This is a genomic window from uncultured Cohaesibacter sp., assembly GCF_963556055.3.
Classification (GTDB): Bacteria; Pseudomonadota; Alphaproteobacteria; order Rhizobiales; family Cohaesibacteraceae; genus Cohaesibacter.
In genome coordinates, this window is the sequence record NZ_CAUVYE020000030.1 from 288,358 (window position 1) to 346,028 (window position 57,671).

Below are 57,671 nucleotides of genomic sequence, written 5' to 3' on the forward strand. Positions count from 1 at the left end.
ATCTTGAAGACGAGACCGGCAAGCACGAAGACCAGACCGAAGATGAGCCCCAGTCCGACAGGCTCCAGATGAATCGTTTCCGCAATACCGGCAAAAGTCGTCTGGCCGGTGAAGCCATAGACAAGGCTCATGCCATAGAGGAGCATGCCGGAAGACAACGCACCCAGCACGAAATATTTAAGGCCCGCTTCGGTTGCCTTGGAACTGTCCCGTTTGATCGAGGACAGCACATAAAGCGTCAGAGACTGCAATTCGAGTCCGAGATAAACCGCAATCAGATCATTGGCGGACAGCATGAGCATCATGCCAATCGTCGCAAGCAGCACCAGCACTGGATATTCGAACCTGTCAAATTTCTCCGCCCGTGCAAAGCCAACAGACATCGCAAGGCTGAGCCCCGACCCCACCAAAACGATCAGTTTCATCATGCGCGCAAAGGAATCCTGAATGAATGCGTCATTGAACGTCAGGATCACTTCATTCCCGCTCAAGAGAATAATCGCGCCGGAAATGATGATCAGCGCGACGGCGAGGCCGTTGACAGCCTGCGTGATCTTTTCACCGCCGAATGCACCGAGCATCAACAAGCCCATGGCCCCGATTGCCAGGAGGATTTCAGGCAGAACCGGCATCAGATTTGGAAGCGTAGCCAACTCAGTGGTCATATCATTCTCACTTCTTTCAAGGATCGAGTGACACTCTAGTGCGCCAACAAGGCAACCTTGTCCGCAGCCTCAAGTGCTGCCTGATAATTGTTAATCAACGCCGAAACGCTCGCCGCGGTGACATTCTGAATGGGAGCGGGAACAAATCCGAAGAAAATGACCAGCACCGCCATTGGTATCAGAATGCTCTTCTCTCGCCTGCTCAAATCAAGAATGCCCTTAAGGCTCTCTTTCTCCAGCTTGCCCAGAACCACGCGGCGATAGAGCCACAACGCATAGGACGCAGACAGGATGACACCAATCGCGGCAAAGAAGGCAACCCAGCTATTGACCTGGAACACCCCGATGATGGTCAGGAACTCTCCGATAAAGCCCGACGTTCCCGGCAGACCGACATTGGCCATGGTGAAGATCATGAACAGCGTGGCGAAATAAGGCATGCGATTCACAAGACCACCATAAGCAGAGATTTCGCGGGTATGCATCCGGTCGTAAATGACGCCGACGCAAAGGAACAGCGCACCGGAAACGATCCCGTGCGAGATCATCTGGAACAGCCCGCCCTGAAGCCCCTGCATGGTCACGGAGAAAATTCCCATCGTCACATATCCCATATGCGCGACAGAGGAATAGGCAATCAGCTTTTTGATGTCCTGCTGCGCCAGCGCCACAAGCGAGGCATAGATGATAGCGACGACCGATAGCGTAAATACAAAGGGAGCAAACATCTCCGAGGCCAGCGGGAACATGGGCAGCGAAAAGCGCAGGAAACCATATCCGCCCATTTTCAGCAGGATACCTGCCAGAATGACGGACCCGGCGGTTGGTGCCTGCACATGGGCGTCAGGCAACCAGGTATGCACCGGCCACATCGGCATCTTCACGGCAAAAGAAGCGAAAAACGCAAGCCAGAGCCAGATCTGCATCTGTTTCGAGAATGGATGCCCCAACAAGACTGCAATGTCCGTCGTGCCAGCTTCCCAATAGATCGCCATGATGGCAAGCAGCATCAACACCGAACCGAGCAAAGTGTAAAGGAAGAACTTGAAGCTCGCATAAACCCTGTCCTTGCCGCCCCAGACCCCGATGATGAGGAACATCGGCATCAGGCCAGCCTCGAAAAACAGGTAGAACAGCACCAGATCGAGCGAGCAGAAAACACCGATCATCATCGTTTCAAGAACGAGAAAAGCGATCATATATTCCTTCACGCGGGTCGTAATCGAAATGCGGCTCGCATAAATGGCAGCAGGCATCAGAGCCGTTGTCAGAATGACGAACAGGATGGAGATGCCGTCCACACCCATGCGATAGGAAATCGCAGCCCCGAGCCATTCCGCCTGTTCCTGCATCTGGAAACCGGGGTTGGAGGCGTCGAACTGGCTGAGAACAAGCAGCGAGATGAGAAAGGTAACAACCGTCGTCCAGAGCGCCACATTGTTGATATTGCGGCGGGCGATCTCGCCGTCCCCCCTGACCAGAAGGATCATCAGCACGCCGACCAGTGGCAGGAATACGACGGTCGAAAGCAAAGGCCAATCGCTCATTATTTCACTCCCCCACCCAGCATGAAGTAGGTAATCAAAAGGGCAAGACCGATCATCATGGCAAAGGCATAATGATAGACATAGCCCGTTTGCAGTTGCATAAACCGGTTGGTTATCGAAACGACGCGAGCAGCAACCCCGTTCGGGCCATATCCGTCGATCACGCGTTCATCGCCTCCCTTCCACAGAAGTCTGCCAAGCGCCTTTGCGCCTCGCACGAACAGGAAGGAATAAAGCTCGTCGAAATACCATTTATTGAGCAGGAAACGATGCAGCCAGAAATTCTGCTCCGCAAGCCGCCGCGTTGCCGATGGGAAAAGGATGTAGGCAATGAATGCGATGAAAAGCCCCGAAAGCATCATCACAAACGGTGCCAGCTTCACCCAGTCCGGAACATGGTGATAGTCGTGCAGAATATGATTTTCATGGCCGGTAAACAAAGCGCCCTTCCAGAAAGCGTCATACCCTTCACCGAAGAAGGAACCGGCAAACATCATGCCCGCGAAAGTCGCGCCTACCGCCAGCACCATGATTGGCAACAGCATGCTTGCCGGACTCTCGTGAATATGCGTTTTGACATCTGCGCTCATTCTTTCCCGACCGTGGAATGTCAGGAAGATGAGCCGCCAGCTGTAGAAGCTGGTGAACAGAGCCGCGACAATGACCATCAAGAAGGCGTAATGTGCGAAGCTGTTATGCGCCACATAACTCGCCTCGATGATTGCATCCTTGGAATTGAACCCGGCGAACCCGAAGATTGTCCCCGGAATTCCGACCCCTGTGAGAGCAAAGGTTCCGATCAGCATCATCAGATAAGTCAGCTTGATATGCTTGCGCAAACCGCCCATCCGGCGCATGTCCTGCTCGTCGGAAACCGCGTGAATGACGGACCCTGCCCCAAGGAACAACAGAGCCTTGAAAAAGGCATGGGTGAAGAGATGGAACACAGCAGCGCCATGAGCACCGATTCCGAGTGCTACAAACATGTATCCGAGCTGGGAACAGGTTGAATAGGCAATCACCCGCTTGATGTCGTTCTGAACAAGCCCGACGCTTGCAGCAAAGAAGGCCGTCGTTGCACCAATGAAGGTGACCACGTCCAAGCCAGTCGGGGAAAGCTCGAACAAAGGCGACAACCGCGCCACCATGAAGACACCGGCGGTCACCATGGTCGCAGCGTGAATAAGCGCGGAAACCGGCGTTGGACCTTCCATCGCATCAGGTAGCCATGTGTGCAGCAGGAACTGCGCCGACTTGCCCATTGCCCCCATGAACAGCAGAATACAGACCGTGGTCAGGGCGTCCACATCGCTCCCAAGGAAATGAATGCTCTGCCCCTGAATGGACGAGGCTGACGCGAAAATCACGTCAAAGCTGGTCGTCCCGAACAGCACATAGATGCCACATAGCCCGAGCAGAAACCCGAAGTCGCCGACTCGGTTGACGATAAAGGCCTTCATCGCGGCGGCATTGGCAGACGGTTTCTGATACCAAAAGCCAATGAGGAGATAGGACGCAAGACCAACGCCTTCCCAACCAAAGAACATCTGCACGAGGTTATCCGCGGTGACGAGGCTGAGCATGGCGAAGGTAAAAAGCGAGAGAAACGCGAAAAAACGCGACCTCTGCGGATCATTGTGCATGTATCCGATCGAATAGATATGCACCAAAGCCGAGATCGAATTGACCACAACAAGCATGACCACCGTCAGTGTGTCGATCCTGAGGGCCCAGTCAACAACCAGATCACCGGACGAAATCCAGTTCAGAATCTGCACCTTGTGCGCAGGCTGATCGCCAAAGCCGACAGCAACAAAGGCCAGCCACGAGAAAACCGCAGCAATTGAAACCAGACAGCTGGTAATGAGCTCGGACAGCCTGTGCCCGATCATTCGGCCAAACAGGCCCGCAATCAGAAAACCGATCAGAGGCAGAAAGAGGATCGCTGAATACATGCGCTTCTCAGCCTTTCATCATATTGATTGTTTCAACCGCAATCGAGCCGCGATTGCGATAGAAGGCCACAAGAATGGCAAGCCCGATGGCCGCCTCGGCTGCTGCCACGGTCAGGATCAGAAGCCCGAAAATCTGCCCGGCCAAATCACCCAGATGGGAAGAAAAGGCAATGAAATTGATATTGACTGCCAGCAGGATCAACTCGACGGACATCAGAATGACGATGACATTTTTCCGATTGAGGAAAATGCCGAACATTCCAATGACGAAAAGGATCGCCGCAACGGTCAGATAATGGCCCAGTCCGATCTCCATCTGCCCAATGTCCCTTCTTTCCATGCCGCAACCCATGCGGCCCCTGCCCCTTGCTCGGGGTACCTGAATTAAATGCCCTTGCCGGACTCCACATCGACAATTTCGATGGAATTCTCAACGGTACGAGCGACCTGCCGATTGACATTCTGCCTTTTGATATCCGTGCGGTGATGCAGCGTCAGAATAATGGCACCAATCATCGCAACAAACAGAATGAGCGCTGCGGTCAGGAAGTAGAAAACATATTTCGTGTAAAGCAACGCCCCGATAGCCTCGATATTGGAGAGCTGCGCAAGGTCCGGTATCGGCTCGCCAACATGAGCCACGATATCAGGGTTCAGCATCCACCCGCCAAGCGCGACCAGCAGCTCCACAAGCAGCACCACCCCAATCACCAGCCCGATCGGCATATATTGCAAGAAGCCCGACCGCAGCTCGACGAAATTGACATCGAGCATCATCACGATGAACAAAAACAGGACAGCAACCGCGCCGACATAAACCACGATGAGCAACATCGCCAGAAATTCGGCGCCGAGCAGCACAAACAATCCCGCAGCGTTAAAAAACGCCAGGATCAGAAACAGCACCGAATGAACGGGGTTCCGCGAGCCGATGACCATAAGGGCCGACCCCAGCATGATTGCCGCGAAAAGATAGAAGAAAAAGCTCTCAAGAATCATGTCTTTTGCTTTCCTGTCTCATTCGGTACATTCGTTCCTGCTCCATTGCGTCCCCACCACTTATCGGTAAGGCGCATCCAATTCGATATTCCGCGCCAGCTCCGCTTCCCAACGCTCGCCATTTTCCAGAAGTCTTTCCTTGGTGTAGAAAAGCTCCTCGCGGGTCTCGACGGCAAATTCGAAATTCGGTCCCTCGACAATCGCTTCCACCGGACATGCCTCCTGGCAATAGCCGCAATAGATGCATTTGGTCATGTCGATATCATAGCGCGTTGTCCGGCGTGTGCCGTCACTGTCTCTGGGTCCCGCTTCAATCGTGATAGCCTGAGCCGGGCAGATCGCTTCGCAAAGCTTGCAGGCAATGCAGCGCTCTTCCCCGTTGGGATAGCGGCGAAGCGCATGTTCCCCCCGGAAGCGATGAGAAACCGGGCCCTTTTCAAAGGGATAGTTCACCGTCGCCTTGGGCGCGAAAAAATAGCGCATCGACAAGAAGAAGGCCGAAACAAACTCCTTCAGCAGCAGCGATTTTGCAGCCTGTGCAAGTGCCATCTATAAACCTCCAAACGCCCGAAGACCGGCAAAATAGCCAACAAACGCGAACAGAACCGGCATCGGAACGCGATACATGAACCGCGTCAGACGTGCCAAACTCTCTTTACTCATCTTGCTGGGTGTCCATTGTCTGCCCAGTACAAATCCATCATCTTGTGCCTTGAGCACAGCTGGCAGCACCACAAGATTTGCCACCAGAGCAATGATCAGACCGATGAGAGCGCCAAGGCTCCCGGCCATCACAGGTGTTTCGATCATTGCCCACTCCATATTTGTTATCCAGCCAGTGACTGACCTGCAAAATATCCGATCACCGGGAACAGAAGTTGGGTTCCACACCAGATTCCGAACTGTATCCAATCACCGTATTTCTTGGTGTCCGGATGATTGGCCAAGCCCTTTTCCGAACGCATTTTCATCCATTTGGCCCCGACAAGGCCTCCGACCATCTTGAAATCGGCCCAGCCGATGATACCGCCAATCAGAACGCCGATCATTCCCGGCAAGGACAAGTCGAACATCGCAGTCTTCCTTGATTACGGCCCGAGATCGGTGAATTGCAAAACACTGGCCACCAGCACGACATAGAAGAGCGACAGCGGCAGAAAGACTTTCCACCCCAGTCGCATCAACTGGTCATAGCGGTAGCGCGGAACAAAGGCCTTGACCATTGCGAACATGAAAAAGACAGCCCCGGATTTCAGCACGAACCAGACGACACCGGGCACCCAGGTAAAGGGAGCCACATCAATAGGCGCCAGCCAGCCCCCCATGAACAGAATGGTCGTCATTCCGCACATCAGCGCAATCGAAACATATTCACCCAACATATACATCATGTAAGGGGTAGAGCCATATTCCACCATGAAGCCGGCCACCAGCTCCGATTCCGCCTCGACCAGATCGAACGGAGGCCGGTTGGTCTCTGCCAATGCGGATATGAAGAAGACCACAAACATCGGGAAAAGCGGCAACCAATACCAGTTCAAAAAGCTGATTTCCGGCATGCCAAGCCGTGTCGCCAGACCCGTTTCCTGCGACAATACGATCTCGGTGAGGTTGAGCGACCCGACGCACAAAAGCACGGTGATGATCACCAGACCGATGGAAACCTCGTAGGACACCATTTGTGCCGCAGACCGCAAGGCCGACAAAAACGGATATTTCGAGTTTGACGCCCATCCCCCCATGATGATGCCGTATACACCAAGGGAAGATATGGCCAGAAGATAGAGGATACCGACATTGATGTCGGCAATCGCCCACCCTTCAGAAACGGGCACGACAGCCCAGGCAGCCAGCGCAACGGTCACGGTCACCAAAGGTCCCAAAAGGAAAATCACCTTGTTGGAACCTGATGGGATGACCGGTTCCTTGAGCATGAATTTCAAGAGATCGGCAAAGGACTGGAACAGCCCCCACGGACCAACCACATTGGGCCCGCGCCGCATCTGCACCGCTGCCCAGATCTTGCGGTCGGCAAGCAGGATATAGGCAATCACAATCAGAAGCACGACAATCAGCAACAAGGACTGTCCCACGATGAGGGCGCCCGGGATCAGCCAATTTGCGACAAAGTCATCCATTGCTCAGTCCCTTCATTCTGCCGCTTCCGCAAGGCGAGCCTTTGCCAGGGCGCTGCATTCAGCCATCACCTTGGAAGCGCGTGCGATCGGGTTGGTCAAATAATAGTCGGTCACCGGAGAGACAAAGGCATGGTCCTTGAAGGCCTTCCGTCTCGGGGCCTTGGCGTTGGCGGCAAGCGTCTTGATGGCTTCAATATCGGATTCAAGACACACGTCCAGAGCTTCCAGGTCCGGATATTCCTCAATCAGTCTGGCTCTGAGTTCATCCATATTGTTGAACGGCAACCTCTTGCCAAGCTTGTCGGAAAGGGCACGCAGGATCGCCCAGTCTTCCTTGGCATCCCCCGGCGGGAAAGCAGCCCGTATCCCTCTCTGAACACGCCCTTCGGTATTGATGTAAAGACCGGCCTTCTCGGTGTAGCAGGCACCGGGAAGAATGACATCTGCGTGATGCGCACCAACATCGCCATGGCTGCCGATATAGATCTTGAAGGTATCGCCGAAAGCGGTTGGGTCAAGCTCGTCCGCTCCGAGAAGGAACAGGGCATCCACCCCGCCCCCTTGCATCTGGGCAATCGACTTGCCTTTGTCCCGCGGCTCGAAACGCATCTCAAGGGCACCGACAGCGCTCGCCTCTGTGTGAAGCACACAGAAGCCGTTCCAGTCCTCACAGACAGCTCCACACGCCACAGCAAGTTTGGCAGCAAGCCCGAGAACAGCTTCACCCTCTTCGTGACTGATAGCCCCCTGCCCGATCAGAATCAGCGGACGCTCGGCAGACTTCAAAATATCGAAGAAATCGCCGTTGCCGGCGGCCAGTTGCGCCAGACAGTCTGCTTCTGCACCGAGATAGTCATAATCGTAAGTGAGATCGGCATTCTCGCCAATAAGACCGATCTTGCAATGGCCCGTCAGCCAGGTTTTCCGCATACGAGCATTGAGCACGGCCGCTTCCATGCGCGGGTTCGACCCAACGATGAGAATGGCGTCAGCCTGTTCGATCCCTTCGATACGAGCGTTGAACAGATAGGATGCACGCCCCATGGACGAGGTCAGAACCGAACCACCCTGCCGGGCATCAAGATTGTCAGAGCCAAGCGATGTCACCAGTGTTTTCAGCGCATAAAGCTCCTCGAGCGTTGCCATGGAACCGGCAATGGCACCGATGCGGTCCCCTTGCATGCCCGAAAGCTTGCCAGCAATGGCCTCGAACGCATCTCCCCAATCAGCCGGGATCAGTTTGCCATCCTTGCGGACATATGGCCGATCGAGCCGTTGCGAGCGAATACCATCCCAGACAAATCGGGTCTTGTCAGAAATCCATTCTTCATTCACCGCGTCATTGACAACAGGTTGGATGCGCAACACTTCGCGCCCACGCACATCGACACGAATGTTGCTGCCAACAGCGTCCATCACATCAACGCTCTCGGTCTTGGTCAGCTCCCAAGGTCGAGCCGTGAAGGCATAGGGCCGCGATGTCAGGGCACCAACCGGACAAAGATCGATCACATTGCCTTGCAACTCTGACGAAAGGGCCGATTCAAGATAGGTGGTGATCTCTGCGTCTTCTCCACGCCCGGTCAAACCCAGCTCCTGAATGCCGCACACCTCGGTGGTGAAGCGAACACACCGGGTGCAATGAATGCAACGGGTCATGACAGTGCTGATCAGCGGGCCGATATATTTGTTTTTAACAGCCCGTTTGTTTTCACCAAAGCGCGAGGAGCCCTTGCCATAGGCCATGGCCTGGTCCTGCAAATCGCACTCGCCACCCTGATCGCAAATCGGACAATCAAGCGGATGGTTGATGAGCAGAAACTCCATCACCCCCTCACGCGCCTTCTTGACCATCGGCGATTTCGTGAAGATCTCGGGTGGCTCGCCATCGCGACCGGGACGCAAATCGCCCACGCGCATGGCACAGGATGCCGTCGGCTTGGGCGGACCGCCCTTGACCTCGACAAGACACATCCGGCAGTTGCCCGCTATCGACAGACGCTCATGATAGCAGAAGCGCGGAATCTCTGCCCCAGCCTCCTCGGCAGCCTGCAAAAGGCTATAGTCGGCTGGCACGTCAACTTCTATTCCATCTACGACCAGTTTTGCCATGCTCAACTACCCTTGTGATCCCCATGCTGGGCCTTCCAGCTTTTCAAAAGTGCCGTCACTTCGATTCCGTCAATGGTCATACCCTCAAGACAGCAACTCCTGATGCTGGCACCAGACAAATTGACGTCATCCATTTGCAGTCCGGAGAGATTGGCCTTGGACATAGAGCAGCCAGACATGTTCAAATTCTCGAGCGAACAGCCGGAAAAATTGATATCCGAGTAACTGCTCCCCGACAAATTCACGTCATGGAATAAAACCCCGCTCAGGTTCACATCTTCAAAACTCGACCCGGACAAATCACAAGTCTCGACCTCGATCTGGTCTTTCAAGCCATTCAAGCGCATTGTCTCACTCCGCCGCTTCAAGCGGCACTTGCCCATCCTCTTTCGGATTGGCTGAATATTGGTCAATTCTCTCTTCAATCACAGGTCGGAAATGACGGATAAGCCCCTGGACGGGCCAAGCCGCAGCATCGCCAAGAGCACAGATTGTATGCCCTTCCACCTGCTTTGAAACTTCAAACAGCATGTCGATTTCTTTTTTCGAAGCTTCGCCTCGAACCATGCGTTCCATCACGCGCCACATCCAGCCGGTTCCCTCCCGACAAGGCGTGCACTGCCCGCAACTTTCATGCTTGTAGAAATAGGAAAGCCGCGCAATCGCCGCGATGATGTCAGTCGACTTGTCCATCACAATGACCGCCGCCGTCCCCAGTCCCGATCCCAGCTCCTTGAGACTGTCAAAATCCATCGGACAATCAAGGATCTGATCGGCTGGCACACAAGGCACCGAGGAGCCCCCCGGAATGACCGCCAGAAGATTGTCCCAACCGCCACGGATACCGCCGCAATGCTTATCGATCAGTTCTCTGAACGGGATCGACATTGCCTCTTCGAAGGTCGCCGGATTGTTGACATGTCCCGACACGCAGAAAAGCTTGGTGCCATGGTTGTTCTCGGCGCCGAAGCCCTTGAACCAGTTGGCCCCGCGACGCAAGATCGTCGGAGACACAGCAATGGATTCCACGTTGTTGACCGTCGTCGGGCAACCATATAGCCCACAGTTGGCTGGGAATGGCGGTTTCAGGCGCGGCTGGCCCTTTTTGCCTTCCAGAGATTCAAGCAGCGCGGTTTCCTCGCCACAAATATAGGCCCCGGCTCCATGATGCACGATGATATCGAAATCATAGCAATGGATGTTGTTCTTGCCGATCAGACGCTTTTCATAGGCCTGATCAACCGCAGCCTGCAAGCGCTCCCGCTCGCGGATGAACTCGCCGCGCACATAGATGAACGCCGCCTCGGCATTCATGGCAAATCCGGCGATGAGGCACCCTTCAACCAGATGATGGGGGTCATTGCGCAGAATCTCGCGATCCTTGCAGGTGCCCGGCTCGGACTCATCGGCATTGACGACCAGATAGTGCGGACGCCCTTCCTGTTTGGGTGGCATGAAGGACCATTTGAGGCCCGTCGGGAACCCGGCCCCGCCACGACCACGCAGGCCGGACGCCTTCATCTCATTGATGATCCACTCGCGCCCCTTGTTCAGCAGACCCTTGGTGCCATCCCAGCATCCACGCTTCAAAGCACCCTCAAGGCCCCAGTCATGAACCCCGTATATGTTGGTAAAGATCCGGTCCTTGTCCTCGAGCATTACGGCCATTATGCATCACCTCCGCTCTTGCTGGACTCGACTTTTCCGGCCTGTACCCGTCTGGAAAAGTCCGTTTCGCCCCCTTCAGCCAGAAGCTTGGCCTGCCCGATCCAGTTTTCCCGCTCAATGCGCCCTCTGAAGGAGAGATGACTGTCGACAAAGGCAGAATTCTCATCCGTCCAGCTGGCAATCTGGGCGAAATGGAACACACCCAGCCCATTCAGTTTCTCTTCGATCTTGGGACCGATACCGCTGATTTCCTTCAGATTGTCTGCCTTGCCCTCAAGCGGCGCGGACAACAGCTCCGGTGCGATGCCCTCAGAGGCAGCATCAACCTGTTTGGAACCTTCTTTCACCTTGGCAGCAGCAGGCTCGACCTGCGCAGGCATTGCCTCAGGCTCATCCATACCGGCGCCAAGACCATATCTGACCTTCGAGCCGTCATAGAGCGATGGATCGGTAAGCGTCACGAGACCGCTTGCAGGTGCGGACCCCTGGCGTCCTTGCTGACTGCCTGGCGTAATGGCTTCCCCGGCCTTGATCTTGTCGATCAGTTCCTCAAGAATTTCCGGTGTCAGATCCTCATAATTATCCTTGAAAATCTGTACCATCGGCGCGTTGACGCAAGCCCCGGCACACTCGACCTCTTCCCAGGAAAAGTCACCATCTTCAGACAGGCGGAACTGCGCATCGGCAATCTTGCGTTTGCACACCGCGATCAGATCGCCCGCCCCGCGCAACCGGCATGGAGTTGTACCACAGACCTGAATATGAGCCTTCTTGCCCACCGGCTGAAGCTGGAACTGGGTGTAGAAGGTCGCAACCTCAAGTACGCGGATATAGGGCATGGACAGTATGTCTGCGACATATTCGATAGCCGGTTTGGTCAGCCAGCCTTCCTGTTCCTGAGCACGCATCAGGAGCGGGATAACAGCAGAGGCCTGCCGCCCTTCAGGGTAACGGTTGATTACCGTCTCTGCCCATTCCAGATTCTCGTCCGAGAATGAGAATGATGATGGTTGCTCACTATAGAGGCGACGGACACTCATGCCAGCCGTTCCTTGTTTGTCTGTCGATCCCGTCAGCTTTCGCTCACCGAATCTGTGTTTTCAATCTATCAGGCGACCATGTATCGGTCACCAAACTGCTTAACGATCCACTTCCCCGAACACCACGTCCAGCGACCCCAGAATGGCCGACACATCAGCCAGCTGATATCCACGCGAGAGGAAATCCATTGCTGACAAATGGGCAAAACTCGGTGCGCGAATCTTGCACTTGTAGGGTTTGTTCGAGCCATCAGAGACCAGATACACACCAAACTCGCCCTTGGGCGCTTCGACAGCGGCATAGACTTCTCCGGCAGGCACATGAAAGCCTTCGCTGTGAAGCTTGAAATGATTGATCAACGCTTCCATCGAACGCTTCATCTCGGCCCGTTTTGGTGGCACGACCTTGTTGTTGTCGGCATGAACAGGGCCTCGACCTTCCGGCTCGCGCAGCTTGTCAATGCACTGGCGCATGATGCGGACCGACTGGCGCATTTCTTCCATGCGCAGCAGATAACGGTCATAATTGTCCCCATGCTTGCCAACCGGAATGTCGAATTCCATTTCCTCATAGCATTCATAGGGCTGGCTTTTACGCAAATCCCAAGGCACACCGCAGGCGCGCACCATGCAGCCCGAAAAGCCCCACGCCCAGGCGTCATCCAACTCGACGATGCCAATCTCGGCATTGCGTTGCTTGAAAATCCGGTTGTCGGTCAAAAGCCGGTCGATATCGTCCACGACCTTCAGAAACGGATCGCACCAGGCTTCGATGTCATCGATCAGATCATCCGGGATATCCTGATGCACGCCCCCGACGCGGAAATAGTTGGCATGAAGCCGAGCCCCGCACGCCCGCTCATAAAAGATCATGAGCTTTTCACGCTCTTCAAAGCCCCAAAGCGGCGGCGTCAATGCGCCGATATCCATAGCCTGCGTCGTGATATTGAGCAAATGATTGAGAATGCGGCCAATTTCACTGTAAAGCACACGGATCAACTGCGCCCGGCGCGGCACCTCAAGCCCGAGCAGCCTTTCCACCGCCAGAACAAATGCATGCTCCTGATTCATCGGCGCGACATAGTCGAGACGGTCAAAATAGGGTGTCGCCTGCATATAGGTCTTGTGCTCGATGAGCTTTTCCGTGCCCCGATGCAGCAACCCGATATGGGGATCCGCACGCTCGACAATCTCCCCATCCAATTCCAGAACCATGCGCAAAACACCATGGGCGGCAGGATGCTGCGGTCCGAAATTGATATTGAACGTTCTAACCTGTGCTTCAGCCATTGTGAACCTGCCTCTCCTCAACCCTGCTTCTGGCCATTGGCCTTTTCATCACCGGGCAAGGCATAGTCGACGCCTTCCCACGGGCTGAGAAAATCAAAATCGCGAAACGCCTGAGACAGTTTTACCGGTTCACGGACAACCCGTTTCTTCTCGTCGTCATAGCGGACCTGATAATGCCCGCTCAAAGGGAAATCCTTGCGCAAGGGATGGCCATCGAACCCGTAATCGGTCAAGAGACGTCGCAAATCCGGATGACCGGAAAACAAGATTCCGTACATGTCATAGGTTTCGCGTTCGCACCAGTTTGCACCAGGAAAAAGACCGCATATGGACTTGATCTGCGTATTTGCACCAAGAGAAGTCTTGACCCGGACGCGGGCATTCTGTTTGGGGCTCAAAAGGTGATAAACGACCTCGAACCGCGCATCTCGCTCAGGATAGTCAACCGCGGTTACATCAATGAAGGACACAAACTTGAGTCGCTGGTCATCGCGCAAAAAGCGGAGCACTTCCAAATTGTCTGACGGTTTGGTCGAAATGCATAGCTCGCCCAAGGATATATGCCAGTCGACAATCTTGCCCTCAAGCTTGAGTGCAATATAGTCTGCGAGATCTCTCAGTGTCTCGTCCATATCCGATTTCCTGTTGTGCGCCCTGCGGCACCCGGTTCAAAAGTCAACAACAGCCTGTGGCAGGCACATGTCCCTCCCGGGGACAATCCATGCCTCTTAACGTTCGATAGAGCCTGTTCGTCTGATTTTCTTTTGCAGTAGCAGCACCCCGTAGAGAAGCGCTTCTGCCGTTGGAGGACAGCCCGGCACATAGATGTCCACCGGAACAACCCGATCACATCCACGCACGACGCTGTAGGAATAATGATAATAGCCCCCGCCATTGGCACACGAGCCCATCGAAATGACATAGCGCGGCTCCGGCATCTGGTCATAAACCTTGCGCAGGGCCGGTGCCATCTTGTTGGTGAGCGTTCCCGCAACGATCATCACATCCGATTGCCGCGGCGAGCCACGTGGGGCAAAGCCGAACCGTTCACAGTCATATCGCGGCATGGACATCTGAATCATCTCGATGGCGCAACAGGCAAGCCCGAATGTCATCCACATCAAGGAGCCGGTACGCGCCCAGGTGATCAGATCATCGGTCGCGGTGACAAGAAATCCCTTATCCGCAAGGTCGGCCTGCATTTTTTGCACAAACGGATCATCATGACCGATCGGCTTGCCTGTCCTCGGATCAAGAATATTCTTGGGCTGCTGCGCGACAAGGGTATCATTCGAACCGGTCAATCCCATTCCAGCGCTCCCTTTTTCCATTCATAGACGAAACCGACGGTTAAGATGGCCAGAAACAGCATCATCGAAATATACCCGAACAACCCCACATCTCCAAAAGACACAGCCCACGGAAACAGGAATGCAACCTCAAGATCAAAAATGATGAACAGGATTGCGACGAGATAGAAGCGGACATCAAACGGCATGCGGGCATCGTCGAATGCATTGAAGCCGCATTCGTAAGCCGAAAGCTTTTCCGGATCCGGATTCTTGAAAGCCAGAATGAAGGGAGAAATGAGCAAGGCAAGACCGATGAATAAAGCAATGCCGATAAAGATGACCAATGGCAGATAGTCTCTGAGCAGCTCGTCCATAGTGATGGTCCTTTAGACATGTTCCCGCAGACGGATAATCCTTTGATCTCTGCTTTCAGGGGTCAATCTGTCAAGAAGAATTTGGTATGAACAGATATGTTCCGGTCCTTGGGTCTAAACGTGCGATTGGATTACATGAGCAAAAACACTTAATCAAGTGATATTGAGTATATTTGTATCAAAGTAGACCCTGTGCGTGATACAGGGGAAAACGCGTAAGCATGTTTCTGTGAACACAGGACCTGACATTCGCAATTTGGAAAGTGAAGTCGTCTAGCATGTCGACGGATTTGATTCATAAATCGGGCATGGCTGTCCGTAGCATCTGATAGGCACTGGAGTAAAAACAGGTTAAGAGCAATCTGTCACAAGAGCGAGAGAATTTAGACTATAGTATAAGTTTCAACAAAAAAGCTCTGAAAAATTCCGGGTTTTTTTCATATGTTGACGGTCTGGTTTGAATTTTTTTCGCGGTTCAAACAAAAAGCAATTATACAGTTAGGCACTAAAAACGTAACCTGGGCGTCAAAACGCTCACTCGCAATTTTTTAGGCGAAACAACCAAAAATGAGGCAAGCGTGATGAAAACAGCAACAATCGGCTCCGCAATGATCGACATCATTACCATTGTTGCCGACAATGATATTGAGCGCATTTCAATGACCAACGCGCACAATTCATTTTTGATGCTCGAACAGGGCCGCAAGATCGATGCTCTGAATATTTCGACCCATGTTGGTGGTGGCGCAATCAACGCCGCAGTCTCTTTGGCTCGACTTGGCCACGAAGTGGTACCGAATGTCAAAATCGGTGAAGATATCGAGTCTGAAATGGTCCGCCAGCTTCTTCGGCATGAAAAACTGTCAGAGACTGGCCTGATGACCACGGACAAGGCCATTACCGGCTGCTCCGTCATCATCGCTTCCCATGACCGCAACGCTTCGATCTTCACTGCACGCGGCGCAAACTGCCGCGTGACCGACGAAGACATCCGCGAAGGCATCTTCAATGGAGCCGAACTCCTTCACATCGCCCCGATGTCCAATGAATCAGCGGAAGCCTTCCCGATGATCTGCCAGCGAGGCAAGGAAGCTGGAGCCTTTGTCGTTGCCAATCCGGGCGAACGACAGATCACGCGTCGTGGCAAGGAATTCCTCGATACAGCAAGAAATATCGACCTCATCAACATCAACCGCGCTGAAGCTGAAATCATGATGCCAGCGCTGCTCGACTATGCCAAACCGTCCAACATGCGTGCAATCAAGATGGACCAGGCAACATCGAAGGGCCTGATGACCCGTGGTCTGATCATGGAACACTTCCACTGCTCACTGTCGGGCTTCATGTCGCTTCTGATGTCAATCGGCCCGAAATTCGTGCTGGTGACCGATGGCACCGGTGGGGCCTATCTCGGTTGCGAAGAAGGGATCTATCATTGCCCGATCAAAAAGACCAACGTCAGGGGCACAGCGGGTGCTGGTGATGGTTTCACATCCACCTTCGGAGCGATGCTCGGAGACGGCAAGGGACCGGAAAAGGCCTTGCAGATGGCAACGATCAACTCTTCCTCCGTCTGTGAGTATGTCGACACACAAAGCGGCTTGCTGACCAAGGAAGAAATCGAGCGACGCTATGAAGTCGACGCACCGAACCTTCCGGTTTCCTTCTGGGCATGGCAGGACTGATTTTCAGGAACAATCAAGATCAACAGAACCGCCGGATCTCCCGGCGGTTTTTTTATGCCGGTCGCAACCATATATTCCCTGCCTGTTCAGGATGATCAGGCAGGACTTGGCCCATGTGCAGCGATCTGTAACAACGATCCGCAAGAACGCTCTGTGAAAGCGATCAGAGAGCAGAAATGACCTGAGCCCAAACGCATCCGCGAAAAAGCCTCAAGCGAGCCGCTGTCACAACAATGTCAAATGAAAATGCAAGGAGAGAATGGCGAGAATGACGGGACTCGAACCCGCGACCTCCGGCGTGACAGGCCGGCGCTCTAACCAACTGAGCTACATCCCCGCATTCTATACCGGAGTTGATCCGGTGCGGTTTTCGGGATGGCGAGAATGACGGGACTCGAACCCGCGACCTCCGGCGTGACAGGCCGGCGCTCTAACCAACTGAGCTACATCCCCATTACCCGAACCACAAGGCACCCCGCCGAAGCGGCATGTTTCATGTGGAGTGGCGCTGAAATACGACGCGGGCGAAATTAAGTCAAGCTCAGAGCAAATTCTTTTTGTGTAAACTTCACAGCCCTTTCCAAGAAGGGCCGCTTTGCCCCAATTTGGCTGTGAAGAAACAAGCGTCATCGATCATGCAGCGCGTCCTGCCAAAATCGCAAGACAGGACCATCCGCAAAAAAATCATGGGCGACCAGGACATTTTGCGAGATCCCCTCAACGCCCATTCCTTCATCAGGTGAAAGTCTCATCAAATTTCCCCAGAGAATGATTCTTGCTGTCATTTTTTTGTTGCATGACAGACACTCAGCCTCTACAAGCAGCACACGCATTGGCGGTCGGGTGATTAGCTCAGCTGGTTAGAGCATCTCGTTTACACCGAGAGGGTCGGGAGTTCGAATCTCTCATCACCCACCATTCCCCAGGCTTTCGTCTGGCCAAGACATTCGAAATCATCATATAGGATTGAGTTCGAAGCAGCAGGACGGTTTTCGCAAGGAAATCATCCGGAGCGGACGGGATGGCGCCAATGGGGACAAGGAACGCATTTCGAACCGAAATGCTGAATGGGTGATTAGCTCAGCTGGTTAGAGCATCTCGTTTACACCGAGAGGGTCGGGAGTTCGAATCTCTCATCACCCACCATTCCCCGCTTTTCGGCACAGTCAACCGCCCCCTCCTCATTCGGACATTGGTGCGTCGAGTGTATTTTTCCAAGACAATCACCCCGCAGATTACTCACATCGAATCCTTCTCCGCATTAAAAAGCCCGAGCGGATAAGTCACGTGCAGCTTTTTAAAAGCTGAGCTGTACAAAACTGGCATGCAACTTGCGTTTCAAACGGAAGGAATAATGATCAATTTCCGGAAAGTGAGTAACAATCATGTCTATCTATGCGACAACAAATGATAGCACATCCAGTCTACTGGCTCTTCTGTCTTCCAATGCCAGCACGACAAGTAGCAGTTCCAGCAGCTCGATAGATTTTGGCAGCCTATTCAGCACGAGCAGTGAAAGCAGTGAAAGTTCAACGAGTTCCGAAAGCTCTTCTTCGGGCATGTCGTCACTTTTCTCATCTGCGACACTCAATGCAATGCTTGAAATTCAGGAAAACGCTTCCGATCAGACAATCGATGAAATGCAAATGTCCCCACCTCCACCACCAGAAGAAGCAATGAGCACTGACAATTCCACCGATGCTCTTTCTTCCTCCCTGTCTGGCTTTACCGGGCAAATATAGCCTAGCAGCCAGCCAAACGCGGCAATGCTTGCCCGCACGTGGCACAGCCATTTACGGGCAAGGCCAATTGCTTGAGCAGAGACTTCCTCGAGCCTTTTCGTGTATCTAGGCGATATGGTGCCGCAATGACATCAGAAACGCTCTCAGACGCCGCTCAAAGCCGCCCTGCTCGTAAGCCAGCAGCAGATCCATCGTCCACCCGCTCTCGGGTGTGACTTCTTCTCCAAATTCCTCAAAAGCCGACCGCTCCTCTGGCGTCAGGGGAAGTTTCTCCACCTCATTCAGCAAGACCAGTTGCTCATGAACCCGCCGCATCAGGACAAAGGCTTCGGTCATCTGGGGAAGAAGCGTGCGATCATCGCGCCAGTTTGCGCCCTTGAAGACCTCCTGAACGACACGCTGCCCTGCCCCGAGGCAATCAAAATGCATGCAGCCATGATAACCGTTCGCCTCGCGCTCATCATAAATCTTGCAAGTCTGGCTATCATTCAGTTGCGGGCAGACCTCTCCGTTCGGCTTGTCGATCGGAAACTGGTCCGATTTGTCAAATGCCAACGAAACGCAGCAAAGCGCAGCACATTTTTCGCAGTCTGGTATCAACACGGTTTCAAACATGGTCCATCCTTTTGTCAAAAAGCGCCCGGTCCGAAGGTCTTTGCCGGAAAACAAAAACCCCCGATTCTGCTGAATCGGGGGCCAAAAAAACATGCGATCAACAGTTGAGCAATTTATCAGCTATTGACTGCGTCTTTCAGACCTTTGCCTGCTTTGAATTTTGGTGTTTTGGAAGCAGGGATCTGAATGGTGTCACCGGTACGCGGGTTACGACCTTCGGTCGCAGCGCGTTCGGTAACAGAGAAGTTACCAAAGCCAATGATACGGACTTCATCGCCGCCTTTCAAAGTATCGGAAATGATGTCAAACATTGCGTCAACAGCTTCACCGGCCTGTGCTTTGGTTAGTTCCGCTTTTTCCGCTACAGCAGAGATCAGTTCGTTCTTGTTCATATTATCTTCCCTTTCGGTTCAATCGCAAAAGCGTCCCTTCGCAATGCTTCACCACTAAGAATCAACACCCCGGAAATTTCCAGACGCGGAATGCGACAATCTGGCGAAAGCATTCAGAAATCAAGAGGTAAATTCGCAGAAATCAGCCATTTCTGATGCTTTAAACAGGAATTCACAGTTGCTTTCTGAAAAAAGGCCCTCCCATTCAAGGGAAGGCCCATATTTCTTGAGGAATCAGACCCGAAATAACAGCCGTTTTCCTGTCATTTCTGCCACGATTCTCTGGTTATCAATGCGCAATAGTAGCGGCATCCTCTCCATCATTGGTATCAGCCTGCAAGCCAGCTTCGAGCATCTGGTTTTCATCCCATTCGATCGGCTCGGGACGTTCCACAAGAGCATGCTCGAGCACCTGCCCGACATTGTTGACGGGGATGATATCCAGCCCGTTTTTCACATTGTCCGGAATATCGACCAGATCCTTGGCATTTTCTTCCGGAATGAGCACGGTCTTGATGCCACCGCGCAATGCGGCAAGCAGTTTCTCCTTGAGGCCACCAATTGGCAGGACGCGACCGCGCAGCGTGATCTCACCCGTCATTGCAATGTCCTTGCGAACAGCAATCCCGGTCATGATCGACACGATCGCCGTTGCCATGGCGATACCGGCTGACGGACCATCCTTTGGTGTTGCCCCTTCAGGCACATGAACGTGGATGTCCTTTTTGTCAAATACCGGAGGTTCGACACCGAAATCCACCGCACGAGAGCGAACATAGCTCGCAGCCGCCTGAATGGATTCCTTCATCACATCGCGCAGGTTGCCCGTAACGGTCATCTTGCCCTTGCCAGGCATCATGACACCCTCGATGGTCAGCAATTCACCACCGACTTCGGTCCAGGCAAGCCCGGTGACCACACCGACCTGATCCTCGGAGTCGATCTCGCCAAAGCGGAAGCGAGGCACACCAAGATAGTCCTCGATATTGTCCACCGTCACGGCAACGCTATCGAGCTTCTTCATGATCAGATCCTTGGTGACCTTACGCGCCAGCTTCATCAGCTCGCGTTCAAGGTTACGCACACCGGCCTCACGCGTGTAGCGCTGAACGATCATCCGCAGGGCTTCATCATCGAGACTGAATTCCTCATCATTCAGACCGTGGTCCGTCATGGCTTTTGGCATCAGATGGCGATGGGCAATCTCGATCTTCTCATCCTCGGTGTAACCCGCGATGCGAATGACTTCCATACGGTCCATCAGAGGCGCCGGAATATTGAGCGTATTCGCCGTGGTGATGAACATCACGTTCGAGAGATCATATTCCACTTCCAGATAGTGATCGGTGAAAGCGTGGTTCTGTTCTGGGTCAAGGACCTCAAGCAATGCGGAAGACGGATCGCCACGGAAGTCCATCCCCATCTTGTCGATTTCATCGAGCAAGAACAGAGGGTTGGCTTTCTTGGCCTTTTTCATCGACTGGATGACCTTGCCCGGCATGGACCCAATATAGGTTCTGCGATGGCCACGAATTTCCGCTTCGTCGCGCACACCACCAAGCGCCATGCGCACAAACTCGCGCCCGGTCGCCTTGGCAATGCTCTTGCCAAGCGAGGTCTTGCCGACGCCCGGAGGGCCAACCAGACACAGAATAGGGCCTTTGAGCTTGTTAGTGCGTTTCTGAACGGCCAGATACTCGACAATCCGCTCCTTGACCTTGTCAAGACCATAGTGATCGGTATCGAGAACCTGTTCAGCCTTTTCAAGGTCAACCGAGACGCGCGATTTCTTGCCCCACGGAATACCGAGCAGCCAGTCGAGATAGTTACGAACGACCGTCGCTTCGGCGGACATCGGGCTCATCTGCTTGAGCTTTTTCAGCTCGGCTTCTGCCTTTTCCTTGGCTTCCTTGGAAAGCTTGGTCTTTTCGATAGCCTGTTCAAGCTCGCGAATTTCGTCCGCCCCTTCCTCGGAATCACCCAGTTCTTTCTGAATGGCTTTCATCTGCTCATTCAAATAATACTCGCGCTGGGTTTTCTCCATCTGCCGTTTGACGCGGCTGCGGATGCGTTTTTCGACCTGAAGAACAGAAATTTCGCTCTCCATCAGGCCGAGCACCTGTTCCAGACGCTCGATGACACTGACGATGCCGAGAATTTCCTGCTTCTCCTGAATCTTGATGGCAAGATGGGAGGCAACGGTATCGGCCAGTTTTGAATAGTCATCGATCTGCGAAACCGCTCCGATGACTTCCGGCGATACTTTCTTGTTCAGCTTGACATAATTTTCAAATTCCGTCGCAACAGATCGCGCGAGGGCTTCGACTTCAACCTTTTCCCCGTCTTCATCGGGCAAGGTTTCGGCTGTTGCCTCATACAGATCGTCACGCTTGGAGAAATCCCCCAAACGGGCACGGCTCACACCTTCGACAAGGACCTTGACCGTGCCATCCGGCAGCTTGAGCAACTGCAAGACGCTTGCGAGCGTACCAATCTTGTAGATTTCATCCGGGTTCGGATCGTCATCGCCGGCATTTTTCTGAGTTGCCAGCAGAATCATTTTATCAGACTGCATCACCTCTTCGAGTGCGCGGATCGATTTCTCGCGCCCCACAAAGAGTGGCACAATCATATGCGGAAAGACAACAATGTCTCTCAATGGCAAGACCGGATAAGTCTCCGAAGCCATAGGGTTGGCAACGCCAATCACTGGTCCTTCGGTCATGCTTTCCTACCTTTCTTGATTTATTGACCCTTCCCGACAAAGACAGGGTACAACTGCGGCCTTAGGGCCCGCAACAAACCGGTACATATTTCTTCGCTTTCAAGAGGCCAAAGAAAACATCTTGTCACCGGCTAACGAACAGGGTGAGACTCAACACACACAATTTGCCCCACGGTATCATTTAGTTGGGGCTTGGCGACACGCTTTTCAAGCCACTCCACAATCCAGTCGCGACATTGTGAACAACCAATGACCCGGACAGGGACAGCAGCCTCGGGCCCGAACTTGATTTCTCGAAATCGACAAATCGTCAGCAGGCCCGGGATAAAAAGGGCGACCCGAGGCCGCCCCTTCAATCATGGATATTTTTGAACACGTCCTCAAGCAGAGGTTGGCTCTGCTTCGCTCTTCATGTCGCCATATATGTAGAGCGGGCGGGCTTCACCCTTGACAACATCGCCTGAAATGACAACTTCCTCGACCCCTTCAAGGCCTGGAAGTTCATACATGGTATCAAGCAGAATGCCTTCAAGAATGGAGCGAAGACCACGGGCACCGGTTTTGCGTTCGATTGCCTTGCGGGCAACACCACGCAGCGCATCATCGTGGAATGTCAGGCGCACGCCTTCCATTTCGAACAGAGCCTGATACTGCTTGACGATCGCATTTTTCGGCTGCGTCAGAATGGAAACAAGCGCATCCTCATCCAGATCTTCCAAAGTGGCCAGAACCGGCAGACGACCGACAAATTCCGGAATAAGACCGAATTTCAGAAGATCCTCAGGTTCCAGTTCCTTGAACAACTCGCCAGTGCCGCGCTCGTCCGGATCCTCAACCTTGGCAGAGAAACCGATAGAGGTGTCATTACCACGAGCAGAAATGATCTTGTCCAGCCCCGCAAAGGCGCCACCACAGATGAACAGGATGTTGGAGGTATCAACCTGCAAGAATTCCTGCTGCGGATGCTTGCGACCACCCTGCGGCGGAACAGAAGCAACAGTCCCTTCCATGATTTTCAACAAGGCCTGCTGCACGCCCTCACCCGACACGTCACGCGTGATCGAGGGATTATCAGACTTGCGGGAAATCTTGTCGATCTCATCGATATAGACGATACCGCGCTGTGCTTGCTCGACATTATAATCGGCAGCCTGCAACAGCTTGAGAATGATATTCTCCACGTCCTCACCGACATAACCGGCTTCGGTAAGCGTTGTTGCATCCGCCATAGTGAACGGAACATCAAGGATTCGCGCCATGGTCTGGGCAAGAAAGGTCTTGCCGCAACCGGTCGGGCCGATCAGCATGATGTTGGACTTTGCCAGCTCGATCTCAGAACTTTTCTTGCCATGAGCCAGTCGTTTATAATGGTTGTGAACCGCTACAGAAAGAACACGCTTCGCTCTATCCTGACCAATCACATAGTCGTCCAGCACTTCGCAAATTTCGCGCGGAGTTGGAATGCCATCCTTGGATTTGACCAGCGAAGACTTGTTCTCTTCACGGATAATATCCATACATAATTCAACGCATTCATCGCAGATAAATACGGTTGGACCCGCGATCAGTTTGCGCACTTCATGCTGGCTTTTGCCACAGAAGGAGCAGTAGAGCGTATTTTTGCTGTCACCACCACTAGCCTTGCTCATGTATGTGCCTCATCTATTGTTGCAATTGGCGAAACAGTGACCCGTCCACCAATTCCCTAGTTTATGATGCCCGGCATTGTCTGCAAGCAAAATAAACCCAAACTGCCTGACATCTCTTGCATAAATTTCCCAAATTCAGCATTCAAACGCCAGATTTATGAAAGCATGTACCCCAAAAGATCAAAATAGATTTAACGATTCCATTTTAGGGCAGCATCTTCGTTAACGTCTCGTCTACGCCATCAAGACATAGGGAACGGTTTCCCGACTCCTATTCCTTGGAAGCAGCATCACCCTCGGTAGAGGCCAAAGACGCGCGATTTTCGACAACCTTATCGACCAGACCCCAGTCCTTGGCTTCGTCAGCAGTCATGAAATGATCCCTGTCGAGCGTTTTCTCGACCGTTTCATAGTCCTGTCCGCAATGCTTGACATAGACTTCGTTCAGACGGCGTTTCATTTTCAGAATGTCTTCTGCATGGCGCTGAATGTCCGATGCCTGTCCCTGGAACCCGCCCGAAGGCTGGTGCACCATGATGCGCGCATTGGGAAGCGCGAACCGCAGATCTTTCTGACCGGCGCAAAGCAGAAGAGAGCCCATGGAGGCCGCCTGCCCCAGACAAAGGGTCGCGACTGGAGGCTTGATAAACTGCATCGTGTCATAAATCGACATGCCAGCGGTCACCACACCACCGGGAGAATTGATATAGAGCGAAATCTCTTTCTTGGGATTGTCGGCTTCAAGAAACAGAAGCTGAGCGCAAACCAGCGCCGCCATGTGATCTTCAATCGGCCCGGTGATAAAGATGATCCGTTCCTTGAGCAGTCGTGAATAAATGTCATAGGCGCGTTCACCGCGGTTGGACTGTTCCACGACCATTGGAACCAGATTCATAGTAAGATCGAGAGGATCCTTCATTACTCTTTCCTTGTCATCATCATGCGGCCGCAGGCGTCAACGCCTTTCGCATCTTGTGCCATACCTTACTCACTAACGCAGAATAAGGCCATCTGGTGGCAGCAACGAGCCACCAACGAAACAGATTGGGGAGACATGTCTCCCAAGTGTCGATACCCAGATACAAAGCCCTCGACCGACCCCGATACAGCAAACACGCATTGCAAGAAGAATCGCGAGGCTGAACCATTCCTAACCGCATAACACTGCGACAATGAATATTTTACTGACAAATATTCACAAGCTGGACAGATCGGCAATCATTCCACCGCTGACAAATCCTATCCACAAACGGTGTGCAAACACCAGTTCAATCGAAAACTAGACTAAACAGATATGGTTAAGCGATCAGAATTCAAGCAAATTTCAAACAAAAACGCCTGCCGTTGACCGACAGGCGCTTTTCGGATCATTCAAGCTCGATTGCCAGAAGACTATTCTTCGTCTTCAGAAATCAGCTTTTCCAGCTCTTCCTTGGTGACCGTCTTGTCTTCGACTTTCACCAGCTCGAGCAGATAATCGACAACTTTCTCTTCGAAGATCGGCGCACGAATGGACGCCAGAGCTTCAGCATTCTGAGTGTAATATTCAAAAACCTGACGTTCCTGACCCGGGAACTGCTGAGCACGCTGCATGATGCCGCGCTGAACTTCCTCATCAGAAACCTGAATCTGGCTTTTCTCACCGATTTCGGAAAGAACAAGACCAAGGCGGACACGACGTTCGGCAATGGCTTTATATTCTTCCTGAGCCTTTTCCTCGGTGGTGTCTTCGTCTTCAAAGCTTTTGCCAGCTTCGTTCATTTCAGCGGTTACCTGACGCCAGATATTCTCGAACTCCTGTTCAAGCAGGGTTGGCGGCACGTCGAATTTATGCAGCTCATCCATCTTGTCCAGAAGCTGACGTTTGACACGCTGACGTGTCATCGCACCATACTGGGATTCAACCTGCTGCTTGATCACTTCCTTCAGTTTTTCAAGCGATTCAAGGCCCAGCTTGGTTGCGAATTCATCATCGAGTTCCAGCTCACCCGGAGCCTGCACTTCTTTGACAACAACGTCGAATTCAGCGTCTTTGCCAGCAAGATGGGCTGCGCCATATTCTTCGGGGAATGTAACCTTGACGACAGTTTCATCACCGGCAGACTTGCCGATCAACTGATCCTCAAAGCCCGGAATAAACTGACCGGAGCCCAGTACGAGCTGCGCATTTTCATCGGCACCGCCGTCGAATGGCTCACCGTCGACCTTGCCCAGATAGGACATCAGCACGCGGTCACCACTTTCGGACTTGCCTTCCTTGGTTTCAAACGGGCGAGAGCTGTCGGCAATCTGGGTCAGACGCTCTTCCACTTCGCTGTCTTCAACCTCGACAACCGGACGCTCGATTTCAACACCGGAAACATCGGCTACTTCGATGACCGGCAGCACTTCGTAGATGATGTCGAATTCAAGATCGGCTTTGCCATCCATGATCTTGTTGGCTTCTTCTTCATCCTCGGTCAGCTTGTATTGCGGCTGCATCGCAGATTTCTCGCTGCGCTCTTCCAGGGTTGAGCGGGTGGTTTCCCCGATCAGCTCCTGCACGATTTCGCCCATCAGCGCCTTGCCGTGCAATTTGCGAACATGAGATGCCGGCACCTTGCCTGGGCGGAAGCCGTTAATTCGGATCTGACCCTTGATTTCATCAATTTTGGCGACCAGCTTGGCTTCGAGATCAGCAGCAGGAACAACAACTTTAAGTTCGCGCTTGAGACCTTCGGACAGGGTTTCAGTTACCTGCATATCAATCAGCTTTCGTTCTTGTCTAATTCAAATCGGTTCGGGACGCCTGAGCCCTTCATCCTTCAAAAGGAAAAAAGCGCGTCCAATTTCCTTTCCATCTGCTGTCGCCACCAAGAGCATGGTTCCCGCGCCATCAGCACCAAGGGTGCAAGGACAACACAGACAGGCCGCACAAGAGGCAACAGCCTCCTTCAGCGACCTTGAAACCTGTCCGTCTTCTCTCTCAAAACGCTATTGAAAAAGAAGACCCTGGTACGGGTGGAGGGACTTGAACCCCCACGGCTCTCGCCACCAGAACCTAAATCTGGCGTGTCTACCAATTCCACCACACCCGCACAACGTGGCACCTGTTGCGCCAGCAAATCGAGCGGAGCCTCTATAACACCCGAATGAAAAAGCGCAAAGGAAAATTCACAAATGCATCGAAATTCCCCACTTCTCTGGGGGTATCAATATCAATTGACACAGAATCCGTTCAAAATCCCTCTTGAAAACGCCACCCGCCAAACTGTCACCACAGCCCGATATTATGGCCAGTTCGTGCCGCCAGAGGTCGCCGCAGGCCATTGCCAGAAGCAGGTTCAAGGGCCAGAGGGAAAGCTGACAGAAAGGATCAATCTTGACCAGACTCCTCGTCATCAACGGCCCTGCCGCAGTTGGAAAAACCACACTCTGCGCCACCCTCGCCAAGCATCAGCCCGGCTGCATAAACATCTCGGGAGATGCCTTGCGCTGGTTCGCTCCGCCAGACGTGAAGAACCACCTTGGGCCGGGCTCGACCTACAAGGCGTCAGCCGCCCTGATCAACGCATATACAGAGATGGGGGCGTCGCTCATCCTGTTTGACTACATCTTCCCGACGCCACAAAGCTTCACAGGCTTTGTCAACATGCTGTCGCCGGAAGTCACCTTCCATCTCTTCACACTCTGGGCTCCCTTGGAAACCGTGAGAGCCAGAGAAGCGGGACGCAAAGAGCGCGAAAGGCTTGGCGAACAAGTCATCCAAACCCATCAAACGCTGGAGAATAATCTCGATTTCTTCAGACAACACGGCCAGATTCTGGATAATGATGCAGCCAATCCCGACCATTGCATACGACTGATCACGCAATCACTATGAGCCCAGACGCCATGCAGCCCGAAGCGGCATGGCATCCAAAACATCCACAAGCAGCGCCAGACAAGACATTCTCAGTCTTCATCATCCTCGAACTCGTCGGAAACATCGTCATCATCATCGTCAAGATGGCGACCTTCGAACAGATCGGAATAAAGACCTGGCAGAGCCTCGACAAGATCCTCGGATATAAGACCCGGCCCCAACTCCTGCCCAGCCTTGCTATGCAGCCAAACCCCGGCGCATGCAGCATCAAGTGTTGGCACACCTTGCGCCATCAACCCGGCGACAATCCCCACAAGCACATCGCCACTGCCCGCAGTTGCCAGATAGGGAACGCCATGCGAATGAATGACCGCATAGCCATCCGGGCAGGCAATGACAGTATCGGCCCCCTTGAGAACCACAATGGCATGGGTCCGCTGCGCGGCAGCCAGCGCACAATCGAGCTTGGAAAGGCGTTTCTCTTCCCGCGTCCGGTAAGACAGATCCGGGAACAGACGAGCAAATTCACCCTCGTGCGGCGTCATCACCAGACGTCCGGATTGAGCCGCAGCACTGTTTTTCAAAAGATCAAAATCAATTTCTCCGGAAGAAACCCCTTCAGCAAGACAAGTCACCGCATCGGCATCGAAAACCAATCCCATATCCTGTTCGAACAGGCTGTAAATCAGCTTGCGTTGCTTCTCACCGGTACCAAGCGCAGGTCCCACCAAAAGGACATCACAATCTTTCTTGTTGAATATGTCACCCGCCGTTCCGTCCTCTGACAAGGGCTCGACCATGATGGAAGTGACATGCGAAGCAACATGCAGGGCATCCCTCGCAGGCGGCACAAGCGTGACCAACCCGGCTCCGGCTCTGAGCGCAGCACGGGCTGACAACCTCGCCGCTCCGCTATGCAATGCATCTCCGCAAAAGACGAGGCAATGTCCACGATGGAATTTGTGAACCGACAAGCCCTCACCATGTATGATGTGAAGAGGCTTGAGCGCATCAGGCCAGTTATTGAGCCAGAGACCGGGTGTATTTTCGAAAGCACAGCAGCCGGTTTCATCGAGCACATCGGCAGAAATTCCGATATCCTCAACGCTCAGCCGACCACAAAAGCTCTTTCCGGGATAAAGCAGATGTCCAGGCTTCTTGCGAAAGAATGTGACTGTGCGATCAGCGCGCACCGCAACACCGCTCACCTGACCACTCGCGCCTTGCACGCCGCTGGGCAAATCAACAGACACGACCGGCAGCCCCGAGGCGTTAAGATCATCAATCAGATCCGCAAGCTCTCCCTGAAGAGGGCGATCAAGCCCGGCCCCGAACATGGCATCGATGACCAGATCCGCATCTTCCCACAATTTTGCAGACAGGGAATAGACCTCGTCTCCCCATTCATCCGCAGCCCGCCGGGCATCGCCGGAAAGGTCATCGACATCGACAGAGCAGCCAATGATGACGCTCCATCCCTCTTCTTCCAACAATTGCGCCGCAACGAAACCATCGCCACCATTATTGCCGGGCCCACACAGAATGCAGACCATCCCCGAGGCGCTTGACCCTGTTTTCTGCTCAAGCAGATCCATGGCCTCACGCGCAACAGCGGCCCCAGCCGCCTCCATCAATTGATATCCGGGGATACCTCCCTCGATCGTCAGGCGATCCGCCTCCCCCATTTCAGCAGGTGTCAGGATCTCGACAGCAGTTTCGTTCAAATCAGACATCAACGATGCTTCCTTCATGCATTGCACTGGGCAACCCAAGTTCGGACTTACAAGACAGTCGTTCGGGAATCAGATCCGGACTTGAGACTCACTATGTGAGTATTCTTTAATATAGCCCAAAAATCTATCGTCACATTCATCGCCAGACAATCGGACAAGAGTACCTTGCCCTCTCAAACGCGAATACAGACGCCTTCTCAAGCCCGCGTATTTCACGCCTAGACAGGCTTCGTCGCAAGCATGCGACCAACCCCGCCAAGCCTCATTTCTTAACACTTCATCAATTTGGAAATATGTGCCTGCATATTATGCAAACCCAATTTGTTTTTTTGTAAGTGACCTAAAAGTGATCATTAAACTTAAGTCCCTCTCCGCGGCTTGAGCATATGATGTGCCTATAAAAAAGTCTTTTGCTTATTTTTGCATCACATCATATCCCCAAAATGCCGAAAAATTCCACCTTGAAACTATGGAGAAATGGGCCTTTCTCTGCTTTTATTTCAAGCAACAACTTTTGGCACGCAGAATGCATAAAATATTTACAAACTGGCGATGCAGCAGCTGGTCCTATATGGGTTAAGATGTGAACTCGCTGGCGCGGAGGACAGACCATTAACTAGTTCTGCGGCAGATTGGCTAGGCTTTGGTTCGAAAACCGAAATGACTCCAAAGCGAAAACAGATTTGGGAAAGCGTATCGTCATGAAAAAGATCGAGGCAATCATCAAACCTTTTAAACTTGATGAAGTCAAAGAGGCCCTTCAGGAAGTAGGCCTGCAAGGCATCACGGTAATCGAAGCAAAAGGCTTTGGTCGTCAGAAAGGCCACACCGAATTGTATCGCGGCGCAGAATATGTCGTTGACTTCCTGCCCAAGGTCAAGGTCGAAGTCATCCTGGCCGATGATCAGGTCGATGCAGCGGTTGAAGCAATCCAGAAAGCAGCACAGACCGGCCGCATTGGCGATGGCAAGATCTTCATTTCAACAATTGAGCAGGCAATCCGCATCAGAACCGGCGAGACCGGAAACGACGCAATCTGACCATTTGCCTGATTGATGAGATTTCTGGCGATCCCGGCCAGAAAACAAACAGCAAAAGCACCTTCTAAGGGAACAGTTTAGACGGAAGAAGGCCAAAAACGGCGTGCAAGACGTTCGACCTTCTCTAGATATACACAAAGTAAAGGATACTGGAATGAGCACACCAGCTGAAATCGTGAAGATGATCTCAGAACAGGATGTCAAATATGTAGACATTCGCTTCACCGACCCTCGCGGCAAACTACAGCACGTCACCGTGATGGAAGATCAGGTTGACGAAGATTTCCTCGAAGAAGGCTTCATGTTTGACGGCTCTTCTATCGCTGGCTGGAAATCCATCGAAGCATCTGACATGAAACTGATGCCAGACTGCGACAGCGCCTATATTGATCCTTTCTATGCAGAAAAAACCCTCTGCGTACATTGCTCCGTTGTCGAGCCGGACACCGGTGCTCCTTACGAACGTGACCCACGCGGTACCGCTGAAAAAGCCGAAGCTTACCTGAAAGCAACCGGCATCGGCGATGTTGCATATTTCGGTCCGGAAGCTGAATTCTTCATCTTCGACGACGTTCGCTATGCAAACACCATGAACAAGGTTTCTTACGAAGTGGACGCGCTGGACGCAGCATGGAACACCGATAGTGAGTATGAAACCGGCAACATGGGCCATCGCCCTGGTATCAAAGGCGGTTACTTCCCTGTAAACCCAACCGACCACGCTCAGGACATTCGCTCCGAAATGCTTTCCACCATGAAAGCGATCGGCATGAAAGTTGACAAGCACCACCACGAAGTGGCTTCCTGCCAGCACGAACTGGGCCTGATTTTCGGCAGCCTCACCAAACAGGCCGACGAACTTCAGAAATACAAATACGTCATTCACAACGTTGCTCAGGCTTATGGCAAAACCGCTACTTTCATGCCAAAACCGATCTATGGCGATAACGGTACCGGCATGCACTGCAACATGTCCATCTGGAAAGACGGCGCGCCTCTCTTTGCTGGCGACAAATATGCCGACCTCTCCGACGAAGCCCTGTATTTCATCGGCGGCATCCTGAAGCATGCAAAAACCCTGAATGCTTTCACCAACCCGTCCACCAACTCCTACAAACGCCTGATCCCAGGCTTTGAAGCTCCGGTTCTCCGCGCATATTCCGCACGTAACCGTTCTGGCTGCGTACGTATTCCTTGGACCGATTCTCCGAAGGCTAAACGCGTTGAAGCTCGCTTCCCGGATCCATCTGCAAACCCATATCTCTGCTTCTCGGCTCTGCTGATGGCTGGCCTTGATGGTATCAAGAACAAAATCCATCCTGGCGATGCAATGGACAAAAACCTGTATGATCTGCCACCAGAAGAACTGGAAGGCATCCCAACGGTTTGTGGTTCCCTGCGTGAAGCAATCGAATGCCTGAAAGCAGATCATGAATTCCTGCTGGCTGGCGACGTCTTCACCAAAAGCCAGATCGAGGGCTATATCGAACTCAAGGAAGAAGAAATCCAGCTGTTCGAACACACCCCGCATCCGGTTGAATTCCAGATGTACTACAGCTGCTAAGTCTCAGTGTCTGGCGTGCCAGGCACTCGGCATCTCACCCGCTGCGGTGAGCAGCTCCGAAAGCAAAATCGACAAAGGGCCGGCACTGACTGGCCCTTTTTCTTGTCTGGGTGTCAAAAAAGCCTGAGCATTATAGCGGACTATACAACCTGTTTTCCATGTGCGACCCTCCTCTCATCAAGCAAGAATGGGGGAGGAAATGATGCGCATTTTTTTGGTATTTCTGCTGTTCTGTCTGTCAGGCCCGGCCATGGCTGACAGTTTCACCTACAAGAATGATCGCTTCGGCACATCGGCCGAATTACCCTTGATCCTCAAGCCCACCACGGCCGCAGGCAACGGAGACGGATACCGTTTCAACTACCCCGGCTTGATTGGCACGGCATCGGTATGGGGTGGCTACAATACCGAGGAAGGCGGGCGCGAAGGATACAAGCACTATGTCAGCGGTTTCTACGATGAGATAACCTACTCAGCGAGCCGCAACGACTGGTTCGTACTCTCTGGCTGGGTCAAAGGGAAAATCTTCTATCTACGCGTTCAAGGATGCAACGCCGGGCCCTTCCACCACATCTATTTCGAATTCCCGGAAAACGAAAAACCGATGTGGCAGCCAATTATCGAACAATTTGCCAAAACCGTTCACGGCCCCTGCTCGAACTAGACGATCATCAGATGCAAATGCTGAAGCATTGATGTTGTGGGCCCGGTACACAGCCGGGCCTGGTCACACCTCTTCCATGGCCTTCCAGCCATGCAGCATCGCCTTTGCGCCCCAATCATAGCTGAAATAGTGCCCCGGCGATGGCTGAGTAAACTCAACCCCGATGGCCTGCCCCGTAAGATAGCAGTAGAGCAGCGTGCCAACCCGACCATGGCCAGCCATCAACACATCACCACGCATTCCGGTACCAACCACCCGCTCCATTGCCTCATTGTAGGCAATGGCAATGCGGTCCTGAGCATCCATCGCCGTTTCCCAGCCATCGACGACCGGTTCCTTCGGCTTTGAAAAGAAGCGCTTGAAATAGTCTTTGAAAGTCTCCTGCGCAACAAAGCCGGAGACCATATTATCGCTCTCATTCATGTCTTCTGAAGCCTGCGGCATGATGGAAAGCGCCTCACCGACAATCCCCGCAGTCTCCCGGGCCTTTTTCTCTGCACTGCAAAAAATATAGCTCGTGCCCGCGAGCAAACCTGACGTGGAGAACGCCTCGACCCTGGCACGACCGACATCACTCAATTGCCATTCGTGACGGTCCGTATCTGCATCTTGAAGGACTTCGGGATGGGTCAAATATCGAACAATCATAGAGGAAAACCAATTGCATACGGGCATGCAAATGACAATTTGCCACCCCTAGATGAGAAGGAAAAACAGCGCCAGAAATCCGGTCGCCGCGAAATTCAGCCAAGGCGATATCCCAGCGACATGCTGAGAGTCGGAATGTGCCCTGTCAGCTCTGTAAAGGCTTGATTTCAACTCAAACACTGACGCGCGTAAATTGTCAATTTCGGCCTCAACCTGTTTCATGAATTCCCTATAATTTTGTCCCCGCAATACAGGTCAAGCTAGCACCAAAATCCTTAACAAAGATTAACCATATTTAAAAAACTTAAGAAAGATCTCGCATTTTGCATCAGGCAGGACGAAATATCGCAAGTTCGAACCCAATTTGCCCGTCCGGACCATTCTGTTGCAGGCAATTGTCAAACCATGACAGCCGTCGCATTCGTGCTGCAACGGACAGATCCTCAGGACCGAAACACAATCGAACATCCACATACTGTTTGCCGACAGTCTTGACCCAAAGGCCGCGGCAAAGGAGATTGGGTGAACATCAAAGAGCCCGATTCGCAAGGCTTGATGCGCAGCACGAACACTTGCGCATACCGAAAAAGCTGATATGACCGAACCTGAACGTTCAGTCCCCCGCACAACATATAAGAGCAGTCAATGTCCGCGTCCGATGATCTTTTTGCAGCCATGCCAACGCCCAAGGGAAGCAAGTCAGCCGCCCGTGCGCCTTCCCCTGCTCCCAAAAAGCAACCGGCGAATGAGAATCCACCCGTAATTCCATCCGTGAAATCGGATTATACTGCGGCGGATATCGAAGTTCTCGAGGGGCTTGAGCCCGTACGTCGCCGCCCCGGCATGTATATCGGCGGTACGGATGAAAAGGCTCTGCATCATCTTTTTGCAGAAATTATCGACAACTCCATGGATGAAGCCGTTGCCGGCCATGCCTCATGGATCGAGGTCGAACTTTTGCCCGACAACACGATTGTCGTGACGGACAATGGACGGGGTATCCCGGTTGATCCCCACCCCAAATTTCCGGACAAGTCTGCATTGGAAGTCATTCTGACCACACTGCATGCAGGGGGCAAATTCGATTCTGCGGTTTATGAAACATCCGGTGGTCTTCATGGCGTGGGAGCTTCGGTCGTCAACGCCCTGTCAGAAAGCCTTGTCGTTGAGGTCGCCGTCAACAAGAAGCTCTACAGGCAGAGCTTTTCACGCGGCATTCCGCAAGGGCCTCTCGAGTTTCTCGGAGATATCCGCAATCGGCGAGGCACCAAGGTCTCGTTCAAACCCGACCACGAGATATTCGGCAAGAAGATCCGCTTCAAGCCCGAACAACTGCTCAACATGGCCCGCTCGAAAGCCTATCTTTTTGGCGGCGTTGAAATACGCTGGTCCTGCGCACCCGAGCTTCTTGAACATAGCCCCGAAGTCCCTGCCAAGGAGACATTCCATTTTCCGAATGGCCTCAAGGATTATCTTGCTGCAACTCTGGGGAAACAGAATCTCGTTACAGCGGATATTTTCGCGGGCAAAACGGAAAAGTCGGCCGGTCACGGAGCTGTGGAATGGGCGGTTTGCTGGTTCGGTGGAGATGGCTTCTTCAACTCCTACTGTAACACAGTCCCGACACCGGAAGGTGGCACCCACGAAACAGGCCTGCGCACCGCACTTCTGCGTGGCCTGAAAAACTACGCGGAACTGACCAACAACAAGAAAGGCAGCCTGATCACGGCAGACGATGTCATGACCAGCGCAGGCGCCCTGCTCTCGGTTTTCATCCGCGAGCCGGAATTTGTCGGCCAGACCAAGGACCGCCTTGCAACGACCGCAGCAACACGCATCGTCGAGCAGGCTGTCCGCGATCAGTTCGACCATTGGTTGACCAATGCGCCACAGCAGGCAAACCGCCTGCTTGAATGGGTCATTGATCGGGCCGAAGAACGCCTGCGTCGCCGCAAGGAAAAGGATGTCAGCCGCAAGTCTGCGGTGCGCAAGTTGCGCCTCCCCGGCAAACTGGCCGACTGCTCACAGAATGCCAAGGGCGATACCGAACTCTTCATCGTGGAAGGTGACTCCGCTGGCGGGTCAGCCAAGCAGGCACGCAATCGAACCACACAGGCCGTGCTCCCCTTGCGCGGCAAGATTCTCAACGTCGCGAGCGCGAGCAGCGAAAAGCTGCATGCCAACCAGCTGCTGGCCGATCTGGTGCAGGCTCTGGGGTGCGGTACGCGCAAAAACTACATCGATGAGGATCTGCGCTATGACCGCATCATCATCATGACGGATGCCGACGTCGACGGCGCTCACATCGCATCATTGCTGCTGACCTATTTCCAGCGCGAGATGCCACAGCTCATCCATAACGGCCATCTGTTCCTTGCCGTCCCTCCGCTCTATCGCATCAGCCAGGGCGGCAAGACTCTCTATGCCCGCGATGACAACCACAAGGATGCCCTGCTCGCAACCGAATTCAAGGGCAAGGGCAAGATCGACATTGGACGGTTCAAAGGCCTTGGTGAAATGCTGCCTGCACAGCTGAAAGAAACCACCATGGACCCCAGAAACCGGACATTGCTGAAAGTCCAGATCGTTGATATGGTTCCCGGCGAAACCAAGGAAGTTGTCACCCGACTGATGGGCAACAAACCAGAAGCCCGTTTCGAGTTCATTCAGGAAAATGCCGTATTTGCGACCGATCTTGACATTTGACCGCAGGTCAATCGCCCTCATCTTTCTGACCATATTCTGCCTGTGCTTGCAGTCAGCGGGAACCTGTGCGGCAGATAACAACCTGCCCCCCTATGAACAGGGTTTGAGGCGCATCAGCGCCATCGTTGGAGCCCTTATGTATCTTGATCCGCTCTGCAATAACACCAGCGCGAAAGTCTGGCACGACCAGATGGCCGCACTGTTGGAAGCAGAAAATGCCGATGACGCGCGTTCCCGGCAATTGAAAGAACGCTTCAACAGAAGCTATCTCGTTTATTCAAGAACCTATAAGAGCTGCAACAGTCAGGCGCGCAAGATAACCGATCTTTATCATGCGGAAGGTCAATCCCTGCTCTCGACACTGCGCCTCAAGCACGCGCGTTAACCAAAAATCTCAATTCCTTCGGAAAATCTTAACATTTCGGAAACAATGCCCTCAAGAAGGGTATATATCTGAAAGCAGAGCTACAGGCGACAGGGCGCGATTCCCTCTCTCTTTTAGCCAAACAGAACAAGCACGATCATCTTAATCAAAGATCTGCCAAAGGCAGGAGCTGACCGTCATGAACTGGCGAAAAAGTTAAAGCTTCCGAGGAACCGATTGCATGGACGACCAGACAAGCCCAGATATTTTTGCGACCCCGGAACCCGAGCAACTTGACATTGACCGCCAGAAACAGCGTGCACTGAACATTCTGAACGATCTTTGGGATCAGGCATCCGATGATGGCCTGAATATTGACTGTCTCTCCCATGCTGCCATTTTCCAGGCTGTCAGCAGCCTTGTGCTGGCTTATGGCGAGGAAGCGGTTGCCGAATTCTTCTCCGATTTGCCCGATCGCATTCTTTGCGGCGACTACACTCTGGATCGCAGGCTGCAATAGCGCTTTGCGGATTGGTCGTCGCTGAAACCGCGACAAAGCGAATCCAGCCGAATGACGGGTCAATCCGCCCATTGAGAGTTCTCCACTTTCAAGGCTTGACAAGCGATACCCGACAACGCGAAATCTCTTTACCGGCTTTCCTCCATGATCGTTCGCGCAAGGATGGGCAATTCCAATGGTGATCAGTTCAAATGACCTCATCAAATCGCTGTTCTTCGTTCTGGGCCTGCTTCTTCCAATCACGGCTGCCCACTGTCAGGTGACAATCGACAAGGTCATTCCCTTCCCGGAATATTCCGCATCAAGTCAGCAAGCACCCGCAACGCTCAGATCCAATGGCACCCATTCGGCCCGCTCGCAAGCAACTGTCAATGGTGAACGACCAGGGGACTATTCCAGCCATGACAACACAACCGAACCGGTGACCCTGTCTGACCTGCCCGAAATCTTGCGAAATATCGACCTGTTGCCAATCGCCGCAAGGGAAATGGTCCTGATCCTTCAAAAAGCCGCAGACAATCAGGATTGGAGCCTTTTGCAAATCGCGTTCGAAATGAACGAAATGCCGCCCGCCCTTTCTCAAGAGTTCGAAAAGCTCTTCGAAAGCCTTGAGAAAACAGACGAACAAAGCCGTATCTTTTTCTCTCCATTGGCCAAATTGCTGCAAGCTGGCTTTGTCCTTGCCGACGAAAACACAACGCAGGAAATATATGTCTGGCCTTATTTTGCCCATTATCCGCTTGAGAGCCTGAACGAGGAAGAAGTCTCAGAGCTGCTCGAGCTTGTGCCTGAAGATGAATTGAGAAGAATATCCAGTCTCAGGAGATACACTTATTATCAAATCGGCATTACTCCCGATGGGGTTTGGCACTATTTTGTAAGAGAAGAGTGATTTGTAAAAACTTCAAGCTTTTCATGTGGATTTGGCTTGAAATGCCATTAAAATGTCGCCATATCGCAAGAAAACAAATCGGTAAAACAGTCAAGCCAGCATGCATGGCCTACAAACCGAAACCGATCAGCAAGCAGGGGCATTGGGGCGAAAATGGCACGCAATAAACGCAAGAAATCAAGCAAGCTTCTGGCCCCGTTGCACGAAGACAGGCATGACAGCTACTTTCACAAGAAGCGGACCCTGAAAATCAGCAACAGACAGACATATGGTCATCTGGTCCGCCGTACGATTTTGTTCCAGTTCCGTCTTGCGGCAGACAATATCAGAGATCTGCTTCTTAGCCCGATTGCCGTTGTTGCTGCTTTGCTGGGTCTTCTGCGTCCGGACAATCCATCATGGGCTCTTGATCGTCTGATGATGTTTGGCCGCGCTACAGATCGCTGGATCAATCTGTTTGAAGACGACACCCACACCCTTCCGCAACAATCTTCAGAGACACTGGATGATTTCCTGGGAAAGGTCGAAACCAGAATCAAGACCAAGCTGGATCCTGAAACACCAGCTGATGAAGCCACTTGGGCCAAAAGCTTTTCCGCCTATTATGCGACACGGCAATCCCAGCGATAACCGAGTGTGTTTGCAAGGTTTGCCTTGCAGGATTTTTGAGTCTCCAGAAAAGGATTTTGGGGAAAATTGATCAAAATGGCCATTTCATGGCGCAAATAAACCCTATTTGCTGCATTGCATTGACAAATCCGCTCAAACTCGTATGGTTCCGCCAAATTTCTTTTACAAGCTCACGCCAATCTCGATCCTGAAAATGGGATCTTGTTCAAGGGCGTAGCTAAATGAGTGGTTCCATCATCTGATGACATTTTCGGATCTAGGTCTGAGTGAAAAGGTTCTTGCTGCTGTCGTCGCGGCCGGATATGAAAAGCCGACGCCTATTCAGGCGCAGGCAATCCCCCATGTTCTGGCACGCAAGGACGTCCTTGGCGTGGCGCAGACGGGAACGGGAAAGACCGCATCCTTTACCCTTCCCATGCTGTCTCTGCTGGAAAGTGGCCGCGCCAGGGCTCGCATGCCCCGCACATTGATACTTGAACCGACAAGAGAACTTGCCGCTCAGGTAGAGCAGAGCTTTTCTGTCTACGGCCAAAATCATCGTTTGACGGTGGCCCTTCTCATTGGGGGGGTCTCCTTCGCCGATCAGTTGAAAAAGCTGGACCGCGGAGCCGATGTCCTCATTGCGACACCGGGGCGACTGCTCGACCATTTTGATCGTGGAAAACTTCTTTTGACCGGCGTGGAAACCTTCGTCGTGGACGAAGCGGACAGAATGCTGGATATGGGCTTCATTCCCGATATCGAGCGCATTTGCAAATTGCTGCCCTTCACTCGTCAGACGGTTTTCTTCTCGGCCACCATGCCGAAGGAAATCCAGTCGCTGGCCGATCAGTTTCTTCATAATCCGGTAAAGGTCGAAGTGGCGCCCCCCTCTTCAACCGCCAAGACCATCACTCAGAAGCTGGTCGCCTCCGGTCCGAAACCATGGGACAAGCGCGCAGTTCTGCGCACCATGATCGAACAGGCACAAGAGCTGAAAAATGCCATCATCTTCTGCAACCGCAAACGTGATGTCGCAACGGTCAGCCGTTCCTTGAGCAAACATGGCTTCAATGCCGGTGCCTTGCATGGCGACATGGACCAGACCTCGCGCATGGCAACCCTTGACTCCTTCAAGAACAGCAAGCTCAACCTGCTCGTAGCCAGTGATGTTGCCGCGCGTGGCCTTGATATTCCCTCAGTGAGCCATGTTTTCAACTTTGATCTGCCAACCCATGCGGAAGACTATGTGCACCGCATTGGCCGAACAGGGCGCGCCGGACGAGAAGGTGTTGCAATCTCGATTGCCACCAAGGCGGATAGGAAATATATCGACGCCATTGAAAAACTGACCGGTGATACCATCGCCTGGATTGGCGAGATGGATTTTTCATCCACATCTCAGGAAGACGATGAGAATCCGGCTGCCAACAAACGCTCACGCAGAGCCAGAGGCGGAAGAGCCAAGACAGACACCGCAAAAAGTGAAGATCGTCAAAGCAATTCCAAAAAGAAAAATGAAAGTTCTGCGTCTGGCCAAACAGATACTCAAGAAGTCAATCGCAAACCTGAACCACCGGCCCCGGCCCCACGCCAGGAACGTTCAAAATCGAGCTCACGGCGCTCTCGCCAACGCGATGATCGCCAGGTAATTGGCATGGGAGACCATGTTCCGGCCTTCTTGCTTCAGCCAATCCGGCCACAAAAACCGAAGCCCAGCAAGAGTAAATCCGCTGACTGAGCCGAAAGCTGATGATTTCAAGAAAATGTTTTAAAAATTAAAAACAACACGTTGTCTGGAAGTTTTAAAGCGCTTTATTAAGTAGATACACGACCAAAAGGCCTGATGCTTCAAACAAGCATCAGGCCTTTTGCGTTTCTCCGTCAGCCTTGCAAGAACCGACTGAAGTGCAAAAAGACTGAGCATAAGCCTCCAGCAGGGTAATCCTTGCAAATATTTACCTGGAGTTGAGCAAGTAAATATCATGAAAAGCAGTCGTTTTATGATTTTTGCACGCAACAGCCCGAAATATTGATACATTTAACGTCACCTTAAGTGTTCGCAGACTAATATTCAGGCAAATTTTGGGGTGATTTCGAGGGGATTGCGTGGCTAATCACGTTTCGGAAAACATGGAAAACAGCGATTTCAAACGCACATATATTTACGGCGAGTCGGCACTAGGCAATCTTAAGAAGAATCAGATGCCTGCCTATCCGCGTAACTACGAGATCTGGTATACCTACGCCGCCGGGTTCAATCGTGGCCTGAACAAAGCGATTAATGATATTCTGCGTTCAACTGGCATGATCACTCTGGCACAGCTGGATACTATCTATAACGAACATCTGGCTCCCAGTCGTCTGGGAGATCGCGTCGATGAAGTCGGCGGTAAAATTTCCACCGAGTTGAGCTCCATCGTCCGCGAAGTCGAGGGCTACATTTCAGCAACCAGCCACTATGGGGAATCGCTGGTTGGTGCATCTCAAAATCTGTCCAAGACCGAAGACCGCAATGTCATTCGCGAAATCGTCACCCAACTGATTTCCGAAACCAAGGAAGTCGAAGAGCAGAACCGCACACTGAGTGAACAGCTCGCGGCTTCTCAGGCACAGGTCCAACAGCTAAGAGAATCGCTTGATACCATTCGTTATGAATCCCTGACCGATGACCTGACGACACTTGCAAACCGCAAGCATTTTGATCGCTCACTCGAACAGGCAATGGAAGAGGCTGAAGAAAACGAAGAACCGCTTTCCCTGCTCATGACCGATATCGATCATTTCAAGAAATTCAACGACACCTTTGGCCACCAGACTGGCGACCAGGTGCTGCGACTTGTGGCTGTGGCCGTGAAGCAGAATGTCAAGGGCCGCGATATTCCTTGCCGTTATGGTGGCGAAGAATTTGCAGTTGTCTTGCCAAGTACGAATCTGCGTCAGGCCGTCGCCGTTGCTGAGAGCATCCGCAAGGCCGTCATGGCCAAGGAACTGATCAAACGCTCCACCGGTGAAAATCTCGGACGGATCACGATTTCAATCGGCTGCTCAACCTTCTCCAAGGGCGACACGGTTCAGGACCTCATCGAAAGAGCGGACCAGAGCCTTTATGCTGCCAAGCGTGGGGGGCGTAACCTCGTGAAATGCGAGACGGATCCTGACGTTGCGCTGCTTGCTGACAAACCGGAGAAGAGTGCATCAGGCGCAGCCTGAAAAGCACCGCTCAACCACGACCGACAATAGACAAATATGAAAAAAAGCGGCATCAGGCCGCTTTTTTTATTTCCTGTCTGGACCCTTGGCCCATGCTGTATCACTTCGCGCGAAGGGCATCGAGCGCTGAAGGATCTACCGGCCTCAGGGAAACAGATTCTCCGCACCCGCAAGCCGATGTCTGATTGGGATTGTTGAAGGTCAGTCCCGAACGAAACTTGGTCTGTTCAAAGCCCAGTTCCGTTCCAAGCAGAAAAAGAACAGCTTTCGGGTCGATATAGACCGAAACGCCTTTGTCCTCGACGAGATCGTCTTGCGGATTCACATCAACAACCTTGTTCAGGACATATTCCATGCCAGCACAGCCGCCATTCTTGACCCCGATCCGAATGCCCTTCACCGCGTCGTCCGACGCCTCTACAAGCGAGCGGATAAAGTCAGCGGCTTCGTCCGTGATCGTCAGAACCTGAAATTTTCCTGCCATAGTCTCACACTTTCCCGATTGGCTCTGCCAGCAATGCCCCTAAGGCCAATCACTTGCAAGGGACACTCGGTCAATACCAGTTGATTGCAATCTTTGCTTCTTCACTCATGCGTTCCGGCGTCCAGGGCGGATCAAATACCATATTGACCTTGACCATGCCAACGCCAGCCACAGAACTCACCGCATTCTCGACCCAGGATGGCATTTCCGCCGCGACAGGGCATCCCGGTGCCGTGAGGGTCATGTCGACCTCCACATTGCGATCATCATCTATGTCGACCCGATAAATCAGCCCGATCTCATAAATGTCCGCGGGGATCTCGGGGTCGTAAACAGACTTCAGGGCTGCAACGATGTCTGATGTCAAGCGGTCCAGCTCGGCAGCCGGAATGGCTGAAGCTGGTCCCATGCTCGGCATGTTTGGTTCAGCGGCGTCACCGCTTGTCTGGCTGTCACTCATCATCTTTCTATCACTTCTCTTTCCAACCAAATTCCAAGGCATTCATTTCTTGCACCAAGAACAACTTAGGCAAAGAATAACTTGGCCTTTCTTAATGCCTCCGCCAGAGCATCAACATCCTCCTTGCTATTATACAAGCCGAAGGAAGCCCGACATGTTGATGTCACGCCAAAACGGGTCAGCAAGGGTTGCGCACAATGTGTCCCGGCCCGAACCGCAACACCGGATCGATCAATGACCATCGAGACATCGTGCGCGTGCACGCCTTCCATTTCAAAGGAAACAATAGCACCCTTTTCCCTGGCCTTGCCAATGATCCGAATCGAATTGATGCCCGATAGCCGCTCATGAGCATAGGCCCGCAGCATTTCTTCATGCGCAGCGATCCTGTCCCGCCCGATATCATCCATATAGTCAAGCGCAACTCCCAGACCAATAGCCTGAACGATAGGAGGCGTTCCGGCCTCGAACTTGTGCGGAGCCACACCATAGGTTACGCCATCCATGGTGACATCCTTGATCATTTCTCCTCCACCCATGAAGGGCGGCATCGCATCAAGCAGCTCAGCTTTTGCATAAAGCGCCCCAATGCCGGAGGGACCATAAAGCTTATGCCCGGTAATGACATAGAAATCGGCGTCAAGGTCCTGCACGTCGACCGGCAGGTGAACGGCTCCCTGGCTACCATCTACCAAGACCTTCGCTCCGGCTGCATGCGCCTTTGCAATCACGTCCTTGACCGGAACGATAGTGCCGATCGCATTGGACATCTGCGTAATGGCAACGATCTTGGTTTTTTCCGAAAGGAGCTTTTCAAACTCCTCCATCAGGAAATTGCCATCATCATCAACCGGTGCCCACTTGATCACAACACCCAGACGCTCACGGAAATAGTTCCATGGCACGATATTGGAGTGATGCTCAAGGATGGAAAGGATGATCTCGTCTCCTTCCTTCAGCACCATGCCACCATAGGAACTGGCGACCAGATTGATTGCTTCCGTTGAAGAACGGGTAAACACGATCGTGTCGACAGAGGGTGCATTGAGGAACCGGCGCACGGTCTCGCGCGCCGCTTCAAATTTGTCCGTTGCCAGGTTCGAAAGAAAATGTAATCCGCGATGAACATTCGCATATTCTCGACTATAAGCCTGCGCAACCGCATCGATAACAACCTGTGGCTTCTGTGCAGAGGCACCATTGTCCAGATAGACCAGAGGTTTGCCATAGACTTCCCGTTTCAGAATTGGAAAGTCGGCACGAATGGTTTCAATATCATATGCAGCCTTGGAGGCCATATCAGGGGATTGCATTCTCTTATTTCCCAACTTTTTGACGCCCTGTTACAGGCCACTCATACTCTATGCTGCTATACCAAGACGTTCCAGAATATAGGTCTCCAGAGCCTCCACAAACTGCTCGTTGGACACATTTTCAACCGCCTCGGCCAGGAAAGCCATGACCAGCATCTTCTTGGCCTGCTCCATCGGAATGCCGCGAGCCCGCAGATAGAAAAGCAGGTCTTCGTCCAGCTCACCACAGGTTGCTCCATGGCCACAGACGACATCGTCCGCATAGATTTCCAGCTCGGGCTTGTTGAAGAAACCGGCGTCCTCGGACAGGAGAAGCGCCTGGCTCATCATTTTGGCATCCGTTTTCTGAGCATATTGGCGCACGATGATCTGCCCCTGGAACACGCCCTCGGCCTTGTCATCAAGCACAGTACGATATTGTTCCTTGGAATTGCAGTTCGGCACCGCATGGTCCATTTTCAGGGTAATGTCGCTATGGCGATTTCCCTCAACGATGGAAGCACCGAAAAGATCCGCATCGCTATTCTCACCTTCCATGCTCACAAAAGACTGGCTGCGAATGAACTTGCCACCCGCCGACATGGTGAAATGCTCAAAGCGAGCATCGGCGCCAACCTTGACCGTCGTCGACCCCAGATGGAGCGCTTCGGCCCCTTCGTTGATGACACGCATGACATGGATTTCAGAGCTATCGGCAACCCGATAATCGATGGCGGTATTGAGCTGATAGGCGGCATCGTCACCACTGAAGACCTCAAGGATATCGGCTTTTACACCCTTGCCAGCAACAACACGGTTGCGACAGGTCGCAAGACCGCCACCCAGCATGACATGACGAATCTCGAGTGGCTTTGACAGCTCCGCCCCTTCGGCAATCTCGATAATCACGCCATCTTGCAACAGAGGCCGTATTGAGTGACAGGGCGACGTCATCACTCGGCAATCGCCGGATCATCGATGACAAAAGCTGCCTTCACCAAGTGCCTCGGAAACTGAGCGCACAGCTGACAGCGCCATCTAGCCCGTCCAGATCAGACAAGTCGGCATGATAGCTACCATTAATCAGCACCAGACGAACCGTCTCGACATCCTTCAAGATATCCGTTTCAACCAGAGCCTTGTCTGCAATATCGGCAGAAACAGGAGCTGCAAGCACCAGATCGGATGGCATCACACGTTTGAGATCGGAATATTTCCAGTCCTCGACACGACGATTGGGAAGACCCTTAGCCTCGAATTGCTCGATTGCAGCAGACCGCAAGGCAGCAAAGCTGAAGCATCACCGGACAGCCTGTTCCCTGCGCCCCTTTCAGGAGCGCCCCCAACGCTTCATCGGCTGCGGTTTTGATTACAGGAGTTGTCATTCAATTTCCTCCCATCAAGCCGCAGCTTCGCCGGTAAATTCGGCATAGCCTTTTTCTTCCAGCTCGAGCGCCAGCGACTTGTCACCGGTTTTCACGATCCTGGCCCTTGATACATCACATGCACGACGTCCGGCACGATGTAATTCAGCAGGCGCTGATAGTGCGTGATGACCAGCAAGGAGCGCTCAGGCGACTTGAGGGCATTCACGCCTTCCGAGACGATGCGCAAGGCATCAATATCAAGGCCCGAATCCGTTTCATCAAGAATGCAGAGCTTTGGCTCCAGCAAGAGCCATTTGCAAGTATCTCGTTGCGCTTCTTTTCACCGCCGGAGAAGCCGACATTGAGCGGACGGCGCAACATTTCCTGCGTCACATTGAGCTTGGCGGACAACTCTTTCACTTTTCTCATGAAGTCGGGCGTTTTCATTTCCCCTTCGCCACGCGCAACACGCTGGGCATTAAGAGCGGTCTTGAGGAACGTCATGTTGGACACGCCGGGAATTTCGATCGGATATTGCATGGCGAGGAAAAGGCCAACCGTGGCGCGTTCTTCCGGCTCCATCTCAAGCACATTCTCACCGTTGAAAAGAATTTCACCTTCGGTGATTTCATAATCTTCCTTGCCTGCCAACACATAGGACAGCGTGGATTTGCCAGAGCCGTTCGGGCCCATGATGGCATGGATTTCACCGGGATTGATGGTCAGATTGATGCCGCGAAGGATTTTGTTGCCTTCGACTTCTGCATGGAGATTTTTGATTTCAAGCATAGCTATATTCCTTTGGGGCGTCCCTATTCGGTCTCGCCATCCCAATAATCACATTTGTCAGATAACCGGCCAACATGAAGAAACTCGGCGGAAAGGAAGGAGTCTCCTCTCACTCTTGCGACCGCGGCGAATTTACCGGAATCGGGATATTCCACGATTTCAGGCTCCGCTTTGGTCGAGATGCCAAGATATTTCAATGTCTCGCTACCAGTATTGATAATCTGGTGGGCAACCTCGGCTCCGCCCGCAGGCGCTGCCAATATATCGCCCTGTTTCACAGGATAAGTCTTGTCTCCGAAACGATAGGTTCCCGCCCCTTCAAGAATGACGAAGGCTTCATCATTGGCTGAATGAGCATGGAAGGGATAAGCCTTCCCACCCGGTTCAACCACCGTCAGCATCATGCCAAGTTTTTTCAAACCGATGAGGGAGCCGATCCGCCCCAGCTTCGACTGAAAATTCTTGCCATTGCCACCGGTCACGAGGTCCAGATCAGATAAACTGATCACGGGAGTTGTCGTTTCATTGGACATGGATTTACCCTAACCCACAGATCCTTCTAGAGAGATATTGATCAGTTTCTGAGCTTCGACGGCAAACTCCATCGGCAGCATCTGAATCACATCCTTCACAAATCCGTTGACAATCAGCGCCACGGCCTCTTCTTCCCCGATCCCTCGTGCGCGGCAATAGAACATCTGATCATCGGAAATCTTGGATGTGGTCGCCTCATGCTCAAAGATCGCCGATGCATTTTTGCTCTCCACATAAGGCACCGTATGGGCCCCACATTGATCGCCAATCAGCAAACTGTCGCACTGCGTGAAGTTTCGGGCATTGGATGCCTTCTTGTGAGCTGAAACCAGACCACGATAGGTATTGTTGGAGCGGCCAGCGGAAATGCCCTTGGAGATGATCCGGGAAGACGTATTCTTGCCCAGATGAATCATCTTTGTGCCACTGTCGATCTGCTGATAGCCGTTGGAAATGGCAATCGAGTAGAACTCGCCGGTGGAATTCTCCCCACGCAGAATACAGCTTGGGTATTTCCAGGTGATGGCAGAGCCGGTTTCAACCTGGGTCCAGGAAATTTTTGAATTCTTCTCGCGACAATCGCCACGCTTGGTAACGAAATTATAGATCCCGCCCTTGCCTTCGCTGTCGCCCGGATACCAGTTCTGGACCGTCGAATATTTGATCTCGGCATCTTCCAGAGCGATCAATTCCACCACGGCGGCATGCAGCTGGTTTTCATCGCGCTGAGGTGCCGTGCAGCCTTCCAGATAGGAAACATAGGAACCCTTGTCAGCAATGATCAGCGTGCGTTCAAACTGCCCCGTATTCTGCTCGTTGATGCGGAAATAGGTGCTGAGCTCCATTGGACAGCGCACCCCTTCAGGCACATAGACAAAAGAGCCGTCGGTAAAGACCGCAGAGTTAAGCGTTGCATAGAAGTTGTCGGAGACGGGAACAACCGAAGCAAGATACTTCTTCACCAGCTCGGGATGCTCGCGAATGGCTTCAGAAATCGAACAGAAGATGACACCCGCTTTCTTCAGCTCTTCCTTGAAGGTTGTTGCCACTGAAACAGAGTCAAAGACCGCGTCTACGGCGACTTTCGAATACTGCCGGTTCTCTTCGGAAACGCCTGCAAGAATTTCCTGTTCCTGCAAGGGGATACCAAGCTTTTCATAGGTCAGCAGCAGTTCAGGATCGACCTCGTCAAGGCTCTTGGGCCCTTCGGCGACCTTTGGGGCTGCGTAATAATAGATGTCATTGAACTTCGGCTTGGGATAATCGAGCTTGGCCCAGGTTGGCTCTTCCATGGTCAGCCAACGTTGATAGGCTTCCAGACGCCATTCCAGCATCCATTCCGGCTCTTCCTTTTTGGCTGAAATGAAACGGATAATATCTTCGCTGAGCCCCAAAGGCGCTTTTTCGGTTTCGATATCCGTAACAAAGCCGTATTTATATTGGTCAACGTCGATCTTTTTGACCTGATCGACAGTCTCCTTAACAGCAGCCATCAGCTACTCCATTCCTAAGCGGTTTCAAAGACCGCCAGTCATAGGGGCGCTTGCCCAGTTTCTGCTTCATCGTGGATCCAACACTGGTCTGTTGGCGTGGCGAATAACACCAGAGATGCCCGATTGCAGTTTTTAGCTCATCTCTATTCACCACTAGGTCAAAGGCCTTCCAACCCTTGTCCCACCCGCTTCTTCACCCTGCTTGCCCTTTGAAGCGTTTACAGAGCTTGGTCTGTGAGACTTATATAAGCGCGCTCACTGCGCCATAACAATGCCCTTTTGTTTATTTTTTGAGTTTTTGACGCATATTTGTTCAAGAGCCTCAAGAAGTGCATATATTTCAGTCTCTTTGCTGTTCCAGCCAAGGCTCATCCTAATTGCCCCTCCGGCAATTGAAGCATCATAGCCCATCGCCAGAAGCACATGGGAGGCGGAAACCTTCCCCGATGAACAGGCGGATCCCGAGGATACGGCAATCCCTTTGAGATCAAGCTGAATGAGAACCGTTTCGCCCTTGAGACCTGGAATGGAAAACTGACAGCAATTCCCCACCCGAGGCGCATCAGCACCAAAGATTTCGACATCTGGAGCAAATTCCAACAAACGTTGCTCGAACAGATCTCGCATAATCGCCAGATGTGAAATTCCGTCTGATGAGGAAAGCGACGCCTTTGCCAAATCGCACGCGACACCAAACCCGACGATACCGGCAACATTTTCTGTACCGGCACGCAAGCGATTCTCCTGCGCCCCCCCTGTAATCAGCGGCTCGGGCTCTGTTCCTTCTTCGGTCATCACGAGAGCGCCAACACCCTTGGGGCCACCCAGCTTGTGCGCAGATAGCGCAAGGCTGGAACAGCCGAGTTCGTTGATAGCGAGAGGAATACGCCCGGCAGCCTGTACGGCATCGAGATGGAAAAAGGCTCCATATTTCTTTGCCAACGCTCCAATTTCGGAGATAGGCTGAATGACGCCGGTTTCGCTATTGACCGCCATCACAGCGATCATCGGTCGTCCTGCACCATGATCATGTGCCTCAAGCACAGAAGCCAAGGCGTCCAGATCAACCGTCCCCTGCCGCGTCACCGCTATCTCGGTGCGCACTCCGGCCGGAAAACGGCCACCAGAAAGCACGGACGGATGCTCTATCGCGCTCGGATAGAGATGTGAACAGACAACGGGCTCATATGCGATCTTCATCGAGGGCGTCAGCGCCAGCATATTGGCTTCGCTCGCCCCGGAGGTGAAGATAACGCGACGAGCATCCCCGCCCACAAAAGCCGCGACAGACTCGCGGGCTTTCTCAATCAAGGCTCGAGCTTGCCGACCTTCTTTATGCACGGATGACGGATTGCCTGATTCATCCCATGCGGCAACGACCGCTTCACGCACGTCCGGGCGCATTGGCGAGGTTGCATTATGGTCAAGATAAGCGCGAAGCATGAGGCAATTCCTGAATGTGGTTCATTTGCCCTTGAGGCATTTCATCGAATCAATGGTTGCTACAATTTATTTCTATATTGGCCTTCAAAAAACTTGAAATCGTACCATTTATTTGTGCTATGAAAGCCTAATGAGTAGATCGCAGCTTCAGTTTTGAATCATTCTAAAGAAGATTATAAAACATGTACTCCGAAGTCAAGTTTTATAATCCTGTTCCTTAGTTGGTCTTTGGAGAGTTCAGGCCAATCCACCCATCATTGAGTGTGCAGCCCTTTCTGATGCCAGGCGATCAATGGAATTGAACCCTATGAATAAGGACCGGGCAACCTATGCCAGAGGTGATCTTTAACGGCCCTGTCGGACGTTTGGAGGGGCGCTTGCACCCTTCAAAAAACCGCAAGGCCCCAATTGCACTTGTACTTCACCCTCACCCACGCTTCGGCGGCACGATGAACAACGAGATCGTCTATCATCTCTATTACATGTTCGCACGCCGTGGGTTTACGGTCCTGCGTTTCAATTTCCGTGGTGTGGGGCGCTCTCAGGGCACCTTTGATCATGGTGTTGGCGAATTGTCAGATGCAGCGGCTGCACTTGACTGGGTCCAGACCTTCCATTCCGAGGCTCCGGGCGTCTGGATCGCAGGCTTTTCCTTTGGAGCATGGATCGGCATGCAGCTATTGATGCGCAGGCCAGAGGTGGAAGGTTTCATATCGATTGCCCCACCGGCCAATCTCTATGACTTCTCCTTCCTGGCCCCCTGCCCGTCTTCAGGCCTCATCACCCATGGTGGCATGGACAAGGTCGTTCCACACAAGGATGTTCAGGCGCTCGTCGACAAGCTGAAAACACAGAAGGGCATCGTCATCGATCAGGAAATCATCCCCGGTGCAAACCACTTCTTCAAAGAAGAGACCGACCAGCTCATCAATGTCTGCGCCAACTATCTGGACAAGCGCATCGGCTTTGATCCAAGCCAGCTCGAAGAAATCACCGAAGTTGACGACCAGTCGGGCTCAGCCATGCAGCGCTAAGCTTCACTGCAAACGAGCGAAGCTTTACGCAAATCACAGACAAAGCCACCCACGGGTGGCTTTTTTTATTCCTTTTCAAACAGCAACCGGCTCCATTTGACACCGCGTGCGCGATTGACGTCCTGATGGGAGTCCACGACGGCCTGATAGACACATTTAAGGCCAGAGGCTGTTGCGGCATCTATAACCTCTTCATCGGAAATCTCATACATGCAACGCCCCTCTGGCGTCTTGCCGTGACGAACGGTCATCGCCAGATGTGCTCCCTTGTTCATCAGCGACGCCACACGCAGCATGACAAGCTTGCGTTCCAACTCGTCAAAATGCATATAGACCGCGATCATGGTGACCACATCAAAGACGTCCTCGTCCAACTGCTCCAGCGCAGGAAGGGCATCCTCGATCCAGAGGACTTTTTCGGCACCCTCCTTGGCCTTCGCAATCTTGAGAAAGGCATCTGTCGGCTCCACTGCGGTCACATCATAGCCAAGCGACGAGAAATAGAGCGCATCACGCCCCGAACCGGCACCGATGTCGAGCATCTTTGCGGGCGGCTTGCGTAGAGACTCGGTGAACCACTGATAGATGGTTGCGACATCATAGGTGTCATAGCGGAGCGTCAAATTCTCCGCCTCTTCCTCATATCCCTTGTTGCTTTCAAGTTTGACCATTATTGCTCTTCCTCAAGTCTCATGGTTTCGGACGGACCAGTAACCCGCCACTCATGTCTTTGCCAACCCCGGTCGTATTCGGAAATGTGATTGGCAAGTCTTTTTGCGCACGCACCGCAAGATAGGCGAAGGCCTCCGCCTCCAGCGCGTCGCTATTCCATCCCAGCATGCTTGACATCATGACCGGCATCTCAAGGGCGTCTTGTAGTTGCGCCATCATGAAGGGGTTGTTACAGCCGCCACCGCAAACAACGACCATTTGAGCAGCAGCGCCAGAGGCATTTTCCATATGCTCCAACCCCAGACAGATGGTCTCCACCGTGAAGGCGGTCAGCGTCGCCGCCCCATCTTCAAGCGAAAGCTGCTGAACAGGAGCCAGATCAAAGGCATTGCGATCAAGCGACTTGGGCGCAGCTTGGCGAAAATAGCCATTGCCCATCAAGCCCAGAAGTGCCAGAAAATCCACCTGTCCGCTGGCAGCAAAAACGCCATCCTTGTCCATTGCCTCGCCAGTCTTCTGGTGTATCCAGTCGTTCACAAGAGCATTGCCCGGTCCGCTGTCAAAGGCCGTCAAGCCCCCATCCGCATCGATCCATGTGATGTTGGCAACCCCGCCGATATTGACCACGGCAAGGGGATAGTTCAGCGGGATGGCGCTCGAAGCGGTCAGGGCCTTGTGATAGATTGGCACGAGCGGAGCCCCCTGCCCGCCAGCTGCAACATCGGCAGCGCGAAAATCATAAACGACCGGGCAACCGCAGGCATTGGCAAGCGCTTGACCATCTCCGATCTGCACCGTGACACCCTTGCCCGGGTCGTGCCACACGGTTTGCCCATGAAAACCGATCAGATCCGGCTTGCGTCCGCCCACTTCCTCCAAAGCCAAAAGCGCATTCACTGCCTCGATATGAGCACCGGTTATCATTGCTTCGGCTTGGGCCAGAGAACCCGGACGCGCATTTCGATCCGTCATGCTGCGGCCATCCTCAAAACCCCTCTTGATGAGTGCTTGCTCCTCGGCGCCATAGGGTCTGAAGACAAACGCCAGCGGCCTAACGAAGCCCTTGCCGTCTGTCTCGATCAGCGCGGCATCGACGCCATCACAGGAGGTTCCGCTCATCAACCCCACCGCAAGCACGGTTTCTTGCTCATTTTTTGCCATTTTTGTCCCCGTCTGCTCAATCTAGTTAGTGATCTTTGAGAAGATCTTTGATAGACCAACTCTCCGTGAGGTCTCATAGTCTGTGCGCCCTGCATCAGCGACATTCGACCAAACTAGCAGTAACAACCGTAATTTTAAGGAGAAAAGCGGCATGACCGCCTTCAAATCCGAATTTCTTCACACCTTGAGTGAGCGTGGCTTCATTCATCAGTGCTCGGACCCGGAAGGGCTGGACAAACTCTTTCAAACGGAAACTGTGACTGCTTATGTAGGCTATGATTGCACAGCCCCTTCGGTTCATGTGGGCAACCTGGTTTCCATGATGATTCTGCACTGGATGCAGAAAACCGGTCATCGCCCCATTCCCCTGATGGGTGGTGGCACGACCATGGTCGGCGACCCGTCAGGCCGCGATGAAACGCGCCAGTTGCTGACGCCAGAAACCATCGAAGCCAACAAGAAAAGCATTTTTGAAATCTTCTCTAAATTGCTCACCTTTGGCGATGGTCCCACCGACGCCATCCAGGAAGACAACGCCAATTGGCTGCTCGGCCTCAACTATGTCGATTTCCTGCGCGAGGTCGGCTCGCGCGTCTCGGTCAACCAGATGTTGGCACGCGACTCGGTACGCCTGCGTCTGGAACGCGAACAGGCCCTTTCTTTCCTCGAATTCAACTACATGCTTCTGCAAGCCTATGATTACACCCAGCTCAACAAGCGCTATGGCTGCAAGCTGCAAATGGGTGGCTCGGATCAATGGGGCAACATCGTTTCCGGGATTGACCTTTGCCGCCGCATGAACAACGCTGAATGCTTTGCCTTGACGGTGCCACTGATCACCAAGTCCGACGGGTCCAAAATGGGTAAATCTGTTTCCGGCGCCATCTGGTTGCGCGGTGACATGTACAGCCCTTATGACTACTGGCAATTCTGGCGCAATGTCGGCGATGCTGATGTTGGTCGCTTCCTCAAGCTCTACACCACGCTGCCAATGGATGAAATCCGCCGGCTGGAAGCTCTGGAAGGCAATGAGCTTAATGAAGCCAAGAAGATTCTGGCAACTGAAGCAACTGCCCTCATCCATAGCCGCATGGACGCAGACAATGCAGCTGAGACCGCTCGCAAGACCTTTGAAGCAGGTCAGGCAGCAGCAGCCGATCTTCCCACCATTGAGCTTGGAGATAGCGAGCTGGAAGCAGGACTTGGCGTTCTCAACGCCTTTGTCACGGCAGGACTGGCCAAATCCAACGGTGAGGCACGTCGCTCGATCAAGGGGGGCGCGCTCAAGGTCAATGACGAAACCGTGACCGACGACAACCTTACGCTTTCGAAATCGGACCTCAATGAAGACGGCGTCATCAAGCTGTCGATGGGCAAGAAAAAGCATGTTTTGCTGAAGCTCTCCTGATCGGTGAGCAAAAGCAACCATCATTGCCAGCCCGCAGGGGTGAAACAAGACGAAAGGCTCCCTCAGGGAGCCTTTTTCATTGCAGAGACAACAGCGGTACAGCCAATCAATATTCAAATATCTTCCTGAACACGCCCGGCGCAAGCAAAGACGCAGGATTGACGATCAGGGTTGGATTGGCCAGATTGCCCTTGATGGAATAGGTAATCCCCAAGAGCCCCTCATTCTTGCGGTTGCCAAGGGCCAGACCGATCACCGGCAAGCGGCTGAAAATATTATTCAGCTTATAGGCCGGGATATAGGTGCCGGTAAGAGCAAGCATCTTGCTGCGCATATTGACGACCCCGTCAACAGTAGCCCCGAGAACAGGCCCCTTGAGGGCCCCTTTTGAAAGGGTGAAGACTCCACTCTTGCCTTCGAAATCCATGGAGAACTTGTCAAAACTGCTATCGACAGTCTGGGTTGAGCTTTTCGCGGACTGCTGCTTTTCAACCTGACCGCTCAGCTTGAAATCCTTGAGGAAGAAAACACCCTTAATGTTCTCCCACCCCTTGAGCAGCGTAACGGACAAGGCCAGACGCCCCCCGACAATCCGGTCGGTCACGCCGATGAATCGGAAGATTCCACCCGCATCCTGAAAATCCATATTCAGAACTGGCTGGGCAACATTTCGCGCCGACTTGTTGCCATCACCGGCGAGTGAAGTGATCTTGACAAGACTATTCCCGTCGAGCTTGCCATCAACGTCAATCCAGCGACTGACACCATCCACGACTTCCACCTTTGCAACGAGATTATTGATCGTGTGGTTCGACAACCCGATCACTTTCTCGATCCTCGCATTGACGGAAATATTCTCTCCCGAACCGGAGTCAGCACTATTCTCGACCAGAAAATTGCCTTTCAGTTTGCCTCGCAGATCCAGCACTTCGCCAACGGCATCGAGACGGAGAAGGCCGCTCTTCTCCCGTATCAGCTCAAATCGCAGACGATCACCACGACTGAGATTGAGCTTGGATACGAGCAAGTTCTGCAACTCGCCCTTTTTGCCTATGAGAGCCGACCCTTCCGCGTCAAATCCGTCTCCCGTCATCTGGATCGATTGGAGTTCATAGCCATCGCCATGCTCAATGACACGCAAGTTTGCCTTGCCCCTCACATTGGGCTTCTTGCTCCATCCGATTTCGCTGAGCTTCACTTCGGCCTTTGTCAGATCGATTTCAACCTCGGTTTGGCCCTTTTTGCTTTCATCCTGCACAGCTTTCACCGTAACAGGTCCACGCAACCAGTCCGAAACATCAAATCCCAGATTTTTCCGATCCGCCCCCGTCAAGATCAATTGAAAATTGGCCTTTTCCGCTATTGATCCATCGAAAGACGTGTCGATGGCCAATGCAATGGTCAAATCGTCAACCTTGGCCTTGCCCTTGATATCGACACGCTTGCCATCGGTGTTGACGACCAGATTTGCGTTGGACAACATCCGGCCCTGCAAGGGAGATTTGCTTGAGAAGTCAGTCAAGGTGATATGAGCGCTATAGTCCACCTCTTCCTTTTTCAAATCCTTGAGGAGAGGCAACTCGATTTGCACCTTTGCATTGGCCTTGCCGCTGAGATCACTGGCCTTCACCTTCTGTTTCTGAAGCATGTTGAGCGGATCGCTATCTACGATTTCGCCAAAGATCGAAGCCTCACCCTCCCCATCAAGAGACAGGATGCCAACAGACGGCCTCAAGGAGTGATCGGGAATTTCAAACCGGCCCATTTTCAACGGAAAGCTCTTGCCGCTCTTTGTGACGAACTGCCCCTTGTTGATGAAAGCCAGGAACTTCCTCCCATCAACCGTTCCTTCACCCGAAATCAGATTGCTGGCGGGCAGATCCCCGAAACCATTCACGCTGAGATCCTTGAAACCGAAGGAAATATCGACAGAATTCTCTGGCAGGACCATCAGCCCCTGATCATTGCGCTCAAGCATGCTGGCCATCAGATTAACGCCGATTTTTCCTCCAGTCACAGAACCACCGGTGAGATTTTCGATCAACCACTTGCGGGCACCATTGGCGATATTGACAGGCCACATCTGAACCAACAATTCATAGGGCATGGCTGAAACGTCAAAGGACATTTTCGTGCCAAGATCACCGTCTGACATGAAAACCTGTCCACCGCCCTGAAGACTGCCTTCATCCGCGGTCATGGCAAAGCGATCAATGACCGCCATATTGCTTGCCAGATTGATCCGAGCGTTCAAGGCGACTTCATTGAGCGTCTTTTCGGCCATCTCGTAATCGCGGGAAGCCAGCTTGATATTCCGCCCTTCCACGCTCAACAGCACATCGCCATTTGGATTGTCCGGCCACTGCAAATTGCCAGCGAACTCTCCTCCTGTCTCACCAAAGAAGACATGGCCTCGCCTCAGCTTGAGAAAACGCGTACGAGGATCCCATTGGAACAGGAAACGAGCCTCATCAAGATAGGCGATGTCGCCGTGGTCGAAATCCATGAGGCTGGCACCGAAACGGATATCGGAGACCACATTGACCAGGTTGCCATCCTGATCGAAGTCGAGCTGCGCCGCACCACTCAAAGGCGAATAGAATTTAAACTCATCCGCAGTCTTTGCAAAACCGATAAAGAGATCTTCAAGCGTCAGATCCTCAAGTTTCAGCTGAACAGAATGCATTTTGGTCATCTGTTCGTCGATTTCTGCTTTCTGGTCTTCGCCTTGCTGTTCCGTTTCATCAAACGGAATCTCGCCCATGGCGAACCGCACACGTCCGTGGCGACCATTAAAGGCAAAATCAATGCGCCAGAGATTGTCTTCTTTGCCAACCGGACTATAGAGAAACTTGACGCTGTGATAGGTCTTGGTCAGATCAGCCAACTCGTCGGTATAGTAAACCGTTGTATTTTGGATGAAAATTTTTGGCGGCCGCTTGTCCAGATTCTCATCGGCCAGCCATTGTGTTGCATGACGCAGCGAATAGATGAGCGAAGTCAGCTCCGGTTCATCCGGATCATATCGAACCGTCTGCACCTGTTCGGAAGCGGCAACGGCAGCCCCCAGCGAACTGGGGTCCTGTCCCGCGACAAGAATTCGACCGCTCGTATCTCTGCGCGCCTTCACTTCCATTCCGTCGATATTGATACTTTTGGGAACGACTTCACGCTGTAGCAGCTTGACCAGACTCAATTCCAGATCCACGACCGGTGCATTAAGGACCTCTTCATCACCCTGTTCCAGTTTGACGGCAAAAAGCGAAAGCGCCAACTTGCCTGTCTCGGTTAGCTTGATCTTGATATCATCAAGCTCGAATGTCTGCCCTTCTGGCAAATAGCTCGAGACATAGGCCTGAACATCCCGCGAATAGCTGCCGATGGACATGGGTGAGTAATAGAGACGTATACCGATCAAGACGATCAGAAGAACAAAGGCCAAAACCAACGCGCCGAATACAACGCCAATACGTCTGACTGTAGGGCCATCACCAAAAAACTTTGTAATCAGCCCTCGTATTGTCAAATCGCTTTCGTTCGACATGTGGCTGGATGGCTTTTCTTCTCGATTTGGCAAACTGCTCTTTCTCCAAACTCACATAGTGACAGACTGGATGCCACCGGCGAACACCTCTTCCCTTTGATCTGTTATGACAGATTCGCTCACCTCTCAAGCGCTTTATAGGTTAGGTTTGTCGTGGACCGATCATGACGACAATAAAACACTTTTCGCCCCCTGGCGCAGCCTGTCCATTTCTGCAAATGAAGCAAATTTAGTCTAAACCTTAAGAGCACTCCGGGCGTATGATAAAAAGAGTCACAGTTTTTTCTGTGGTTTGGTTTTGGGTT

General features: G+C 52.7%; 53 protein-coding genes, 5 tRNA genes and 1 pseudogene (1 of these 59 running past the window's edge). 17 read left to right on the forward strand and 42 right to left on the reverse strand.

Annotated elements, in window-relative coordinates:
• The 17 genes from nuoN to ACHZB8_RS19200 form a co-directional block, all read right to left on the reverse strand.
• Nucleotides 1-665, reverse strand: partial view of an NADH-quinone oxidoreductase subunit NuoN gene (gene nuoN, locus ACHZB8_RS19120; RefSeq protein WP_316862662.1) — the beginning only. The gene continues 781 nt to the left of window position 1, outside the view; only the first 665 of its 1,446 coding nucleotides appear in the window; it begins with the start codon at nt 663-665; its stop codon lies off the left edge, out of view.
• A gap of 35 nt (nt 666-700) precedes the next feature.
• Complete coding sequence (locus ACHZB8_RS19125) at nt 701-2,212, reverse strand: NADH-quinone oxidoreductase subunit M (protein WP_316862663.1); 1,512 nt, start codon at nt 2,210-2,212, stop codon at nt 701-703.
• A complete protein-coding gene (gene nuoL, locus ACHZB8_RS19130; RefSeq protein ID WP_316862665.1) occupies nt 2,212-4,167 on the reverse strand; it encodes an NADH-quinone oxidoreductase subunit L in 1,956 nt (651 codons plus the stop codon). The genes ACHZB8_RS19125 and nuoL overlap by 1 nt, the downstream gene beginning before the upstream one ends.
• 7 nt (nt 4,168-4,174) lie before the next feature.
• Nucleotides 4,175-4,483 carry an NADH-quinone oxidoreductase subunit NuoK gene (gene nuoK / locus ACHZB8_RS19135; RefSeq protein WP_316862801.1) on the reverse strand — a complete coding sequence of 103 codons (309 nt, stop codon included), beginning with the start codon at nt 4,481-4,483 and terminating at the stop codon, nt 4,175-4,177.
• A gap of 68 nt (nt 4,484-4,551) precedes the next feature.
• Entirely contained in the window at nt 4,552-5,166 is a 615-nt protein-coding gene (locus tag ACHZB8_RS19140; RefSeq protein WP_316862667.1) for an NADH-quinone oxidoreductase subunit J, read from the reverse strand.
• Nucleotides 5,167-5,226: 60 nt separating this feature from the next.
• Nucleotides 5,227-5,715, reverse strand: coding sequence for an NADH-quinone oxidoreductase subunit NuoI (gene nuoI / locus ACHZB8_RS19145; protein WP_316862669.1), 489 nt, complete (start codon nt 5,713-5,715; stop codon nt 5,227-5,229).
• Nucleotides 5,716-5,976 (reverse strand): hypothetical protein, encoded by a 261-nt coding sequence (locus ACHZB8_RS19150; RefSeq protein WP_316862671.1) that lies wholly within the window; start codon nt 5,974-5,976, stop codon nt 5,716-5,718. It lies immediately after the preceding gene.
• 17 nt (nt 5,977-5,993) lie between these two features.
• Nucleotides 5,994-6,239, reverse strand: a complete 246-nt coding sequence (locus tag ACHZB8_RS19155; RefSeq protein ID WP_316862673.1) for a hypothetical protein — start codon at nt 6,237-6,239, stop codon at nt 5,994-5,996.
• Between the two features lie 15 nt (nt 6,240-6,254).
• Nucleotides 6,255-7,304, reverse strand: a complete 1,050-nt coding sequence (gene nuoH / locus ACHZB8_RS19160; RefSeq protein WP_316862675.1) for an NADH-quinone oxidoreductase subunit NuoH — start codon at nt 7,302-7,304, stop codon at nt 6,255-6,257.
• A gap of 12 nt (nt 7,305-7,316) precedes the next feature.
• On the reverse strand, nt 7,317-9,416 hold the full coding sequence (nuoG, locus tag ACHZB8_RS19165; RefSeq protein WP_316862677.1) for an NADH-quinone oxidoreductase subunit NuoG: 2,100 nt from the start codon (nt 9,414-9,416) through the stop codon (nt 7,317-7,319).
• Nucleotides 9,417-9,418: 2 nt separating this feature from the next.
• Nucleotides 9,419-9,763: a pentapeptide repeat-containing protein gene (locus tag ACHZB8_RS19170; protein WP_316862679.1), complete on the reverse strand. Its 345-nt coding sequence runs from the start codon at nt 9,761-9,763 to the stop codon at nt 9,419-9,421.
• Nucleotides 9,764-9,767: 4 nt separating this feature from the next.
• The gene (nuoF, locus tag ACHZB8_RS19175) at nt 9,768-11,075 is read right to left on the reverse strand and encodes an NADH-quinone oxidoreductase subunit NuoF (RefSeq protein ID WP_316862802.1); all 1,308 of its coding nucleotides are present in this window, start codon (nt 11,073-11,075) and stop codon (nt 9,768-9,770) included.
• Between the two features lie 8 nt (nt 11,076-11,083).
• Nucleotides 11,084-12,124: an NADH-quinone oxidoreductase subunit NuoE gene (gene nuoE, locus ACHZB8_RS19180; RefSeq protein WP_316862681.1), complete on the reverse strand. Its 1,041-nt coding sequence runs from the start codon at nt 12,122-12,124 to the stop codon at nt 11,084-11,086.
• Nucleotides 12,125-12,223: 99 nt separating this feature from the next.
• On the reverse strand, nt 12,224-13,414 hold the full coding sequence (locus ACHZB8_RS19185; protein WP_316862683.1) for an NADH-quinone oxidoreductase subunit D: 1,191 nt from the start codon (nt 13,412-13,414) through the stop codon (nt 12,224-12,226).
• A gap of 17 nt (nt 13,415-13,431) precedes the next feature.
• Nucleotides 13,432-14,046 (reverse strand): NADH-quinone oxidoreductase subunit C, encoded by a 615-nt coding sequence (locus ACHZB8_RS19190; protein WP_316862685.1) that lies wholly within the window; start codon nt 14,044-14,046, stop codon nt 13,432-13,434.
• Between the two features lie 96 nt (nt 14,047-14,142).
• Entirely contained in the window at nt 14,143-14,724 is a 582-nt protein-coding gene (locus ACHZB8_RS19195) for an NADH-quinone oxidoreductase subunit B family protein (protein ID WP_316862686.1), read from the reverse strand.
• Nucleotides 14,715-15,080 carry an NADH-quinone oxidoreductase subunit A gene (locus ACHZB8_RS19200; RefSeq protein ID WP_316862687.1) on the reverse strand — a complete coding sequence of 122 codons (366 nt, stop codon included), beginning with the start codon at nt 15,078-15,080 and terminating at the stop codon, nt 14,715-14,717. Before ACHZB8_RS19200 ends, ACHZB8_RS19195 begins: the two co-directional genes overlap by 10 nt.
• A gap of 581 nt (nt 15,081-15,661) precedes the next feature.
• Here ACHZB8_RS19200 and ACHZB8_RS19205 point away from each other — a divergent pair.
• Nucleotides 15,662-16,765 carry a carbohydrate kinase family protein gene (locus ACHZB8_RS19205; protein ID WP_316862689.1) on the forward strand — a complete coding sequence of 368 codons (1,104 nt, stop codon included), beginning with the start codon at nt 15,662-15,664 and terminating at the stop codon, nt 16,763-16,765.
• Nucleotides 16,766-17,025: 260 nt separating this feature from the next.
• Here the strand turns inward: ACHZB8_RS19205 and ACHZB8_RS19210 are convergent.
• The 3 genes from ACHZB8_RS19210 to ACHZB8_RS19220 form a co-directional block, all read right to left on the reverse strand.
• A tRNA-Asp gene (locus tag ACHZB8_RS19210) sits at nt 17,026-17,102 on the reverse strand.
• A 39-nt stretch (nt 17,103-17,141) separates the two neighbouring features.
• Nucleotides 17,142-17,218, reverse strand: a tRNA-Asp gene (locus ACHZB8_RS19215).
• 173 nt (nt 17,219-17,391) lie between these two features.
• Nucleotides 17,392-17,517 (reverse strand): hypothetical protein, encoded by a 126-nt coding sequence (locus ACHZB8_RS19220; RefSeq protein WP_316862690.1) that lies wholly within the window; start codon nt 17,515-17,517, stop codon nt 17,392-17,394.
• An 89-nt stretch (nt 17,518-17,606) separates the two neighbouring features.
• On the opposite strand from ACHZB8_RS19220, the gene ACHZB8_RS19225 reads away from it, so the two are divergent.
• The 3 genes from ACHZB8_RS19225 (at nt 17,607) to ACHZB8_RS19235 (ending at nt 18,507) form a co-directional block, all read left to right on the forward strand.
• Nucleotides 17,607-17,683 (forward strand) — tRNA-Val (locus tag ACHZB8_RS19225).
• Between the two features lie 151 nt (nt 17,684-17,834).
• Nucleotides 17,835-17,911, forward strand: a tRNA-Val gene (locus ACHZB8_RS19230).
• A gap of 239 nt (nt 17,912-18,150) precedes the next feature.
• Nucleotides 18,151-18,507, forward strand: coding sequence for a hypothetical protein (locus ACHZB8_RS19235; protein WP_316862693.1), 357 nt, complete (start codon nt 18,151-18,153; stop codon nt 18,505-18,507).
• A gap of 105 nt (nt 18,508-18,612) precedes the next feature.
• Here the strand turns inward: ACHZB8_RS19235 and ACHZB8_RS19240 are convergent, their stop codons facing one another.
• The 7 genes from ACHZB8_RS19240 to ACHZB8_RS19270 all read right to left on the reverse strand — a co-directional run bounded on the left by ACHZB8_RS19240 (nt 18,613) and on the right by ACHZB8_RS19270 (nt 26,965).
• On the reverse strand, nt 18,613-19,122 hold the full coding sequence (locus tag ACHZB8_RS19240; protein ID WP_316862694.1) for a hypothetical protein: 510 nt from the start codon (nt 19,120-19,122) through the stop codon (nt 18,613-18,615).
• Nucleotides 19,123-19,238: 116 nt separating this feature from the next.
• Complete coding sequence (locus tag ACHZB8_RS19245) at nt 19,239-19,514, reverse strand: HU family DNA-binding protein (RefSeq protein ID WP_316862696.1); 276 nt, start codon at nt 19,512-19,514, stop codon at nt 19,239-19,241.
• Between the two features lie 289 nt (nt 19,515-19,803).
• Entirely contained in the window at nt 19,804-22,239 is a 2,436-nt protein-coding gene (lon, locus tag ACHZB8_RS19250; protein ID WP_316862698.1) for an endopeptidase La, read from the reverse strand.
• A gap of 380 nt (nt 22,240-22,619) precedes the next feature.
• Nucleotides 22,620-23,888 carry an ATP-dependent Clp protease ATP-binding subunit ClpX gene (gene clpX, locus ACHZB8_RS19255; protein ID WP_316862700.1) on the reverse strand — a complete coding sequence of 423 codons (1,269 nt, stop codon included), beginning with the start codon at nt 23,886-23,888 and terminating at the stop codon, nt 22,620-22,622.
• A gap of 271 nt (nt 23,889-24,159) precedes the next feature.
• Nucleotides 24,160-24,807: an ATP-dependent Clp protease proteolytic subunit gene (locus ACHZB8_RS19260; RefSeq protein ID WP_316862702.1), complete on the reverse strand. Its 648-nt coding sequence runs from the start codon at nt 24,805-24,807 to the stop codon at nt 24,160-24,162.
• Between the two features lie 473 nt (nt 24,808-25,280).
• Nucleotides 25,281-26,630 carry a trigger factor gene (gene tig / locus ACHZB8_RS19265; RefSeq protein WP_316862704.1) on the reverse strand — a complete coding sequence of 450 codons (1,350 nt, stop codon included), beginning with the start codon at nt 26,628-26,630 and terminating at the stop codon, nt 25,281-25,283.
• Between the two features lie 250 nt (nt 26,631-26,880).
• Nucleotides 26,881-26,965: transfer RNA gene (locus ACHZB8_RS19270), tRNA-Leu, on the reverse strand.
• Nucleotides 26,966-27,249: 284 nt separating this feature from the next.
• Here ACHZB8_RS19270 and ACHZB8_RS19275 point away from each other — a divergent pair.
• Nucleotides 27,250-27,750: an AAA family ATPase gene (locus ACHZB8_RS19275; protein ID WP_316862705.1), complete on the forward strand. Its 501-nt coding sequence runs from the start codon at nt 27,250-27,252 to the stop codon at nt 27,748-27,750.
• A 71-nt stretch (nt 27,751-27,821) separates the two neighbouring features.
• On the opposite strand, the gene ACHZB8_RS19280 is transcribed toward ACHZB8_RS19275, so the two are convergent.
• A complete protein-coding gene (locus ACHZB8_RS19280) occupies nt 27,822-29,465 on the reverse strand; it encodes an NAD(P)H-hydrate dehydratase (protein WP_316862706.1) in 1,644 nt (547 codons plus the stop codon).
• 701 nt (nt 29,466-30,166) lie between these two features.
• Between ACHZB8_RS19280 and ACHZB8_RS19285 the strand changes: the two genes are divergently transcribed.
• The 3 genes from ACHZB8_RS19285 (at nt 30,167) to ACHZB8_RS19295 (ending at nt 32,733) form a co-directional block, all read left to right on the forward strand.
• Nucleotides 30,167-30,505 carry a P-II family nitrogen regulator gene (locus ACHZB8_RS19285; protein ID WP_316862707.1) on the forward strand — a complete coding sequence of 113 codons (339 nt, stop codon included), beginning with the start codon at nt 30,167-30,169 and terminating at the stop codon, nt 30,503-30,505.
• A gap of 154 nt (nt 30,506-30,659) precedes the next feature.
• The gene (gene glnA / locus ACHZB8_RS19290; RefSeq protein ID WP_316862708.1) at nt 30,660-32,069 is read left to right on the forward strand and encodes a type I glutamate--ammonia ligase; all 1,410 of its coding nucleotides are present in this window, start codon (nt 30,660-30,662) and stop codon (nt 32,067-32,069) included.
• Between the two features lie 202 nt (nt 32,070-32,271).
• Nucleotides 32,272-32,733 carry a hypothetical protein gene (locus ACHZB8_RS19295; protein WP_316862709.1) on the forward strand — a complete coding sequence of 154 codons (462 nt, stop codon included), beginning with the start codon at nt 32,272-32,274 and terminating at the stop codon, nt 32,731-32,733.
• A 63-nt stretch (nt 32,734-32,796) separates the two neighbouring features.
• On the opposite strand, the gene ACHZB8_RS19300 is transcribed toward ACHZB8_RS19295, so the two are convergent.
• Complete coding sequence (locus ACHZB8_RS19300; protein WP_316862711.1) at nt 32,797-33,381, reverse strand: histidine phosphatase family protein; 585 nt, start codon at nt 33,379-33,381, stop codon at nt 32,797-32,799.
• Nucleotides 33,382-34,026: 645 nt separating this feature from the next.
• On the opposite strand from ACHZB8_RS19300, the gene parE reads away from it, so the two are divergent.
• The 7 genes from parE (at nt 34,027) to ACHZB8_RS19335 (ending at nt 41,685) form a co-directional block, all read left to right on the forward strand.
• Complete coding sequence (parE, locus tag ACHZB8_RS19305; protein ID WP_316862712.1) at nt 34,027-36,087, forward strand: DNA topoisomerase IV subunit B; 2,061 nt, start codon at nt 34,027-34,029, stop codon at nt 36,085-36,087.
• Entirely contained in the window at nt 36,077-36,472 is a 396-nt protein-coding gene (locus ACHZB8_RS19310) for a TIGR02301 family protein (protein WP_316862714.1), read from the forward strand. Before parE ends, ACHZB8_RS19310 begins: the two co-directional genes overlap by 11 nt.
• Before the next feature lie 220 nt (nt 36,473-36,692).
• Nucleotides 36,693-36,971, forward strand: coding sequence for a hypothetical protein (locus ACHZB8_RS19315; RefSeq protein ID WP_316862716.1), 279 nt, complete (start codon nt 36,693-36,695; stop codon nt 36,969-36,971).
• A gap of 175 nt (nt 36,972-37,146) precedes the next feature.
• Nucleotides 37,147-37,863: a hypothetical protein gene (locus ACHZB8_RS19320; RefSeq protein ID WP_316862718.1), complete on the forward strand. Its 717-nt coding sequence runs from the start codon at nt 37,147-37,149 to the stop codon at nt 37,861-37,863.
• 153 nt (nt 37,864-38,016) lie between these two features.
• A complete protein-coding gene (locus ACHZB8_RS19325) occupies nt 38,017-38,493 on the forward strand; it encodes a hypothetical protein (protein ID WP_316862720.1) in 477 nt (158 codons plus the stop codon).
• A 241-nt stretch (nt 38,494-38,734) separates the two neighbouring features.
• Complete coding sequence (locus ACHZB8_RS19330; protein WP_316862722.1) at nt 38,735-40,213, forward strand: DEAD/DEAH box helicase; 1,479 nt, start codon at nt 38,735-38,737, stop codon at nt 40,211-40,213.
• Nucleotides 40,214-40,581: 368 nt separating this feature from the next.
• On the forward strand, nt 40,582-41,685 hold the full coding sequence (locus tag ACHZB8_RS19335) for a GGDEF domain-containing protein (RefSeq protein ID WP_316862724.1): 1,104 nt from the start codon (nt 40,582-40,584) through the stop codon (nt 41,683-41,685).
• A gap of 100 nt (nt 41,686-41,785) precedes the next feature.
• Here the strand turns inward: ACHZB8_RS19335 and ACHZB8_RS19340 are convergent, their stop codons facing one another.
• The 10 genes and pseudogenes from ACHZB8_RS19340 to ACHZB8_RS19385 form a co-directional block, all read right to left on the reverse strand.
• The gene (locus tag ACHZB8_RS19340; protein ID WP_316862725.1) at nt 41,786-42,169 is read right to left on the reverse strand and encodes an iron-sulfur cluster assembly accessory protein; all 384 of its coding nucleotides are present in this window, start codon (nt 42,167-42,169) and stop codon (nt 41,786-41,788) included.
• Between the two features lie 70 nt (nt 42,170-42,239).
• A complete protein-coding gene (locus ACHZB8_RS19345; RefSeq protein WP_316862804.1) occupies nt 42,240-42,629 on the reverse strand; it encodes an SUF system Fe-S cluster assembly protein in 390 nt (129 codons plus the stop codon).
• 65 nt (nt 42,630-42,694) lie between these two features.
• A complete protein-coding gene (locus tag ACHZB8_RS19350) occupies nt 42,695-43,942 on the reverse strand; it encodes a cysteine desulfurase (protein ID WP_316862726.1) in 1,248 nt (415 codons plus the stop codon).
• Between the two features lie 48 nt (nt 43,943-43,990).
• Nucleotides 43,991-44,830 carry a Fe-S cluster assembly protein SufD gene (sufD, locus tag ACHZB8_RS19355; protein ID WP_316862728.1) on the reverse strand — a complete coding sequence of 280 codons (840 nt, stop codon included), beginning with the start codon at nt 44,828-44,830 and terminating at the stop codon, nt 43,991-43,993.
• Nucleotides 44,831-44,915: 85 nt separating this feature from the next.
• Nucleotides 44,916-45,203 (reverse strand): hypothetical protein, encoded by a 288-nt coding sequence (locus ACHZB8_RS19360; protein ID WP_316862730.1) that lies wholly within the window; start codon nt 45,201-45,203, stop codon nt 44,916-44,918.
• Entirely contained in the window at nt 45,169-45,306 is a 138-nt protein-coding gene (locus tag ACHZB8_RS19365) for a hypothetical protein (protein ID WP_316862732.1), read from the reverse strand. The genes ACHZB8_RS19360 and ACHZB8_RS19365 overlap by 35 nt, the downstream gene beginning before the upstream one ends.
• 14 nt (nt 45,307-45,320) lie before the next feature.
• Nucleotides 45,321-46,077: pseudogene (gene sufC, locus ACHZB8_RS19370) on the reverse strand (Fe-S cluster assembly ATPase SufC).
• Between the two features lie 23 nt (nt 46,078-46,100).
• Complete coding sequence (locus ACHZB8_RS19375) at nt 46,101-46,610, reverse strand: cupin domain-containing protein (RefSeq protein WP_316862734.1); 510 nt, start codon at nt 46,608-46,610, stop codon at nt 46,101-46,103.
• Nucleotides 46,611-46,619: 9 nt separating this feature from the next.
• Nucleotides 46,620-48,104 carry a Fe-S cluster assembly protein SufB gene (gene sufB, locus ACHZB8_RS19380; protein WP_316862736.1) on the reverse strand — a complete coding sequence of 495 codons (1,485 nt, stop codon included), beginning with the start codon at nt 48,102-48,104 and terminating at the stop codon, nt 46,620-46,622.
• Between the two features lie 255 nt (nt 48,105-48,359).
• On the reverse strand, nt 48,360-49,547 hold the full coding sequence (locus tag ACHZB8_RS19385) for a cysteine desulfurase family protein (protein ID WP_316862738.1): 1,188 nt from the start codon (nt 49,545-49,547) through the stop codon (nt 48,360-48,362).
• A 329-nt stretch (nt 49,548-49,876) separates the two neighbouring features.
• Between ACHZB8_RS19385 and ACHZB8_RS19390 the strand changes: the two genes are divergently transcribed.
• A complete protein-coding gene (locus ACHZB8_RS19390) occupies nt 49,877-50,581 on the forward strand; it encodes an alpha/beta hydrolase (RefSeq protein WP_316862740.1) in 705 nt (234 codons plus the stop codon).
• A 65-nt stretch (nt 50,582-50,646) separates the two neighbouring features.
• Here ACHZB8_RS19390 and ACHZB8_RS19395 read toward each other — a convergent pair whose 3' ends face one another.
• On the reverse strand, nt 50,647-51,252 hold the full coding sequence (locus tag ACHZB8_RS19395; RefSeq protein WP_316862742.1) for a class I SAM-dependent methyltransferase: 606 nt from the start codon (nt 51,250-51,252) through the stop codon (nt 50,647-50,649).
• A gap of 19 nt (nt 51,253-51,271) precedes the next feature.
• The gene (locus ACHZB8_RS19400; RefSeq protein ID WP_316862743.1) at nt 51,272-52,414 is read right to left on the reverse strand and encodes an anhydro-N-acetylmuramic acid kinase; all 1,143 of its coding nucleotides are present in this window, start codon (nt 52,412-52,414) and stop codon (nt 51,272-51,274) included.
• A gap of 151 nt (nt 52,415-52,565) precedes the next feature.
• Here ACHZB8_RS19400 and tyrS point away from each other — a divergent pair, with 151 nt between their 5' ends.
• Nucleotides 52,566-53,822, forward strand: a complete 1,257-nt coding sequence (gene tyrS / locus ACHZB8_RS19405; RefSeq protein WP_316862744.1) for a tyrosine--tRNA ligase — start codon at nt 52,566-52,568, stop codon at nt 53,820-53,822.
• A 106-nt stretch (nt 53,823-53,928) separates the two neighbouring features.
• Here the strand turns inward: tyrS and ACHZB8_RS19410 are convergent, their stop codons facing one another.
• Nucleotides 53,929-57,264, reverse strand: coding sequence for an AsmA-like C-terminal region-containing protein (locus tag ACHZB8_RS19410; RefSeq protein WP_316862746.1), 3,336 nt, complete (start codon nt 57,262-57,264; stop codon nt 53,929-53,931).
• Between the last annotated feature and the right edge of the window lie 407 nt (nt 57,265-57,671).

Excerpts from the sequence above, each read along its gene's own strand:
- ACHZB8_RS19320 (WP_316862718.1), top strand. The coding sequence starts at position 37,147 with ATGGTGATCAGTTCAAATGACCTCATCAAATCGCTGTTCTTCGTTCTG.
- ACHZB8_RS19235 (WP_316862693.1), top strand. The coding sequence starts at position 18,151 with ATGTCTATCTATGCGACAACAAATGATAGCACATCCAGTCTACTGGCT.
- ACHZB8_RS19395 (WP_316862742.1), bottom strand. The coding sequence starts at position 51,252 with ATGGTCAAACTTGAAAGCAACAAGGGATATGAGGAAGAGGCGGAGAAT.
- lon (WP_316862698.1), bottom strand. The coding sequence starts at position 22,239 with ATGACCGAAGGACCAGTGATTGGCGTTGCCAACCCTATGGCTTCGGAG.
- ACHZB8_RS19140 (WP_316862667.1), bottom strand. The coding sequence starts at position 5,166 with ATGATTCTTGAGAGCTTTTTCTTCTATCTTTTCGCGGCAATCATGCTG.
- nuoL (WP_316862665.1), bottom strand. The coding sequence starts at position 4,167 with ATGTATTCAGCGATCCTCTTTCTGCCTCTGATCGGTTTTCTGATTGCG.
- ACHZB8_RS19220 (WP_316862690.1), bottom strand. The coding sequence starts at position 17,517 with ATGAGACTTTCACCTGATGAAGGAATGGGCGTTGAGGGGATCTCGCAA.
- ACHZB8_RS19195 (WP_316862686.1), bottom strand. The coding sequence starts at position 14,724 with ATGGGATTGACCGGTTCGAATGATACCCTTGTCGCGCAGCAGCCCAAG.
- nuoK (WP_316862801.1), bottom strand. The coding sequence starts at position 4,483 with ATGGAGATCGGACTGGGCCATTATCTGACCGTTGCGGCGATCCTTTTC.
- ACHZB8_RS19170 (WP_316862679.1), bottom strand. The coding sequence starts at position 9,763 with ATGCGCTTGAATGGCTTGAAAGACCAGATCGAGGTCGAGACTTGTGAT.
- ACHZB8_RS19150 (WP_316862671.1), bottom strand. The coding sequence starts at position 5,976 with ATGATCGAAACACCTGTGATGGCCGGGAGCCTTGGCGCTCTCATCGGT.
- nuoI (WP_316862669.1), bottom strand. The coding sequence starts at position 5,715 with ATGGCACTTGCACAGGCTGCAAAATCGCTGCTGCTGAAGGAGTTTGTT.
- ACHZB8_RS19300 (WP_316862711.1), bottom strand. The coding sequence starts at position 33,381 with ATGATTGTTCGATATTTGACCCATCCCGAAGTCCTTCAAGATGCAGAT.
- ACHZB8_RS19245 (WP_316862696.1), bottom strand. The coding sequence starts at position 19,514 with ATGAACAAGAACGAACTGATCTCTGCTGTAGCGGAAAAAGCGGAACTA.
- ACHZB8_RS19375 (WP_316862734.1), bottom strand. The coding sequence starts at position 46,610 with ATGTCCAATGAAACGACAACTCCCGTGATCAGTTTATCTGATCTGGAC.
- ACHZB8_RS19240 (WP_316862694.1), bottom strand. The coding sequence starts at position 19,122 with ATGTTTGAAACCGTGTTGATACCAGACTGCGAAAAATGTGCTGCGCTT.
- nuoG (WP_316862677.1), bottom strand. The coding sequence starts at position 9,416 with ATGGCAAAACTGGTCGTAGATGGAATAGAAGTTGACGTGCCAGCCGAC.
- nuoF (WP_316862802.1), bottom strand. The coding sequence starts at position 11,075 with ATGCTCGAGGACAAGGACCGGATCTTTACCAACATATACGGGGTTCAT.
- ACHZB8_RS19345 (WP_316862804.1), bottom strand. The coding sequence starts at position 42,629 with ATGAGTGACAGCCAGACAAGCGGTGACGCCGCTGAACCAAACATGCCG.
- ACHZB8_RS19385 (WP_316862738.1), bottom strand. The coding sequence starts at position 49,547 with ATGCTTCGCGCTTATCTTGACCATAATGCAACCTCGCCAATGCGCCCG.
- ACHZB8_RS19315 (WP_316862716.1), top strand. The coding sequence starts at position 36,693 with ATGGACGACCAGACAAGCCCAGATATTTTTGCGACCCCGGAACCCGAG.
- nuoH (WP_316862675.1), bottom strand. The coding sequence starts at position 7,304 with ATGGATGACTTTGTCGCAAATTGGCTGATCCCGGGCGCCCTCATCGTG.
- nuoE (WP_316862681.1), bottom strand. The coding sequence starts at position 12,124 with ATGAGTGTCCGTCGCCTCTATAGTGAGCAACCATCATCATTCTCATTC.
- ACHZB8_RS19280 (WP_316862706.1), bottom strand. The coding sequence starts at position 29,465 with ATGTCTGATTTGAACGAAACTGCTGTCGAGATCCTGACACCTGCTGAA.
- parE (WP_316862712.1), top strand. The coding sequence starts at position 34,027 with ATGTCCGCGTCCGATGATCTTTTTGCAGCCATGCCAACGCCCAAGGGA.
- ACHZB8_RS19295 (WP_316862709.1), top strand. The coding sequence starts at position 32,272 with ATGCGCATTTTTTTGGTATTTCTGCTGTTCTGTCTGTCAGGCCCGGCC.
- ACHZB8_RS19350 (WP_316862726.1), bottom strand. The coding sequence starts at position 43,942 with ATGCAATCCCCTGATATGGCCTCCAAGGCTGCATATGATATTGAAACC.
- ACHZB8_RS19155 (WP_316862673.1), bottom strand. The coding sequence starts at position 6,239 with ATGTTCGACTTGTCCTTGCCGGGAATGATCGGCGTTCTGATTGGCGGT.
- sufB (WP_316862736.1), bottom strand. The coding sequence starts at position 48,104 with ATGGCTGCTGTTAAGGAGACTGTCGATCAGGTCAAAAAGATCGACGTT.
- glnA (WP_316862708.1), top strand. The coding sequence starts at position 30,660 with ATGAGCACACCAGCTGAAATCGTGAAGATGATCTCAGAACAGGATGTC.
- ACHZB8_RS19325 (WP_316862720.1), top strand. The coding sequence starts at position 38,017 with ATGGCACGCAATAAACGCAAGAAATCAAGCAAGCTTCTGGCCCCGTTG.
- ACHZB8_RS19185 (WP_316862683.1), bottom strand. The coding sequence starts at position 13,414 with ATGGCTGAAGCACAGGTTAGAACGTTCAATATCAATTTCGGACCGCAG.
- ACHZB8_RS19285 (WP_316862707.1), top strand. The coding sequence starts at position 30,167 with ATGAAAAAGATCGAGGCAATCATCAAACCTTTTAAACTTGATGAAGTC.
- ACHZB8_RS19340 (WP_316862725.1), bottom strand. The coding sequence starts at position 42,169 with ATGGCAGGAAAATTTCAGGTTCTGACGATCACGGACGAAGCCGCTGAC.
- ACHZB8_RS19330 (WP_316862722.1), top strand. The coding sequence starts at position 38,735 with ATGACATTTTCGGATCTAGGTCTGAGTGAAAAGGTTCTTGCTGCTGTC.
- clpX (WP_316862700.1), bottom strand. The coding sequence starts at position 23,888 with ATGAGCAAGGCTAGTGGTGGTGACAGCAAAAATACGCTCTACTGCTCC.
- ACHZB8_RS19200 (WP_316862687.1), bottom strand. The coding sequence starts at position 15,080 with ATGGACGAGCTGCTCAGAGACTATCTGCCATTGGTCATCTTTATCGGC.
- ACHZB8_RS19125 (WP_316862663.1), bottom strand. The coding sequence starts at position 2,212 with ATGAGCGATTGGCCTTTGCTTTCGACCGTCGTATTCCTGCCACTGGTC.
- ACHZB8_RS19205 (WP_316862689.1), top strand. The coding sequence starts at position 15,662 with ATGAAAACAGCAACAATCGGCTCCGCAATGATCGACATCATTACCATT.
- ACHZB8_RS19260 (WP_316862702.1), bottom strand. The coding sequence starts at position 24,807 with ATGAAGGATCCTCTCGATCTTACTATGAATCTGGTTCCAATGGTCGTG.
- ACHZB8_RS19400 (WP_316862743.1), bottom strand. The coding sequence starts at position 52,414 with ATGGCAAAAAATGAGCAAGAAACCGTGCTTGCGGTGGGGTTGATGAGC.
- tig (WP_316862704.1), bottom strand. The coding sequence starts at position 26,630 with ATGCAGGTAACTGAAACCCTGTCCGAAGGTCTCAAGCGCGAACTTAAA.
- tyrS (WP_316862744.1), top strand. The coding sequence starts at position 52,566 with ATGACCGCCTTCAAATCCGAATTTCTTCACACCTTGAGTGAGCGTGGC.
- ACHZB8_RS19390 (WP_316862740.1), top strand. The coding sequence starts at position 49,877 with ATGCCAGAGGTGATCTTTAACGGCCCTGTCGGACGTTTGGAGGGGCGC.
- ACHZB8_RS19365 (WP_316862732.1), bottom strand. The coding sequence starts at position 45,306 with ATGACAACTCCTGTAATCAAAACCGCAGCCGATGAAGCGTTGGGGGCG.
- ACHZB8_RS19190 (WP_316862685.1), bottom strand. The coding sequence starts at position 14,046 with ATGGACGAGACACTGAGAGATCTCGCAGACTATATTGCACTCAAGCTT.